At 58.4% G+C, this 57,098-nt stretch carries 59 protein-coding genes (2 of these 59 running past the window's edge); 35 read left to right on the plus strand and 24 right to left on the minus strand.

Features of this window, described 5'->3' with window-relative positions:
• The 5 genes from ACZ5OO_RS00540 to ACZ5OO_RS00560 all read left to right on the plus strand — a co-directional run.
• Positions 1-453: the end of an ABC transporter substrate-binding protein gene (locus tag ACZ5OO_RS00540; RefSeq protein WP_464078270.1), read on the plus strand. The gene continues 2,439 nt to the left of window position 1, outside the view; only the last 453 of its 2,892 coding nucleotides appear in the window; the start codon falls outside the window, past its left edge; its stop codon occupies positions 451-453.
• 222 nt (positions 454-675) lie between these two features.
• The gene (locus ACZ5OO_RS00545) at positions 676-1,617 is read left to right on the plus strand and encodes an ABC transporter permease (protein ID WP_013266723.1); all 942 of its coding nucleotides are present in this window, start codon (positions 676-678) and stop codon (positions 1,615-1,617) included.
• Positions 1,614-2,576 carry an ABC transporter permease gene (locus tag ACZ5OO_RS00550; RefSeq protein WP_464078271.1) on the plus strand — a complete coding sequence of 321 codons (963 nt, stop codon included), beginning with the start codon at positions 1,614-1,616 and terminating at the stop codon, positions 2,574-2,576. Before ACZ5OO_RS00545 ends, ACZ5OO_RS00550 begins: the two co-directional genes overlap by 4 nt.
• Positions 2,573-3,937, plus strand: a complete 1,365-nt coding sequence (locus ACZ5OO_RS00555) for an ABC transporter ATP-binding protein (protein WP_464078272.1) — start codon at positions 2,573-2,575, stop codon at positions 3,935-3,937. Before ACZ5OO_RS00550 ends, ACZ5OO_RS00555 begins: the two co-directional genes overlap by 4 nt.
• Positions 3,934-5,202, plus strand: coding sequence for an ABC transporter ATP-binding protein (locus ACZ5OO_RS00560; protein WP_464078273.1), 1,269 nt, complete (start codon positions 3,934-3,936; stop codon positions 5,200-5,202). The genes ACZ5OO_RS00555 and ACZ5OO_RS00560 overlap by 4 nt, the downstream gene beginning before the upstream one ends.
• 217 nt (positions 5,203-5,419) lie before the next feature.
• Here ACZ5OO_RS00560 and ACZ5OO_RS00565 read toward each other — a convergent pair whose 3' ends face one another.
• Positions 5,420-6,514 carry an ATP-NAD kinase family protein gene (locus tag ACZ5OO_RS00565; protein WP_464078274.1) on the minus strand — a complete coding sequence of 365 codons (1,095 nt, stop codon included), beginning with the start codon at positions 6,512-6,514 and terminating at the stop codon, positions 5,420-5,422.
• Between the two features lie 64 nt (positions 6,515-6,578).
• Here ACZ5OO_RS00565 and ACZ5OO_RS00570 point away from each other — a divergent pair, with 64 nt between their 5' ends.
• From ACZ5OO_RS00570 to ACZ5OO_RS00585, 4 genes are read left to right on the plus strand one after another with little or no spacing between them, the layout of a single operon-like run.
• Positions 6,579-8,306, plus strand: coding sequence for a hypothetical protein (locus ACZ5OO_RS00570; protein ID WP_464078275.1), 1,728 nt, complete (start codon positions 6,579-6,581; stop codon positions 8,304-8,306).
• Positions 8,307-8,365: 59 nt separating this feature from the next.
• A complete protein-coding gene (locus tag ACZ5OO_RS00575) occupies positions 8,366-9,049 on the plus strand; it encodes a nucleotidyltransferase domain-containing protein (protein ID WP_013266729.1) in 684 nt (227 codons plus the stop codon).
• A 40-nt stretch (positions 9,050-9,089) separates the two neighbouring features.
• The gene (gene ribH, locus ACZ5OO_RS00580) at positions 9,090-9,557 is read left to right on the plus strand and encodes a 6,7-dimethyl-8-ribityllumazine synthase (protein WP_464078276.1); all 468 of its coding nucleotides are present in this window, start codon (positions 9,090-9,092) and stop codon (positions 9,555-9,557) included.
• Positions 9,558-9,559: 2 nt separating this feature from the next.
• Positions 9,560-10,321 (plus strand): GTP cyclohydrolase IIa, encoded by a 762-nt coding sequence (locus tag ACZ5OO_RS00585; RefSeq protein ID WP_013266731.1) that lies wholly within the window; start codon positions 9,560-9,562, stop codon positions 10,319-10,321.
• On the opposite strand, the gene ACZ5OO_RS00590 is transcribed toward ACZ5OO_RS00585, so the two are convergent.
• Positions 10,311-10,775 (minus strand): hypothetical protein, encoded by a 465-nt coding sequence (locus tag ACZ5OO_RS00590; RefSeq protein WP_013266732.1) that lies wholly within the window; start codon positions 10,773-10,775, stop codon positions 10,311-10,313. The two genes, ACZ5OO_RS00585 and ACZ5OO_RS00590, sit on opposite strands and share 11 nt — an antisense overlap.
• A 12-nt stretch (positions 10,776-10,787) precedes the next feature.
• On the minus strand, positions 10,788-11,288 hold the full coding sequence (locus ACZ5OO_RS00595) for a DUF2299 domain-containing protein (protein ID WP_013266733.1): 501 nt from the start codon (positions 11,286-11,288) through the stop codon (positions 10,788-10,790).
• Positions 11,289-11,361: 73 nt separating this feature from the next.
• Here ACZ5OO_RS00595 and mtnA point away from each other — a divergent pair, with 73 nt between their 5' ends.
• Both mtnA and ACZ5OO_RS00605 read left to right on the plus strand, forming a co-directional pair.
• Positions 11,362-12,465: an S-methyl-5-thioribose-1-phosphate isomerase gene (gene mtnA, locus ACZ5OO_RS00600; RefSeq protein WP_013266734.1), complete on the plus strand. Its 1,104-nt coding sequence runs from the start codon at positions 11,362-11,364 to the stop codon at positions 12,463-12,465.
• Positions 12,466-12,520: 55 nt separating this feature from the next.
• Positions 12,521-13,810, plus strand: a complete 1,290-nt coding sequence (locus ACZ5OO_RS00605; protein WP_013266735.1) for an NADP-dependent isocitrate dehydrogenase — start codon at positions 12,521-12,523, stop codon at positions 13,808-13,810.
• On the opposite strand, the gene ACZ5OO_RS00610 is transcribed toward ACZ5OO_RS00605, so the two are convergent.
• The 5 genes from ACZ5OO_RS00610 to ACZ5OO_RS00630 all read right to left on the minus strand — a co-directional run bounded on the left by ACZ5OO_RS00610 (position 13,797) and on the right by ACZ5OO_RS00630 (position 17,343).
• The gene (locus ACZ5OO_RS00610) at positions 13,797-14,480 is read right to left on the minus strand and encodes an HAD-IB family phosphatase (protein WP_013266736.1); all 684 of its coding nucleotides are present in this window, start codon (positions 14,478-14,480) and stop codon (positions 13,797-13,799) included. The genes ACZ5OO_RS00605 and ACZ5OO_RS00610 overlap by 14 nt on opposite strands.
• Positions 14,481-14,573: 93 nt before the next feature.
• The gene (locus tag ACZ5OO_RS00615) at positions 14,574-15,104 is read right to left on the minus strand and encodes a DUF123 domain-containing protein (protein ID WP_148217137.1); all 531 of its coding nucleotides are present in this window, start codon (positions 15,102-15,104) and stop codon (positions 14,574-14,576) included.
• A 128-nt stretch (positions 15,105-15,232) separates the two neighbouring features.
• Positions 15,233-15,673 carry a YbbN family protein gene (locus ACZ5OO_RS00620; RefSeq protein WP_048812801.1) on the minus strand — a complete coding sequence of 147 codons (441 nt, stop codon included), beginning with the start codon at positions 15,671-15,673 and terminating at the stop codon, positions 15,233-15,235.
• A gap of 80 nt (positions 15,674-15,753) precedes the next feature.
• Positions 15,754-16,347, minus strand: a complete 594-nt coding sequence (locus ACZ5OO_RS00625; protein WP_148217138.1) for a DUF981 family protein — start codon at positions 16,345-16,347, stop codon at positions 15,754-15,756.
• A gap of 111 nt (positions 16,348-16,458) precedes the next feature.
• Positions 16,459-17,343: a P-loop ATPase/GTPase gene (locus tag ACZ5OO_RS00630; protein ID WP_013266740.1), complete on the minus strand. Its 885-nt coding sequence runs from the start codon at positions 17,341-17,343 to the stop codon at positions 16,459-16,461.
• 78 nt (positions 17,344-17,421) lie between these two features.
• Between ACZ5OO_RS00630 and rtcA the strand changes: the two genes are divergently transcribed.
• The 3 genes from rtcA (at position 17,422) to ACZ5OO_RS00645 (ending at position 22,507) form a co-directional block, all read left to right on the plus strand.
• The gene (gene rtcA / locus ACZ5OO_RS00635; protein ID WP_013266741.1) at positions 17,422-18,483 is read left to right on the plus strand and encodes an RNA 3'-terminal phosphate cyclase; all 1,062 of its coding nucleotides are present in this window, start codon (positions 17,422-17,424) and stop codon (positions 18,481-18,483) included.
• A 138-nt stretch (positions 18,484-18,621) separates the two neighbouring features.
• The gene (locus ACZ5OO_RS00640) at positions 18,622-21,561 is read left to right on the plus strand and encodes a glycoside hydrolase (protein ID WP_464078277.1); all 2,940 of its coding nucleotides are present in this window, start codon (positions 18,622-18,624) and stop codon (positions 21,559-21,561) included.
• 133 nt (positions 21,562-21,694) lie between these two features.
• Positions 21,695-22,507, plus strand: a complete 813-nt coding sequence (locus tag ACZ5OO_RS00645; RefSeq protein WP_464078278.1) for an SAM hydrolase/SAM-dependent halogenase family protein — start codon at positions 21,695-21,697, stop codon at positions 22,505-22,507.
• Here the strand turns inward: ACZ5OO_RS00645 and ACZ5OO_RS00650 are convergent.
• Both ACZ5OO_RS00650 and ACZ5OO_RS00655 read right to left on the minus strand, forming a co-directional pair.
• Positions 22,504-23,583, minus strand: coding sequence for an NAD(P)/FAD-dependent oxidoreductase (locus ACZ5OO_RS00650; protein ID WP_464078279.1), 1,080 nt, complete (start codon positions 23,581-23,583; stop codon positions 22,504-22,506). The genes ACZ5OO_RS00645 and ACZ5OO_RS00650 overlap by 4 nt on opposite strands.
• 107 nt (positions 23,584-23,690) lie before the next feature.
• Positions 23,691-24,908 carry a pyridoxal phosphate-dependent aminotransferase gene (locus tag ACZ5OO_RS00655; protein WP_464078280.1) on the minus strand — a complete coding sequence of 406 codons (1,218 nt, stop codon included), beginning with the start codon at positions 24,906-24,908 and terminating at the stop codon, positions 23,691-23,693.
• Between the two features lie 146 nt (positions 24,909-25,054).
• Between ACZ5OO_RS00655 and ACZ5OO_RS00660 the strand changes: the two genes are divergently transcribed.
• A complete protein-coding gene (locus ACZ5OO_RS00660) occupies positions 25,055-25,630 on the plus strand; it encodes a hypothetical protein (protein ID WP_013266747.1) in 576 nt (191 codons plus the stop codon).
• 263 nt (positions 25,631-25,893) lie between these two features.
• Here the strand turns inward: ACZ5OO_RS00660 and cutA are convergent, their stop codons facing one another.
• Together cutA and ACZ5OO_RS00670 are read right to left on the minus strand one after the other, a co-directional pair.
• Entirely contained in the window at positions 25,894-26,229 is a 336-nt protein-coding gene (gene cutA / locus ACZ5OO_RS00665) for a divalent-cation tolerance protein CutA (RefSeq protein ID WP_013266748.1), read from the minus strand.
• 3 nt (positions 26,230-26,232) lie between these two features.
• Entirely contained in the window at positions 26,233-26,553 is a 321-nt protein-coding gene (locus tag ACZ5OO_RS00670) for a hypothetical protein (RefSeq protein WP_013266749.1), read from the minus strand.
• 158 nt (positions 26,554-26,711) lie between these two features.
• Here ACZ5OO_RS00670 and eno point away from each other — a divergent pair, with 158 nt between their 5' ends.
• The 9 genes from eno (at position 26,712) to ACZ5OO_RS00715 (ending at position 33,725) form a co-directional block, all read left to right on the plus strand.
• Complete coding sequence (gene eno / locus ACZ5OO_RS00675) at positions 26,712-28,010, plus strand: phosphopyruvate hydratase (protein WP_464078281.1); 1,299 nt, start codon at positions 26,712-26,714, stop codon at positions 28,008-28,010.
• 53 nt (positions 28,011-28,063) lie between these two features.
• Positions 28,064-29,308 carry an adenosylhomocysteinase gene (locus ACZ5OO_RS00680; RefSeq protein WP_464078282.1) on the plus strand — a complete coding sequence of 415 codons (1,245 nt, stop codon included), beginning with the start codon at positions 28,064-28,066 and terminating at the stop codon, positions 29,306-29,308.
• Complete coding sequence (locus ACZ5OO_RS00685) at positions 29,305-30,435, plus strand: site-2 protease family protein (RefSeq protein WP_013266752.1); 1,131 nt, start codon at positions 29,305-29,307, stop codon at positions 30,433-30,435. The genes ACZ5OO_RS00680 and ACZ5OO_RS00685 overlap by 4 nt, the downstream gene beginning before the upstream one ends.
• 54 nt (positions 30,436-30,489) lie before the next feature.
• Positions 30,490-30,993 (plus strand): metallophosphoesterase, encoded by a 504-nt coding sequence (locus ACZ5OO_RS00690; protein WP_158303790.1) that lies wholly within the window; start codon positions 30,490-30,492, stop codon positions 30,991-30,993.
• Complete coding sequence (locus tag ACZ5OO_RS00695; protein ID WP_013266754.1) at positions 30,994-31,377, plus strand: M67 family metallopeptidase; 384 nt, start codon at positions 30,994-30,996, stop codon at positions 31,375-31,377.
• Positions 31,378-31,437: 60 nt separating this feature from the next.
• On the plus strand, positions 31,438-32,184 hold the full coding sequence (locus ACZ5OO_RS00700) for a substrate-binding domain-containing protein (RefSeq protein ID WP_013266755.1): 747 nt from the start codon (positions 31,438-31,440) through the stop codon (positions 32,182-32,184).
• Positions 32,185-32,258: 74 nt separating this feature from the next.
• Positions 32,259-32,483 carry a CDGSH iron-sulfur domain-containing protein gene (locus tag ACZ5OO_RS00705; protein ID WP_427973381.1) on the plus strand — a complete coding sequence of 75 codons (225 nt, stop codon included), beginning with the start codon at positions 32,259-32,261 and terminating at the stop codon, positions 32,481-32,483.
• Between the two features lie 109 nt (positions 32,484-32,592).
• Positions 32,593-32,859 (plus strand): hypothetical protein, encoded by a 267-nt coding sequence (locus ACZ5OO_RS00710; RefSeq protein ID WP_148217140.1) that lies wholly within the window; start codon positions 32,593-32,595, stop codon positions 32,857-32,859.
• A 74-nt stretch (positions 32,860-32,933) separates the two neighbouring features.
• Positions 32,934-33,725, plus strand: coding sequence for an SDR family oxidoreductase (locus ACZ5OO_RS00715; RefSeq protein WP_464078283.1), 792 nt, complete (start codon positions 32,934-32,936; stop codon positions 33,723-33,725).
• Here the strand turns inward: ACZ5OO_RS00715 and ACZ5OO_RS00720 are convergent.
• The 4 genes from ACZ5OO_RS00720 to ACZ5OO_RS00735 form a co-directional block, all read right to left on the minus strand.
• Complete coding sequence (locus ACZ5OO_RS00720; RefSeq protein ID WP_464078284.1) at positions 33,722-33,961, minus strand: hypothetical protein; 240 nt, start codon at positions 33,959-33,961, stop codon at positions 33,722-33,724. The two genes, ACZ5OO_RS00715 and ACZ5OO_RS00720, sit on opposite strands and share 4 nt — an antisense overlap.
• 371 nt (positions 33,962-34,332) lie before the next feature.
• Complete coding sequence (locus tag ACZ5OO_RS00725) at positions 34,333-34,890, minus strand: hypothetical protein (RefSeq protein ID WP_464078285.1); 558 nt, start codon at positions 34,888-34,890, stop codon at positions 34,333-34,335.
• A gap of 54 nt (positions 34,891-34,944) precedes the next feature.
• On the minus strand, positions 34,945-36,507 hold the full coding sequence (locus ACZ5OO_RS00730; RefSeq protein ID WP_464078286.1) for an NAD(P)H-hydrate dehydratase: 1,563 nt from the start codon (positions 36,505-36,507) through the stop codon (positions 34,945-34,947).
• Between the two features lie 51 nt (positions 36,508-36,558).
• Positions 36,559-37,137, minus strand: a complete 579-nt coding sequence (locus ACZ5OO_RS00735) for a hypothetical protein (protein WP_464078287.1) — start codon at positions 37,135-37,137, stop codon at positions 36,559-36,561.
• A gap of 92 nt (positions 37,138-37,229) precedes the next feature.
• Between ACZ5OO_RS00735 and ACZ5OO_RS00740 the strand changes: the two genes are divergently transcribed.
• Entirely contained in the window at positions 37,230-38,444 is a 1,215-nt protein-coding gene (locus ACZ5OO_RS00740; RefSeq protein ID WP_013266763.1) for an MFS transporter, read from the plus strand.
• Positions 38,434-39,552 (plus strand): MFS transporter, encoded by a 1,119-nt coding sequence (locus tag ACZ5OO_RS00745; RefSeq protein ID WP_464078288.1) that lies wholly within the window; start codon positions 38,434-38,436, stop codon positions 39,550-39,552. The genes ACZ5OO_RS00740 and ACZ5OO_RS00745 overlap by 11 nt, the downstream gene beginning before the upstream one ends.
• On the opposite strand, the gene ACZ5OO_RS00750 is transcribed toward ACZ5OO_RS00745, so the two are convergent.
• Genes ACZ5OO_RS00750 through ACZ5OO_RS00760 form a run of 3 tightly spaced genes read right to left on the minus strand, consistent with a single transcriptional unit; the run spans position 39,531 to position 41,300 of the window.
• Positions 39,531-40,094 carry a cysteine hydrolase family protein gene (locus tag ACZ5OO_RS00750; protein ID WP_464078289.1) on the minus strand — a complete coding sequence of 188 codons (564 nt, stop codon included), beginning with the start codon at positions 40,092-40,094 and terminating at the stop codon, positions 39,531-39,533. The genes ACZ5OO_RS00745 and ACZ5OO_RS00750 overlap by 22 nt on opposite strands.
• A 26-nt stretch (positions 40,095-40,120) precedes the next feature.
• Positions 40,121-40,654 carry a hypothetical protein gene (locus ACZ5OO_RS00755; RefSeq protein ID WP_464078290.1) on the minus strand — a complete coding sequence of 178 codons (534 nt, stop codon included), beginning with the start codon at positions 40,652-40,654 and terminating at the stop codon, positions 40,121-40,123.
• 55 nt (positions 40,655-40,709) lie between these two features.
• Entirely contained in the window at positions 40,710-41,300 is a 591-nt protein-coding gene (locus ACZ5OO_RS00760; protein WP_464078291.1) for a hypothetical protein, read from the minus strand.
• A gap of 111 nt (positions 41,301-41,411) precedes the next feature.
• Between ACZ5OO_RS00760 and ACZ5OO_RS00765 the strand changes: the two genes are divergently transcribed.
• Positions 41,412-42,287 carry a prenyltransferase gene (locus ACZ5OO_RS00765; protein ID WP_464078292.1) on the plus strand — a complete coding sequence of 292 codons (876 nt, stop codon included), beginning with the start codon at positions 41,412-41,414 and terminating at the stop codon, positions 42,285-42,287.
• Between the two features lie 2 nt (positions 42,288-42,289).
• Here ACZ5OO_RS00765 and ACZ5OO_RS00770 read toward each other — a convergent pair whose 3' ends face one another.
• Positions 42,290-42,799 (minus strand): hypothetical protein, encoded by a 510-nt coding sequence (locus ACZ5OO_RS00770; protein WP_464078293.1) that lies wholly within the window; start codon positions 42,797-42,799, stop codon positions 42,290-42,292.
• 143 nt (positions 42,800-42,942) lie between these two features.
• Here ACZ5OO_RS00770 and ACZ5OO_RS00775 point away from each other — a divergent pair, with 143 nt between their 5' ends.
• From ACZ5OO_RS00775 to ACZ5OO_RS00790, 4 genes are all read left to right on the plus strand, one after another.
• Positions 42,943-43,620 carry a 2-oxo acid dehydrogenase subunit E2 gene (locus ACZ5OO_RS00775; protein ID WP_464078294.1) on the plus strand — a complete coding sequence of 226 codons (678 nt, stop codon included), beginning with the start codon at positions 42,943-42,945 and terminating at the stop codon, positions 43,618-43,620.
• A gap of 170 nt (positions 43,621-43,790) precedes the next feature.
• Positions 43,791-44,474: a DUF2258 domain-containing protein gene (locus tag ACZ5OO_RS00780; protein ID WP_464078295.1), complete on the plus strand. Its 684-nt coding sequence runs from the start codon at positions 43,791-43,793 to the stop codon at positions 44,472-44,474.
• A gap of 80 nt (positions 44,475-44,554) precedes the next feature.
• On the plus strand, positions 44,555-45,850 hold the full coding sequence (locus ACZ5OO_RS00785) for an ABC transporter substrate-binding protein (protein ID WP_464078296.1): 1,296 nt from the start codon (positions 44,555-44,557) through the stop codon (positions 45,848-45,850).
• A gap of 127 nt (positions 45,851-45,977) precedes the next feature.
• On the plus strand, positions 45,978-47,348 hold the full coding sequence (locus ACZ5OO_RS00790) for an ATPase domain-containing protein (RefSeq protein WP_464078297.1): 1,371 nt from the start codon (positions 45,978-45,980) through the stop codon (positions 47,346-47,348).
• On the opposite strand, the gene ACZ5OO_RS00795 is transcribed toward ACZ5OO_RS00790, so the two are convergent.
• A complete protein-coding gene (locus ACZ5OO_RS00795) occupies positions 47,332-48,294 on the minus strand; it encodes a sodium:calcium antiporter (protein WP_464078298.1) in 963 nt (320 codons plus the stop codon). The genes ACZ5OO_RS00790 and ACZ5OO_RS00795 overlap by 17 nt on opposite strands.
• 168 nt (positions 48,295-48,462) lie before the next feature.
• On the opposite strand from ACZ5OO_RS00795, the gene ACZ5OO_RS00800 reads away from it, so the two are divergent.
• The 4 genes from ACZ5OO_RS00800 to ACZ5OO_RS00815 are packed head-to-tail and all read left to right on the plus strand — an operon-like array spanning position 48,463 to position 52,456.
• Complete coding sequence (locus ACZ5OO_RS00800) at positions 48,463-49,812, plus strand: ABC transporter substrate-binding protein (RefSeq protein ID WP_464078299.1); 1,350 nt, start codon at positions 48,463-48,465, stop codon at positions 49,810-49,812.
• A 15-nt stretch (positions 49,813-49,827) separates the two neighbouring features.
• Positions 49,828-50,652, plus strand: coding sequence for a carbohydrate ABC transporter permease (locus ACZ5OO_RS00805; protein WP_464078300.1), 825 nt, complete (start codon positions 49,828-49,830; stop codon positions 50,650-50,652).
• Positions 50,649-51,470: a carbohydrate ABC transporter permease gene (locus tag ACZ5OO_RS00810; protein WP_464078301.1), complete on the plus strand. Its 822-nt coding sequence runs from the start codon at positions 50,649-50,651 to the stop codon at positions 51,468-51,470. The genes ACZ5OO_RS00805 and ACZ5OO_RS00810 overlap by 4 nt, the downstream gene beginning before the upstream one ends.
• Positions 51,470-52,456, plus strand: coding sequence for an ABC transporter ATP-binding protein (locus tag ACZ5OO_RS00815; RefSeq protein ID WP_464078302.1), 987 nt, complete (start codon positions 51,470-51,472; stop codon positions 52,454-52,456). The genes ACZ5OO_RS00810 and ACZ5OO_RS00815 overlap by 1 nt, the downstream gene beginning before the upstream one ends.
• On the opposite strand, the gene ACZ5OO_RS00820 is transcribed toward ACZ5OO_RS00815, so the two are convergent.
• The 3 genes from ACZ5OO_RS00820 to ACZ5OO_RS00830 all read right to left on the minus strand — a co-directional run.
• Complete coding sequence (locus ACZ5OO_RS00820) at positions 52,450-53,859, minus strand: IMP dehydrogenase (RefSeq protein ID WP_048812987.1); 1,410 nt, start codon at positions 53,857-53,859, stop codon at positions 52,450-52,452. The two genes, ACZ5OO_RS00815 and ACZ5OO_RS00820, sit on opposite strands and share 7 nt — an antisense overlap.
• A gap of 43 nt (positions 53,860-53,902) precedes the next feature.
• Positions 53,903-55,387: a glutamine-hydrolyzing GMP synthase gene (guaA, locus tag ACZ5OO_RS00825; protein ID WP_464078539.1), complete on the minus strand. Its 1,485-nt coding sequence runs from the start codon at positions 55,385-55,387 to the stop codon at positions 53,903-53,905.
• Between the two features lie 70 nt (positions 55,388-55,457).
• Positions 55,458-57,098, minus strand: partial view of an adenine deaminase C-terminal domain-containing protein gene (locus ACZ5OO_RS00830; RefSeq protein ID WP_013266778.1) — the 3' portion only. Its footprint extends 96 nt past the window's final position; 1,641 of the gene's 1,737 nt are visible here — the last part of the coding sequence; its start codon lies beyond the right edge, outside the window; its stop codon occupies positions 55,458-55,460.

Genomic DNA, 57,098 nt, shown 5'->3' on the forward strand with positions numbered 1-57,098 from the left:
GACTACCCGCTGGCCTCGGACTTCATAAACGCCATGTACGAGCAGGGAGGCACGTACCCAAGCCCCAACGGGTGGACGGTGCAGTACTTTGAGAACCTCAGCGCGTACTTCAACCAGTCAAGGGTAAGCTACCCGGGACTGAGCCCGAGCGTCGAGCCTGAGATAGGCAAGTGGCTCTGGCAGGAGGCCATGGAGTACCAGGAGCTGAACAATGTAATCACTAAGGCCGACGCCGCCGAGCTAGCCAACAACGTGACTGCCGCCTCCACCTACTACAAGCAGGCTGAGGACATGGCCATAGAGCTCTACATGTACGTCTACACAATACAGCCCAACGAGTACTGGGTCATCAAGCCGTACATGCACGGCTACATGGGCATGATATCGTGGGAGGAGAACCCAATGGTTGGGGGCTCCGGCGACAGCTGGTACTTCTGGTGGGTTAAAGGTTAGCCAACAGATTTTCAAATAATAATCTTAATATTTTATTGATTTTTCACACCCTAACGCTTTTTAGGTTCCACTTTTGTTCTCCGTTGCCGTGGAGGGTGGTTTAAAATAAAGCTCTGGCAATACATACTTAAGAGGGTTCTCTACTACATACCCACGCTAATAGGGCTCACAGTACTGGTCTTCGCTTTAATACACGTCGGCGGAGTCACAAAGCTCCTAGCCATGTACATAAATCCAAGGCTCACGGGGCCCGCAAGGCAGCAGCAGATCCAGATGCTAATAGAGAAGTTCCACCTCAACCAGCCCCTCTACGTTCAGTACTTCTACTGGCTTGACGCGGTGCTTCACGGCAACCTTGGCTTCACTGCCACGAGTTTCTTCAGCGGTCCCGTTACCCAGGCCATAGAGATCTTCTTCCCCAACACGGCAATGCTAGCAATAGTCGCTGGCATACTTACATGGCTTATGGGGATACCCCTGGGCACCTGGTCCGCCGTCAGGAGGGACAAGCCAGATGACATAGCTATAAGGGTCATCTCATATGGCCTTTACGGCATGCCTATCTACCTGATAGCGTTTGCCCTGATAATCATCTTCGGGGTCTACCTCAAGGCGTTGCCCATCTCAGGAACCGTCAACACCGCCCTCCTGGCCGGGGTCAGCTGGTACCGCGATGGAACCTCCTACCCCACTCACGTGATACTTATAGATGCAATAATACACAGGGACTGGCCGGTGGCCCTGAGCGCCTTTGAGCACCTGCTGCTGCCCGCCTTCACACTGGCTCTGGCTGTCATGGCAGGGGTCATAAACATACTCAGGGCCTCCATGCTTGAGGTCCTGGATCAGGACTACGTTAAGTTCGCCAGGTCCAAGGGGCTGCCAGAGAGGGTTGTTATAAACAAGCACGCCAGGCCAACCGCTATGTTCCCAGTCTACACGAACTTCGCCTACACCGTGGCCGGCATGCTGAGCGGCGTAGTTGTCGTTGAGGACGTATTCAACTACCCTGGCATAGGCTACTGGCTCACGCTGGCCATGGAGGAGAACGACATGGGGGGAATTATGGCCGGGACCCTGCTCTTCGGCCTGATATTCATAACGGTCAGCCTCGTGCTTGACATAGTGTTTGCCCTTAAGGACCCGAGGGTGAGGCTGGGATGAACATGCTTGCCACAGTAGCTGCGGCCGCCGCCTTCGTGATCTTAGCGTTTTCTGTGACGTTCGCCAGAGGGCGGAGGTCCCTCTCACTTCTGACGCCCGAGAGGAAGCTCTCCCTTCAGGTGTTCTTCTCAAATAAGCCCGCCATAGCCGGCCTCATAATAGTCCTAGCATACGTTATTGACGCCCTGCTCGTCCAGTTCGCGCCGTGGGCGCTGGGCCTCAGGCACCCCTACGTGCTGGTTCCTGACTATGCCAACCCTATACCGCAGCCCCCGTCCTGGAAGCACCCCCTGGGCACAACTTACCCGGGCGTTGACCTGCTCAGGGCTGTGATAAAGTCAATAAGGGTCGACTTAGCCCTCTCCGTCGCAGTCGTGCTTCCAGGGGCCTCCATTGGGATAGTCATAGGTATACTGGCCACCTACCTGGGCGGCATAGTTGACGACGTGCTCATGAGGCTCACGGACATATTCTTCAGCATCCCCTACCTGGTCCTAGCGGTTGCCGTGGGCTACGTGCTTGGGAGGGACCTGAAGAGCCTCCTAATAGCGCTCATAGTTGTCTGGTGGCCGCTCTACGCCAGGTACACCAGGAGCGTCACGCTTCAGGTGAAGGAGATGACCTTCATAGAGGCCGCCAGGGCCGCCGGGGCCAGCAACGTGAAGATAATGTTTAGGCACATACTTCCCAACGCCCTGCCCCCAGTGCTGGTGCAGATGTCAATGGACCTCGGGACCATAATGCTTGTCATATCAACGTTGGCCTTCATCGGCTTCCTGCCAGTCTCCAACTTCCCAGAGCTGGGCTACCTCACCACGCTTGGCATCCAGTATCTCACCACAGCCCCCTGGACGGTCATAGTGCCCGGCTCCTTCATCGTGATATTTGCAGTTGCGGTCTACTTGATGGGGATGGGCCTCATGGACGTGATTAACCCTAGGAGGAGGAGCTCGCTATGAGCGGGAACGACAGGGCCCCAGTGGTTGTAGTCAGGAACCTCAGGCTCGCGTACTACACCAGAAGAGGCATCTACAAGGCGCTGAACGGAGTTGACCTGGAGATCTACAGGGGTGAGGTGCTCGGAGTGGCGGGGGAGAGCGGCTGCGGCAAGAGCACGCTGGGCCTCACAATAATGGGCCTTATACCCAGGAACGCCGCCGTAACTGACGGCCAGGTCCTTGTTGACGGCTTTGACGTAGTTGCGCCTCTCAGGGAGTACTTCAAGAAGGCAAAGAAGTTCAAGGCCGATAAAAACGAGGACGTTCTAAAGAGGCTCCACAAGAAAATGATGAGTATAAGGGGCACCAAGATATCAATGGTGTTCCAGGAGCCTATGACAACTCTTAACCCCGTGCTTCCAGTGGGCTACCAGATAGCAGAGGTGGTGCTTCAGCACAACCCCGCGCTCCTGGCCAAGAGGAGGCTTGCAAGGGCCAGGGCCACAAAGGACGACGTTAAGACCATCTTAGGTTACCTCAAATCTAACGACTATGACAACCTGAGGGAGTTCGTCAAGGCTAGGGGGCTCGAGGGCCTTGATGACCAGGCGATAGCTATCTGGAGAAGGAAGGACATACATGACATAGTCAAGGAGCTCAGGATCCTTAACCTCTGCTGCCAGAAGATCAGCCCAATGCTAGCGAAACCCCTGGAGGACGTGGCCAGGACGAACAGGATACCTAAGACGCCGATCATCTCCTCAATCGTGAGGAGGGAGCTCATCAAGGAGGGCTACATCAAGGCGGCCGAGTTCCTGGGCCTGCTCGGCATGCCCGAGCCCGAGAAAGTGGTTAAGATGTACCCGCACGAGCTGAGCGGCGGCATGAGGCAGAGGGTTGTCATAGCCACAGCTATGATTAATAGCCCTGAGCTAGTAATACTTGACGAGCCCACCAGCGCCCTGGACGTGACCATACAGGCCCAGATACTGGAGCTCCTCAAGGAGCTCAAGGAGGACATAGGCTCAGCCTTCATGTTCATATCCCACGACCTGAGCGTGCTGTACCAGGTCTCCGATAGGGTAGCTATAATGTATGCAGGGAAGGTGGTCGAGGTAGGCCCCAAGGAGGCGGTCTTCAAGGAGCCCAAACACCCCTACACGCAGATGCTCCTTGAGGCCGTGCCTACCATAGAGCCGCACGAGCTCAAGGGCATAAAGGGCGAGGTCCCTGACCTGAGGAACCCGCCGAGCGGGTGCATGTTCCACCCCAGGTGCCCGTTTGCCATGCCGGTCTGCAGGTCCAAGGAGCCCCCAACCGTAGATTTAGGCAATGGGCATAAGGTGGCCTGCTGGCTTTACGCCGGAGGTGAGAGGCAGTGATAATAGCTGGAAGGAACCTTAAGATGTACTTCCCAGTCAAGGGCGTCAGAGGGGCCTACGTAAGGGCCGTCGACAACGTCAGCGTTGAGGTAAAGGAGGGAGAGATAGTAGGCTTGGTGGGCGAGAGCGGCAGCGGCAAGAGCACCCTTGGAAGGCTGCTGATAAGGCTCCTTGAGCCCACGGCAGGCGACGTGCTGTTCAAGGTGCCCGACAACGAGCTTGAGAACTATGACGCTGCCCTTGAGAGGAACGACCTTGAATCGGCCAAGAAGATAGCGTCCAGGTACTCCATCCTCAAGCTGAGGGGGTCAGCCCTCAAGCAGTTCCGCAGGGAGGTCGGCATAGTTTTCCAGGACCCCTACTCGTCGCTTGACCCAAGGCTAAGGATAGCAGACATCATAGCCGAGCCAATGATAGAGACGGGCTTTGCCAGCAGGGACAAGGCAATGTCGAGGGTCTACGACCTCCTGGAGGAGGTGCAGCTACCCAGGGAGTTCGCCGACAGGTACCCGCACGAGCTCAGCGGAGGGCAGAGGCAGAGGGTTGCCATAGCCAGGGGCATAGCCACCAACCCTAAGTTCGTCGTGCTCGACGAGCCCACCAGCGCCCTGGACGTCTCAGTTCAGGCCGAGATACTTGAGCTGCTGAAGGACCTTAGGGAGAAGTACAACATGGCCATGCTCCTCATAACTCACAACATCTCCGTGGTCTCATACATGGCCGACAGGATATACGTTATGTACGCCGGCAAGCTTATGGAGAAGGGCCCCAAGTCGGCCGTGATAAAGAGCCCCGCCCACCCATACACGCAGGCGCTGATATCTTCGGTGCCCCAGGTGGGCAAACTGATGCAGAGGGTGGTGCTCAAGGGAGACGTGCCCAGCCTTGTCAGCCCTCCCAAGGGGTGCAGGTTCCACGAGAGGTGCCCGGTGGCAGTGGCGACCTGCGGGTGGACCTCTGACGAGGTCGCAGAGGCCCTCACCAGGCTCTCTGAGGCCAGGTACTCTGAGCTTAGCAACAGGCTCTCAATTAAGGTAATAGACGAGCTTACCCTGGCCGTCAGCGGCATCTCATCAGAGGAGCTGAAGTCCATAATAGACAACGAGTCGGAGGGGGTCAGGGCCCTTAAGTCCATAGAGTCGGTCAAGGAGGAGGACGGCAGGGTCATTATAAAGCTAAGCAGGTACGCTGAGCCCCCGATGCGGGCTGTCTCCGAGGGCCACTATGCGGCGTGCCACCTGGTTAACCCAAGGCTTCAGACCTGAAGCCTTGAATAGAGATCTTTTCTTAGCCTGACCCCTTATATATACTGGGCCAGTAGTAGGAACAGCGGTGACAGGGGAGAGGGCCACTAAAGGGCCGCAGCGCCAAAACCTGAGGGTTCCAAGCCCTCAGGCCAAAGCGCCGCGACCCACTGGAACCCTCACGGCCTCAGGCTGTGGGGGCTTCCGATGGCCCTCACCCCTGTCACCTCCTGGACCCTCACTCCACCCTGATAACTGCCTCCTCGCCATATCCAACTATGACCCTTCTGTAGCCCCTGAGCTGCCTGTTAAGCTCCTCATCGCCGGTGTCAACACGGAGCACCTTAAGCCTTGAGATCTTGTCCTTGGTTGCGACTATTATAATGTTGTTTACTCCAACCGCCCTTATCACCTGGGGGCTGAGCTGCTGGTTCCCCCTACCCAGCAGGAAGCCCTGGCCTCCAAGCGGGGATAACACAACCTTAGCCTTATGGTAGGTCCTCAGCAGGCCGAGTATCTGGGCCTCGTTGAGGTCCAGGCCCACCACCTTGCCGTCGTAGACTGCGTCCACGCCGAGAAGGGTCTTAGGGACCCCCAGCTCCTCGGCTATCGCTGCCACCGAGGTCCCAGGCCCCAGGAGGTAGAGGGTCCCTGGCTCCATGTTCTCAACTACGTACTTCGCTATGGACTTAAGCTCCTCCAGGTCGTGCCTTGAGGAGTCCTTGCCCTCCAGCACGACCTCCGGCGCCCTGGGGACCATGGCGTAGCCGTAAAGCCTGACCATGAGCTCGCCCCTCCTGAATGCCTCCTCGTCTATGTCAAGCACCTCGGCCCTGACCAGCTCGGCCTCCCCGCTGAGGAACTTCCTCAGGGCCTCAGCCGCCGCGGCCGGCGTCTCGGCAAAGACCCCGCTGTACATCTTAACCCCTGAGGGCACGCCGAGTATTGGCACCCTGCAGCCGACCGCGCTGATTACGTCCCTGGCCGTGCCATCCCCTCCAACGAAGACTATTAAGTCCACCTGACTCATCATCATAGAGGCGCACCTCCTGGTGTCCTCAGCGCTCGTCAACTTGCCTTCACTCGCGCATCGAATCACCGCAGGTCTGAGGCCCTCCTCAGCGGCCTCCTCCTCGCCCATGATGCCGTTGGGAGCCACTACCTCCACGCCGCGAGGCAGGGACCTCAGGAACTCCCTGGCCCTTGAGGGGGCCACGGGCTTTGAGCCAAGGCTAAGGGCCTTCAGGTAGGCGTCCCCGTCCGTCCCCTTCAGGCCCACCCTGCCCCCCATGCCAGCTATTGGGTTGACTATAAGCCCAACCCTGCCCTTCATTTTGCTTCACTTTCAGCGGGGGGTGAGGGATGCTCTTTAACCTGCGCCACCTGTGGTGAAGTTAATGGGCAGGAGGTCCCTGAGCGAGGTAATAGGCGCCTTCATAGTACTTGGCGTGGTGCTCCTCGCCGCCATATCGCTCGTCAGGATGGGCTCTGAGATCGTAGGCTACTCGGAGAAGGTGTCATCGCAGCTCTTTCAGAGGGCAGCGGAGGAGGCGACCCCTCCTAAGCTAGAGCTCCTGGTAAACGGCTCCAGGCTTTACCTGATGGTGTCACCCAACTCCCCGCTTAACATCTCCTATGCTATAGTTGAGGCCAACGGCAACGTGTTTATAGAGAGGGTTAACAGGCTGGTCAGCTCATCGGAGGCCCTGCCGCTGCCGGGCAACTACTCCGCCTGCCAGAACGTGAGCGTGTACCTGGTGACTTCGAGCGGGGCCATGTTCGCCTACTCGGCGTCCTCAGATCCGCTCATAGCTAAGGCGTGCGGGTGGAACACCTCTGACGCCGGAGGGGGCTACCAGGCGACGGGGCCCTCGCAGGCGTTCCTTGGGCCGGACTCCTACCCGGCCGCCCTTGACATGGTCTACATCTCTGGGCTCGACGGGGGTAACTCCACGCTTGAGTACCTGGGGGAGGTCAACGTGACTGTCCACTTGTCGGGGAAGCTGCTCAGCTACATCAACGTAGTTGTCACCTCAGGGGGCAGGAGCCTCAGCGGGACAGTGAACCCCTCGGCCGGCGACTACGTGACCTTGCTGGGCTACATTAACGTCTCCGGACAGAACCTGGCGGTGGCAGCCTACGATATACCGAGCAGGGGCGCGGTGGGCATAGCAATAGGGGGCCCGGGCGACCTAGTTAACTACACGGGCCGCGTCAGCGTCAGAGGGTTCATCTCTAGCCCCTACACCACTATCCTGTCGACTGTCCTGGCGTCGCTGGTGGGCTACTCGGGCAACTTCACCTCTAAGTGGTTCATAGGCAACCCCATAATTAACACCACGTACTACTACCGCTATAACTCCACCGCGACGGGTTACGGCTCAACCCTGGGGCCCATAAACCTCGCCTACTACGTGATGTTCTACCACGACCCGCTGATATTCTGGCCCACCACGATAAACCTTAACGCCTCCCTGAGCCTGAAGGTCTACCACGTCACGGGAGGCTCCTACGTGAACATCAGCCTTCCGTCGCCACTCTCGCTCTACTCAGTGCCGGTCTACACCAATGCCAGCGAGAGGGCCTACGTGGCCGGGGAGCTAATGGCAATGTACGGCCCCTTCAAGGTAACTTTCCAGACCAGACTGGGCAAGGCCTCCGAGTACTTCGGTAACGGCACTTTCCTCATACAGAGCAGCTCAATATCTGTGGAGTCCCCCGAGCTGGTCATGATGCCGATAACCTCCAACCTGACCTTTAACTACACTAACTATGGCAGCTACGTCAGCGGCGCCGCCTGGGCCAGGCGCGCGTTCTACGTGGAGCCTCTCGCGTACCTGCTTGAGGTCAACGACTCCTCCTACAGCGTGTTCCTGTCGCCCTCAGTATATAACAGCAGGCCCGTACTTGTCAACGGGGTCCTGGAGTCAGGGCCCGTGCTGGCCGTGATACCTGGAGCTAACGTGACCCTGCCCTGCCCTGGGCTGCTGTTCCCCGCGCAGGTTGAGGGGCTCCGCGTCTCCCTTGGAAGCCCCCTGGCGGTCGGGCAGTCCCTGCCCCAGCTCAAGCCAGGGCTTTACCTTTACGTGTGCTCCGACCAGGAGTACTGGCTTGTTTACTCATGACGCGGCCACGCCTCAATCAACTATAAGCCCTTGGCTTAACACAGCAGGCCAGAGGAGGCTTGATACAGGGGGTAAGGGTAAAGTACGACTCTGAGCGATGGGAGATCCTGCGGGGGAAGAGGGCCCTGGCCGAGGTCCTGCTGAGGGCCCTGGGCGGGCTCAGCGCCTTCGTGTACGGCAGCGTTGCCAGGGGTGACGTGAGGCCGTCCAGTGACGTTGATGTAGTAGTTCTTGATAACGTGTCCCCATTCATGGTTGAGGTCAGGCTTGAGGCCGCCGGCCTGAGGCCGTACGCCAAGGAGATAGTCCAGGCGACCCCCAACTACGTCCCAAAGGCTTACATTTACCTTGACCCAGACCTCAAGGTCACCGTCAGCTTCCCCCTGGGCAGGATGAGGAAGAGGGAGGCCGAGTTCTACTCCTGGGGAGGGAAGCTTGACCTGGACGGCCTCAGGAAGGGGCTCAGGGTCCCGGGGGTCAACAAGGAGTTGAACCTAATAGTTCCCACGGAGGACGGCCACATAGAGTACCCCGTGGCCGGCCACGAGGCTGAGGTGGCGAGACTGCTTAACATAAGCTTGGACACCGTTGAGGAGAGGCTTAGGGTCCTCAGCAGGAGGAGGGAAGTGGGGAGGACCGGCACCTTCCTTAAGGTCGAGGTTCCCCCGGACGAGCCCATAGAGGACGCGGTGAGGAGGATTGCGGGGAGGAACGAGTTCTTCAGGAGGGCCGTGGACCTCTAGGCTTTTATTTTGAAGGGCACTAGGCAGGTGGGAGCTGAAAATGTCGGCGCAGCCCGTGAGGATAGCCCTCGTGGTCTCGGAGTTCAACTATGACATAACCAAGATGATGGAGGAGAAGGCGCTGAGCCACGCCAAGTTCCTCGGGGCCGAGGTGCCAGTGGTGTTCCACGTGCCAGGCTTCTTCGACTCCCCCTTTGGCGTGGCCCAGGTGATAAAGCTTGACTACGTTGATGCGGTTGCAGTGATAGGCGCCGTAATCCAGGGGCAGACAAAACACGACGAGCTGATAGCCAACCAGGCCACAAGGGCCCTCGTGGACCTGTCGCTCCAGTACAACAAGCCCGTGACACTCGGGGTCATAGGCCCAGGGGCCTCCAGGGCCCAGGCCCTCGAGAGGATAGAGGAGTACTCAAGGAGGGCCATAGAGGCCGCCGTGAAGCTGGTAAGGAGGCAGAGAGAAATGTCCGCCCTCAGCCACACTCCGGGCCAGACGCTAGTGGTGGAGTGATCTTGAGCGAGTGCGTCAAGGTAACACTGGTGGAGCTCGCGAGGTACAGGGAGTGGACAGAGCTGCTCGGGAGCGACAGGGAGTGGAGGATACAGGAGGAGCAGTCAAGGATTTACAGCAGGGCGCAGGAGGCGGCCTCCTCAAGGGGAGGCCTTGCCATACCCCTGAGGTACGACTACCTCCTACTCCTCACCAGCGGGCTCTCGGATGGCGACATAAGGGCCATAGTGGACTCCATAAGGGAGGAGTCGCCCGTTGAAGTGAGGTACTCCACGGCCGCCTCACGAAGCCCTGCCGCGGCTGTTTCAATGGCATTCGCGCTGCTAAGGGGGAACGCCGGAGGCCAGCGGGAGGGATGCAGCCAGGAGGTCTCGGTCCTCGGCCACGTGGACCTTGACGACGTTACAGGGCTTACCGAGAGGACCGACCCCCTGGAGGCCTTCCACAGGGTTCAGGAGCTGCTCCACTACGTCTCAAGGGAGGCCAGGCTGTACGGCGGCATAGCTCAGTACCTTGGAGGTGACAACATACTTGTGGTAATGCCTGTTGACAACTACGAGGCCCTCGCCAGGAGGCTCTCCGAGACTGACAGGGTTAAGGTTGGGGTGGGAGTTTCGGTCACGCCTAGAAGGGCCGCTGAGCTTGCCACTAAGTCGCTCGACTGGATCAGGAGCCACAGGGGGGCCGCCTACGTAAAGGTCATGGATGACCTTAGGGCCCCCGTGACGGCCTCAAGCGGTGAGGGAAAGGCCGCTAATACATGATACCCCTCGTGGCGATCTTGATGGGACCCCCGGCCCTCCAGGAGTGACCTCGGGGGAACTCCAGGGGCCCCTCGAGCTCCTTTAGGCCTTCCTCCTCATTCCCAGCCCACAGCTTGGCCCAGGCGGCCAGGACCTTGGAGTCGTCGAGCGCCCTTTGAGGCGTGTCATCTGTGGCCGTTATGTCTATCCCTACCGACGTCGTAACCCTAGATATAGGTGTTATTGGGCCGCACGTGTACATAAGTACAAGCCCCCCGTAAACAGTGGCATACCATAGGGAAAGCCTGACGGAGTCCCACCCAGCTGGAGGGCTCCACTGAGAGAACGAGAGGTAGGCGTCGTTTATCGCTTTCTCAACCTCAGGCTCTGCGGCGAGCGGTGCGCCCTCAAGGGGGGCGGCCACCTTAAGGCACCTGGAGGACGCCAGGATGGCCGCGGGCTTCACCTTGACCAAGACGAAGGCACCTCACATGTGGATAACCGTGCTGAACCCAGGGCCCTGGTCCACGTGGGCCACCTCTGCGTTGAAGAAGCTCACTATGAGCGCATACTCATTGACCAGCACCCTCACGCTCTCGCCTATAGCCGAGGGCCCTATGTTCTCGTCGTATATTACCTTGCTGACAACTATCGTGTCCGGTAAGTCGAGCTGGGGCTGAAACACTATTATGCAGGATGGGCACAGTGATGTTACGTTGACCAGCAGCTGGCTCATGAGCTTTGCCCTTTCCTTTGGAGCCATTGAGGACAGCGCTGCCTTGTGCTGGTCGGCCACCTTGACGACCATGCTTATCACCAGCCTGTCAGCCTTGGTCTTGGGCTTCTGAACCCCCAGCAGGACCCTGAGTGGGGCCTTCACGGTAGCGTTGAGGGCCCACTCGACCGGCGCCCCCGCGGGCACTGGAACCTCGTCAACGTCTATCTCCTCGTCCTTGAGCCACCTGGCCACGTCGTCCTTGAGCCCCAAACCAGACGCCTGATAGCTTCTAACTACACACAGTTATTAACCTTCTCAATGCCGTTAACCTTGGGCGAGAGCTTTGCTGGAGGACCTGCTGTCCAGGCTTGACAGGCTCAAGGAGTTCCTTACCATAAAGCCCCTCTACTACGACCTCAACACTAACGAGTTCGTCTGGATAGACACCAGGCAGCTGCCCTGGAACGAGGTCTACATAAGGACTAAGGACTACAACAGGGTCGCCAGGGCCATAAAGGACATGGAGATAAGGGGCGCGCCGGCCATAGGCGTCACGGCGGCCTTTGGCCTCACGCTGGCGGCCGTGCACTCTAAGGCTAAGAGGGCTGAAGAGCTGATGAATGAAATAAAGGAGGCCTACGGCGTCCTCGCAGCCACCAGGCCCACGGCCTACAACCTGTTCTGGGCCCTTGACAGGACGTGGAGGGCCGCGCAGAGGGCCTTTGAGGTCGAGAACGACGCTGACGCCATAAGGGAGGCCGTGCTGAGGGAGGCCTTCACCATATACGTCGAGGACGTTGAGAACAACGTAAACATGGGCAGGAACGGGGCCAAGCTAATAGATAACGGCGACAGGATAGTGACGCACTGCAACACCGGCTCCCTCGCAACCGCGGGCTTTGGAACGGCCCTGGGAGTCATAAGGTACGCCTGGCACGAGGGCAAGAGCATAAAGGTATACGCTGACGAGACGAGGCCCCTGCTCCAGGGCGCCAGGCTGACGGTGTGGGAGCTCAAGAAGGACGGCATACCCGTGACCCTGATAGTTGACGGGGCCTCAGGACTGCTCTTCAGGAGGGGCATGGCTGACCTTGCAATAGTTGGCGCTGACCGGATAACGCTCAGTGGTCACGTGGCGAACAAGATAGGCACCTATAACCTGGCGCTCGCGGCCAACGCCAACGGCAAGGAGTTCTACGTGGCGGCCCCCACGAGCACGATACAGCCCGTGGTGGGCGAGGACTCAATAGTTATTGAGGAGAGGTCGCCGGACGAGGTGAAAACGGTCCTAGGCCGTCTAACGATAACAGTTGATGACGTCGAGGCCTGGAACCCAGCCTTTGACATAACGCCCCCCGAGCTCGTGTCTGGCATAATAACTGAGAAGGGCGTGGCGAGGAGGCCCTACGAGAAAACTTTAAAGGAAATCATAGGCCTAACGGAATAAAGCTACATTTAACCTTTTTAAAGCCTCGTATGTACCCCTCTGCCTGGGACCTTTCATGGTCTCTCACCCCTGCACTGCAGACGAGGCTAAGCCTCCTTCGGAGGGCCAGCTGGCAAGGTTTGAGAACGGCAAGCTCATAGTACCTGATAACCTGATAGTGGCCTACTTCAAGGGAGACGGCATAGGGCCTGAGATCGTTGAGAGCGCCAAGAAGGTGCTTGACGCTGCCGTTGACAAGGCCTATGGCGGCACCAGGAGAATAGTTTGGTGGGAGGTGGCCGCCGGCGAGGAGGCCCAGAAGGAGTGCGGCTCCCTGCTGCCTGATGGAACGCTTCAGGCCTTCAAGCTGGCCCGCGTCAACCTCAAGGGGCCCCTGACCACCCCCGTGGGAGGAGGCTTCAGGAGCCTCAACGTGACCCTCAGGATGGTGCTTGACCTATACTCAAACGTCAGGCCAGTCAAGTGGTATGGCCAGCCGACCCCGCACTGCCACCCAGAAAAGATAGACTGGGTGATATTTAGGGAGAACACTGAGGACGTCTACGCTGGCATTGAGTGGTCCTTCGACAGCCCCGAGGCCCAGAAGCTGAGGGACTTCCTCAAGAAGGAGTTCGGAATAGAGCTGACCCCGGACACGGGTATAGGCATCAAGCCAATATCCAAGTGGAGGACGCAGAGGCACGTCAGGAGGGCAATGGAGTGGGCCATAAGGAACGGCTACAAGCACGTCACAATAATGCACAAGGGTAACATAATGAAGTACACTGAAGGCGCTTTCAGGCAGTGGGCCTACGACCTCATACTCTCGGAGTTCAGGGACTACGTTGTCACCGAGGACGAGGTAAACACTAAGTATGGAGGCAAGGCGCCCGAGGGCAAGATAATAGTTAACGACAGGATAGCTGATAACATGCTGCAGCAGATAATAACTAGGCCCGGCGACTATAATGTGATAGTGACTCCCAACCTGAACGGGGACTACATAAGCGACGAAGCCAACGCCCTGGTGGGCGGCATTGGAATGGCCGCAGGACTTGACATGGGTGACGGCGTGGCCGTCGCCGAGCCCGTCCACGGCAGCGCCCCCAAGTACGCAGGCAAGAACGTCATAAACCCGACCGCCGAGATACTGAGCGGCATGTACCTGCTCAGCGACTTCGTGGGATGGCCGGAGGTCAGGCTGCTGGTTGAGTACGCCGTCAGGCAGGCAATTGCCCACAAGCAGGTTACCTATGACCTGGCCAGGGAGATGGGAGGGATAACACCGATATCGACTACGGAGTACACGGATGTCCTAATTGACTACATAAGGCACGCGGACCTCAAGGCCCTCAAGGGCCAGTGAGGCCCTCCCACTTTTGTCCTTCACCCTCTATTTTCTTCAGGAGGTCGCACACCTCTGAGAGCCTGTTCACCCTATACTTCGCCACGCCCTCGAGGGACGCATCATCACCCATGGCAACCGGGTAGCCTACAAGCTTCATGGCCCCTGCGTCCCACTGCGAGTCGCCGACATACATGACCTCGCCGAGGCTAACCCCGAGCTCCCCTGCGAGGAGCTTTATGGCCCTGGCCTTGTTGACCCCCACCGCCGCCACGCCCCCGGGAACCAGCCTCCACCTGGAGTCAAAGCTCAGCTGGTTCGCCATCCACAGGTCAGCGCCAACCACGTCAGCGACCCTTGCGACTAGGAGGTCTATGCCTCCACTCAACAGGGCTATCCTCTTACCCATCCTGTGGATGCATATCGAGACCTCCCTTATGCACGGCCTCAGCGGTATCCTTGATAATATCCTCTCCAGGTCCCACCTCGTTATCTGGCCTCCTGTTGCCTCAACCCAGAGGCCGGTGTCCAGCCTAAGCCAGTCCTGGTATGTTATTTCGCCTCTCTCGAACATTTCAGCGTACCGCCTGGCCCTGTCGGCGACCCCAAGGGTCTCGTGGACGAAGCCCCAGCTGCTCTTAACCTCTGTAAGGACGCCGTCAACGTCAAATATCACTGCCTTAACCTTCAATGTCCCGCGGGTCCCCCGGCCCTGGGGGCCTGGGGGCTTTATGATTTTTAACCCATAAGGACCTTAGTCGAGGTGAACGGGCACCTCAATTGCTTATGTCCCACCGACATGGTCATCACCAAAATCAACAAGTGTCCCCACAGACTTGAGAAGCGACACCACCGCGGCCCTGTCGCTGCATATGAACATGTGAGGCCTCTTAGAGTCCGTGGCCCCAAGCATTCCCACGGGCCTCAGCGATTCGAGCTCCATTAGCCGCCCGGCCAGCTCGTCCTCCGCCTTAACGCCAGAGCTCCCAACCCTGTAGAATATGAACTCGACGGAGGCTGCAGCCCTCGATATGCAGTCTACGTGCCACCAGCAGCGGTCGGCACCCCAGAAGTGCCTTGAAATCCTCGACCTAAGCCCTCCTGGCCCCCCGGCGCTGCCTACATATAGCACAAGCCCTGGCCCGGCCGAGCCCAACACCTTGCCTCCTCTGCCCATAACGATAACTGGGCTGTCGAGCCTGAAGCAAATGGCGTAGACCCCCTTACAGGAGGGCAGAGCGTCAACGACGCCGTCAGGGCGGCGTCTGATACCCCGGAGAGCGTCACTGCCCCTAAGGGCTCCCTCCGGGCACAACTTACTTCACCCGCCGCCTTAGGTTGATGCACGTAGGTGGAAGTATTATACTTATGTGCGCTTATATGTGCTAGGAACCGGGCCTGCGCCATGAGCAAGCCAAGATTAGGCCGTCGCTGCCCTGTCCTTTACTTTGGCCTGGCCCGCGGGACGCAGGGCCTGACGCCCAAGTTTGAGGCCACGTACTTCTTCAGCTCCGACAGCGAGGGAACGCCTATCATGCGCAGTTCCTTGAGCAGCCTCCCCTGGGACACAACGGCCCAGTAGAGCGTAGGGGAGTCCTTAATCTTGAACTGCTGGAAGGCCCTCCTTGCCATCGTGTCAAGGCACATTGTAGTGAACCAAGTGCACGAGACCACGTAAATTGTCGCCCTACAGTAGTACATTTCAACTATGTCAGGCATCTTGAGGTCCAACACAGCGCAGGAGGCGCACCAGTTGTTCCTAAAGTATATCAGGTTCAGGCCGTCGCTGAGGGATGATGGACTTAAGCAGCCGGCTTTTGACCAGCCCTTACCCTTGCTGTAGACGTAAACGCCTTCGGCCTTAGGTATAACATCTGATGACACTGCCCTGCGCCTCAGCCCTCCCCTATTCAAGTGATGAGAAAAGAAAATAACAGGAAAAGGACGAGTTTGTAGCTCATTATTCACCCGTAGAAGGGTACCCACTTTGCCCAGTCGGCCGTGTGCTCAAACGTGGCCATGCCACCTATGTATGCTGACAGCAGGGCTGCCAAGACGAGCAGTATTACCTCTAGGTATGCGACGTACTTTGATGACTTGCTCAGGTTAAGGAATGGACCAAGTATTCCAGAGAGCCCTACCAATACGAACAGCGCCGCCGCTGCTGCAGGAGAGTTAGTTAGGTGATACTTAGCTATGTCAGCTGCATATATCAGGACAGAGATGGAGAGGAACGCTATGGCTATCGTGGGGCCCTTGAGGTCCACGCCGGCTATAAGGGCGAGGCCTATCATGAGAAGCGCGACCCCGTAAAGGGCGTATGGATCCATAAGCACTATGTTGTAAGAGCTTGGCAGAGGCCACGTCATGGAGCCCCAGAGGCCCATCACTAAGGCGTAGACGCCTATAGCAAGGAAGGCGTACCCAAAGCCCCTGTCGGCCTGCTGCCCCCTGCCCATGACAAACCTGTAGGTCACCCAGGCGGCCGCCGTGAGGAGCCCCCAGGCCAGCACAGCGAGCCAAATGTCGAGCGTGTCCACGAATAGAGGATCCGCCACGCTCCTTCCCCTTTCTCTAGTTAGAGATCACGATATTTAAGGTTTTCTCTAATGAGAGTACGTTCGTACCCCTATTGACCCTAAATAACGCGGGGCCGCTGAAGGCGATCCTTAGGCTTTGCCTCCCGAGGTCGCCGCGCTCTTTATCGCCTCAACTATGGGGTCCGTCACCTCGGGCCCGTAGCCCTCGCGGGGGTCCTCCAGCAGGGGCAGCTCAACCTTGCTCACGTAGCCCGTGAGCTCAAAGAGCTCCGAGGCCTTGGAGACCCACGGCTTGCCGTCCATTACTAGGATCTCCATGGCGTTCCTGTACCTCCTCCCGTCGACTATGTAGGCCTCGCCCGGCGACACCAGGACAACCAGGTCTGGGGCGGCCGAGGCTGAGGTGGGGGCTGCAACGTCGCTGTTAGACTCTATTACTACCACATCGCTTGACCTCTCCTCAAGAGCTATGCAGCTGTCGGCGGCCTCGTTGGCTGAGCCCATGAATATGCCCTCGGCGACCTGCTCATTTACCTGGACCGGGGGAGGCGTCAGGTATGAAACTATGTCCTGGACCTCCTGCTCAACGGGACGGGTGACCCTTGAGAGCGCGGCGGAGTTGACCAGGTGGACGCTGGAGCTGCCGCCGACGCAGCTTGTTATCCTGAGGAGGGCCGCCCTGGAGTACGGCTGTGAGAGCGAGGCCTCATACGCTGTCCTGCTGGGGTACTTCGACCTTGGCGTGGGGACCAGCAGGGCCCCGACGGGGTTCACTATCTCCACTGGGAGCCTCTCGCCCGACGCCTTGTACAGCACGTATCCGTCCTCCGTGGTTAGGATGTGAAGCCTGCGCGTGTATGCAGCCGCGTCTGGAGAGCCCCACAGGTCCGTGGCGCCCACCGGCTTTGAAGGCGCCGCAGTAAAGCCCTCCCGTATCAGCTGAGCTGTTAAGCTCGCCGCCAGCGTCGTCTTGCCTGAGTTCCTTGGCACTAGGCCTGCCACTAGCACCTTCAACTTCTGTCCCCGACTCGTGAAACAGTAAGCCTTTATCTCATATACGGCTTAGCCTCTGTCGTGGCCAGAGGGAGGCAAATGAAGGTGCTCCAGGTGGACGGCAGCATGGGAGAGGGAGGGGGCCAGGTGCTGAGGACGTCATTAGCCCTGGCGGCTGTCCTTGGGGTGCCGGTGAGGGTCTACAACATAAGGGTCAAGAGGTCAAGGCCTGGACTACAGCACCAGCACCTGGAGTCCGTCAAGGCCATAGAGGAGATGTCGCACGGCAAGGTTGAGGGCGCCAGGCTCGGCTCCACCGAGGTGACCCTTTACCCTGGCAAGATATCAGGGGGCGAGTACAGCTTTGACATAGGCACCGCGGGCAGCATAACGCTCCTGCTCCAGGCCATAATGCCGCTCATGGTCGCCGCCGAGGGCGAAGTCAAGGTCCGCGTCAGAGGGGGCACGGACGTGCCCAAGTCGCCCCCGATAGACTACTACCGCTTCGTCCTGAGGCCCCTCCTATCTAAGTTTAACGTAGAGCTAGACTTAGACCTCATCAGGAGGGGGCACTATCCAAGGGGTGGGGGCGAGGTCGTAGTTAAGGTTAGAAGGAACGGGGCCCTCAGGCCCGTTGACCTGGTGCGCGCGGGGAGGCTCATCAGGATCGAGGGCCTCAGCCACTGCGTCAGGCTCCCAGCGCACGTGGCCATAAGGCAGGCTAGGGCTGCGAGCGAGGCGCTCAGCGGCCTCGGGGTGCCAGTCAATATTGAAGCTGAGCATTACGAGGGCAGGCCAGACCCGCACCTGGGCCCCGGAAGCGGGATCGTGGTGTGGGCCCTCACGGAGAACTCCGTCCTGGGCGGCGACTCCCTTGGAGAGAAGGGCAAGCCCGCGGAGCGAGTTGGCAGGGAGGCGGCCACCTCACTGATGCAGGACCTCTTAACTGGGATGGCGCTGGACAGGCACTCCTCTGACATGCTTCTAATATACGCTGTCCTGGGCAGCGGGGTCAGCAGGCTGGGAGGAGCCTCGCTGACCTCCCACGCCAGCACGGTGGTGGAGCTAATCAAGATAATGGCCCCTGAGGCCTCGATATCAGTTGAGGGAAAGCCTGGGTCGCCCTTCACTGCAACAGTCAAGGGCCTGGGCCTCCTGTAGGCCGCATATAATCAGCCACCATGTAGTCCGTTAATGACGCTCAGCTGCTGTATATGAAGTATAACCCTGTATTTACGTGTATACATATTAGCATAAAAGTTAAAAACAAGATAGCTTACGACTACGGCGGTGTAAGTTATGGAAGCCCTTAGGAAAGTCCTTGCGGCTTTCACGCTAGCCCTAGTGGTAGCCGCCCTAGTAGCTCCCTTCACGTCGCTGGGACCCCGCGTCTCCCTGGCTCAAAGTGACGAAGTTTACTCTAACTTCACGGTGACGCCCACTGGCTACCTTACCGTTTACCTCTACGGAGTGCCCCCCTCATCTAAGGTGCTGCTCTGGTGGGGCGTAGAGCCGTACCCGCAGGGGCCGTGGAGTACGGTCAACGGCACCCCGGGGAACATGGAGACCCCAATGACTTACAACAGCTCGATAGGGGCCTTCCAGGCCACCGTGGGGCCGTTCAAGAATGGCACGTGGATAGGCTACGTCTTCAACGTGAACGGGAGCACCTGGCTAAACTACGACAACCACCCGTTCTGGAACTGGAACGTCATAATTAACCCGCCAGCTAACATAATAGGCTTCACCAGGGCCTGGGTGCTGCCGAACGGCTCCATAGTTATAACTACCATAGGAAGGCCGCCGGATACCCTGCTGCTGTGGTGGGGCCTCACAACCGGCCCGCAGACGGGCCTGCCCTGGTACAACACGGTTGGCAAGCCAGGAAATAACGTGAGCGTCATGCACTACAACCCTCTCTGGGGCAACTACACCGTGATGATAGGCCCCTTTGAGCCCGGCCAGTGGGTTCAGTGGGTCTATCATGACAACACCACTGGGGCCTGGATACACAACAGCAACGTGAGCTCCAGCGCGAACTTCGCAATACAGGACGTCTACACCCCTGTGCACGTCGTTGCCGCCTACTATAACGAGTACGTCTACCTTGTCGGGGAGCAGGCCAAGGTCAACGTTACAGTGCAGAACGAGGGCCCGGCCGCAAGCTACGACGTGGCCCTTGTCGTGGGAACTAAGGCAGTCTTCAACTCGACAGTTACAATACCGTCGGGAACAACTAACCTGACGTTCAGCTTCCCCATCAACTACCCGCAGGGCATCTATAACGTGTACTTCCTGGTAGGCACCTCAGGCCTGTGGCAGAACACGTCTCTGCCGCAGCTCTACGTGCTTAACACCACCGGCAAGAAGCCCATAAGCGTCGTGATAGTGTGGAACATGCACCAGCCTCTCTACATAGAGCCCAACGGCACCTGGGGCCAGCCGTGGGTTCAAATTCACACGGGCCAGGATATGGACTGGAACGGGCAGCTCGTGGGAGCCTACGAGCTGCAGGCGATGCTGCTCAACGAGTTCCCCAACCTAAACGTAACCATAGACTTCACGCCAGTGCTCCTCTACCAGTGGGAGGCCTTCCTGCACCAGTCGAGCCCCACCTTCACGACATCCGGCGTCAACGTAACCCATGACATTAACGCCACCGAGTACACGCTGAGCCTCTACAGAAAGCTAGTCAAGGAGGGCAGGCTCCAGGTGCTCACGGTGCCCTTCTACCACCCGCTCATGGCAATAGAATATGATAACGGCTGGTCCTCCGACCTGCTGGCACAGATACTCATGGGCAAGAACATGACCGAGTACGTCTTCGGTGTCGTGCCCAACGGCGCCTGGACCCCAGAGATGGCCTTCAACATGGGCCTGGTCTGGCTCTACAATGAGACGGGCATTAACGCCACCGTGCTGGACTACCAGGCCTTCGTTCAGATGGCGCCCGACCTGACGGTCGTGTCAGGAAGCCTTAACAACGGCCCCTACGGAGTCTACGTAGTTCAGAACTCCCTGGGCCAGAGGATCTACGTGTTGTTCAGGGACACTAACCTCTCTAACGAGTTCGCGTTCCTCTTCTTCCACCAGTCGCCGCAGCTGACGGAGCAGGAGCTGCTCCAGTACCTGGCCAAGGTCTACATGGAGCACCCAGGAGGTGTCGTAGTGGTTGCCCTTGACGGCGAGAACCCGATAATATTCAACCCGATGCCGCTCTCCGGCGAGGACCTCTATGCCATATATCAGGCCCTCTCAAACGCCGAGGACCAGGGATGGCTTGTCACCCAGACAGTTGACCAGGCCATAGCAACCCACGGCGTGTCAGCCGTGCTGACAAACCTGCCAGAGGAGAGCTGGGCCCTCAGCCTCAACAACTGGAACAACGGCTACATAGGCAAGGTGCTCATCTGGAGGAATGTGACTGAGGCCAGGGAGTACCTGGTGGCATTCTCAAACGTGCTCGGCATGCCCACGTCGCCCCTGGTGCCGCTCTCCTTTGCCCACGCGCCGAACGCCAGCACAGCGGCCTTCGAGGCCATGACCCATATGCCCGCCTATGTAAACGTCTCGGGCTACACTGAGGCCAACCCGCTTTACATGTACTATTCGCTGTGGAACTACCTCTACGTCAGCGAGGGCAGCGACTGGACGTGGCAGGCTGGGCCGCCCAACTATGGGCCGCAGTGGTTCTCCGTGCAGCCCATAATATATGACAGTGCCATAGTAAACTACGTCAAGTCCCAGCTCTCTGAGATAACTCCAAGCGGCGCCATACCGCTGCCTGGGCTGAAGGGAGTGACCGTGTTCATAAACGACAGCCTCGGCGCGCCGCTGCCTATAGCGTCCCACGTGATAGTTGTCGTGAGCAACGGCACCGCCAACGCGAGCGCTGAGGTAACGTTGTACCCTGGCGTTGACATAGCAATAGTTAAGGGCGTCTACTTCAGGCCCTCGTCGCCAGTCTCAGTCTATATCTACGCCCCGCTGAACGCATCGCAGCTGGGCTCCTACATAGTGCCCTTCAGCAAGTATGGGCTCCTGATCTCCAGCGGCACCTTCGGGCTCGGCAACGTAACGTTCAACGTTAACGCGGTGCACATAGCTAACGTGAACACCACGGCGCCTGAGACCACCCATCAGACACCGCAGCCCAGCGACTACAGCGTCTGGGTAGTCGTTACGTTGGTTATAGTCGCAGTTATAATAGCGGTCATAGCTGGATACCTTAGGCTCTAAGCTTGGCTAAAGCTCTGACCCCTTTAATCATTCTTCTTTTTCTCCCCTTTTCCCTGATTAAGCTCAGGACTCCGCTGGGCCACAAAACGCGTTTATTGTTAATTGGCCGCTGAAGAATTCCTAGGCGGGGACCTTGTCCGGGTTTGTAGGGCTAATAACTGACTTCGGGGATTCCGTCTATGACGGCATTGTGGAATCCGTCATAAAGTACGTGGATCCCTCCATAAACGTGATAAGAATTGATAACGAGGTTCCGCACTTCTCCGTGCTCGCTGGGAGCTACATAACGTACTCCTCATACAGGTGGCTGCCGCCGGGCTCCGTAATAATGATAGTAGTTGACCCCGGAGTTGGGACCAGCAGGAGGGCAGTAGTCATAAGAACCAACAACTACTACTTTGTAGCACCCGACAACGGAGTGGCCTATGAGGCCGCCGCAGAGGACGGCATAAGGGAGGCCTATGCAATAAACTACTCCAGGGTCCGCTCGCTGGCCGGCGTCAAGGCATTCAACTCCTGGCCGCTCTCATACACGTTCCACGGCAGGGACGTCTTCGCTCCAGCGGCGGCCCTCATAGCCAAGGGGGTCCCACCGTCCCAGTTCGCCACCCCTATACCAGCTGGCTCCCTGGTGTCGCTTCGCCTCAGGTACAGCTTCCGTTCAGAGGGCGTCACGCGCACGAGGGTGGTCTACATAGACAAGTTCGGCAACGTCGCCCTAGGGCTCACGACAAGGGAGTACAGGCTGCCGCGCGGCAGGCTAGTGGTAAACGTCAAGGGCACCCAGCACGTGTTCACCACTGGCAGGACCTTCGCTGACGTCAGGCCTGGGGACGCCATAGCTTACATAAACAGCTTCGGGTTCGTGGAGCTCGCGATAAACCAGGGCAGCGCTGCCTCGAAGCTTAACGTTAACGTAGGTGATGAGGTGTCGCTGATACCTTAGCACTCGCAGAGCCTGTCAAAGGGCTCCCTGGGGCCGTTGAGCCTTCCATATAAGAGCCTTCTAGGCGAGAGCCTGCTGTCCTCTTTGCTGACTCCCTCAGCGACGTCCACTACTAGCCTTGCCAGGCCTGGTGAAAGCGTGAGTCCGGCTCCGTCGAGGCCAGTGAGTATATAATAGCCGTTGAGCTCGCCGACCACAGGCATGCCGTCTGAGGCTGATATGCACGGCGCTGCCCACGATGAGACGGGGTAGAAGTTCTCGGCGTCAGGCAGCCTGGCGGCCACAAGCTCCAGCACCTCATACGCCTCGCCCTGGGATAGCCTGAAGCCATCCTCAGGCCTCACCAGCTGGGAGTCCCCACCCCCAACTATGGCCTGGCCCTCAGCCTCAGGCACCACATAGAAGCCGTTTATGTCGTCTTCAACTATCACGTCAGGCGTCTGACCCCGCACGCTGTGGGCAGAGCACCTGTATATAGTGAAGTTGTCCCTTAAGCCGACGAGCTCTGGCGTCCAGGGCCCCGCCGCTATGAACTTCAGGTCCGCCTCCACTTCAAGGCCATTATAGAAAAGCCTGTCACCTTTTCGGATTACGGGACCCTCCTTCAAGGTGAAGCTCGCGTCGGCCAAAGCCTTGGTCAGGTGAGCTAGGGCATCGCCTGGACTTACCACCCCCTGCACCATGATGGAAACAGGCAAATCGTCGTCGCCAGCGAGCTTCAGGTTTAGCCCCCTTAACTCCTCGAGCCTCAGCACGTCAGCGTCTATGCCCTCGAGCCTCAGGGTGGAGATTACGTCCTTAATGCAGTGAAGTTCCTCAGGCCTTGGTATCCATACGGTTTTTGTCATCCTCTCCACTCCGAGCTCCGCATAAGCCTTCACGCCCTCTATGGCATATCCAAGTAATGACCTAGGAAGCTGTAACGATATTATGCCCGCGGCCCTTGATGAGGCCCCATAGCCGACGGAGTTCGCCTCATAGAGGGTCACGTCATAGCCTCTTCGAACAAGTTCATAAGATATCCAGAGGCCTGAGAGGCCGCCGCCTACGACTGCGGCCCTTCCTCGTCTATGCAACATCGCACCTGTACGTTGACGGTAGTCCTGGAGGGTTATTAGCATTAGCATGTAGCTGCCGTGTCCAAAAGAAGGGATTGACTTAGAGGTTACATATGGCGGCGCGGTTACCTCCTCATGGCCCCCGCGGCGAACTCGGCTATCCTCTTGACGCCTTCAACTATGTTATCCATGGACGTGGCGAAGCTGAACCTCACGAAGTCCCTGCCCAGCCTGTCAGGGAACGTGGTGCCGGGCAGCACTAGGACTCCCTTCTCGTAAAGAAGCCTGTTGACCAGCTTGTCCACGCTGTCAAGCCCTAGGGCCTTCATGAGCTGCGAGACCCTCGGGAACATGTAGAAGGCGCCCTGCGGCTTGTAGGACTCGAAGCCAGGGACCTCCTTCAGCAGGTTGTAGAGCGCGTCCCTCCTCTTCCTGAACTCGTCTATCATGTTCCTCACGGGCGTCCAGTCGCCCCTGAGCGCGGCCACGCCGGCCTTCTGAGCTATGCTGGTTGCACAGCTGTATATTGAAACTGCCAAGTCAAGCATCCTGCTTATGACCTCGCGCCTTGCAACGAGGTAGCCCAGCCTCCAGCCAGTCATCGAGAAGGTCTTGGAGAAGCCGTTTATGTAGAGGAGGTTGTCCCTCCAGCCCGAGTGACTTATTGTGCTGCCGAACTCCCCCTCATATATGAAGTTATCATAGATCTCATCAGCGACCACTATAACGTTCTTCTTCGCCGCCACCTCCATTAGCTCCTCTACCTGCCTGGGGCCTATTACCACGCCAGTCGGGTTGTTGGGGTTGTTGAGGAAGAGCAGCCTTGTCCTGTCAGTTATGGCCTCCTCAACTTTGCCTATGTCGAGGCTGAACCCCTTGCCCGGCTCGAAGTCCATGCTCACAAACCTTGGCCTAGCGCCGAAGAACTTCGTGACCTGGGCATAAGCGTAGTAGCTGGGCTCTATTATTAACGCTTCGTCCCCGGGCCTCAGGTAGGCCGCCCCTGCCATGAAGAGGGCGGTCTTGGTGCCCGTGGTAACTATTATCTCGTTTGGCTTAACGTCGGACTTATACCTGCTGTTGAGGTAGTCGGCTATGGCCTCCCTCAGCTCCGGTATGCCGGCCGTCTCCGTGTAGCCCGTGAAGCCCTGGTCAAGGGCGTCCTTGGCCGCCTCCCTTATGTGCTTGGGCGTCGGAAAGTCAGGCTGCCCTATGCCAAAGCTGATAACCTTAATTCCCTTGGACTCAAGCTCCCTTATAATCGGGAGGTAGCTGAAGGCGCTCTCTCCCTGTATTAAAAACATCTCCTGCTTGAGCCCCAGCGTCGGAGGCTCATTCGACAATTTTCAGGCACCAAAGTTAACTTGTACTGTCAGAAATTATAAGGATTTGAGATACAGATAGGGACATCTGAAGTATTTAATCTATAAGAGAACCCGCTACTACGTATTAAATACGCTTTGGAGAGGACAACTAGAGGGGGAGCCTATTGGCAAAGCTGCAAGTTAGGTGGTTCAAAAGGAGGACGCTGACAATAGGCCCAGTGGAGCTTGAGGTGATGAACCCAGTCGCCGATGACACAATAGAGGTCAGCGGCAACGTCCTGGACTCGATGCTTACTGAGGCCGACAAGTTAATGAGGAACAGGAAGGGGGACTTCGTCATAATCGTTGGTGAGACGCCCGAGACCAAGTACGTCATTGGCGAGGGGGTCAGGGACAGAGCGGGAACCAGGCAGCTGAGCGCCCTGCCCAGGAGGCTCCTGAAGCTCGCGGTTATAAGGCTAGGCTCCCTCTCCTCAGTTCAAACAGAGGGCATGGCAAAGTTCTCCCTGAGCTCGCTGGAGTGGTACGACGCCCCGCCAGACACCTACATATTCGACGGGCCGCTCAAGGCAGAGGACGACGTTGAGTACGTCGTGCTCCAGCTGGAGGACGGGATCAGGATTGTAAGGGCCCCGAGGCTCGCGAGGCTCCTGCTATCCTTGAGGCCTCCTGTCTCACAAGATCAAGGATCTCAGGGTGATGAGAGCGAAGAAGGTGAAGGTAGTAGCCCCGAGGAGTGAAGGATCCTCTCCTCTCGTTACAGAGGGCGCAGGTGAGAACCCCATCCTTAAGGCTCCTCAGCCTCATGCCAACAAGCTTTACAGCCTCGGCGTAGTGGCCTGAAAGGATTCCGAGCTCGGCGCTCTCGGGGCTCTCAAGGCCGCTGGCTATTTTGGCCACATGTTCAACTATAACGTATTCTAATAGCTCTGAGCTCCTCCTGGACAACTTGCCTCAAGGTAATATCACACTTTGACGGTTAAAAGCGAGGGGGAACATTGGGTCAAGCCTTAGCCTGCTGACCCCTGGGCGAAACTGAGCCTTCAAGCCAGGAGAGGTACTCCGGAAGCCCCCTCTCAACCCTGAGCGCCAGGACCTCAGGCACCTTATACGGGTGGACCCTCCTTATGAGCTCCTCAAGCCTGTCGTAGGCCTCCTCCGTGGTCTTTATTATAAGCAGGTCCTCCTCAGCCTCCTCTACCTTGCCCTCCCACCAGTAGGAGCTGTGGACCCCAGGTATCACGTTAACGCAGGCCGCTACCTTGCCGTCCAGCAGCTCCTTGGCTATCCTGGTGCCGTCGCCCTTGGGCGCCGTCACCAGGACCACGAGGGCCGCCAAGGCCTAGCCCTCTTCCTCGGGCGGCTCGTCGTTAAAGTTCTGTATGTCGCTTAGGTCGAGCGTTATGGTCTCTCCCTCCTCCTTTTCAGTGGTCTGCGGGACCCCGGCCCCCTCCTCCTCGCCGCTCTTGAACTTCTTTATCACGGCCTTCCAGGTGTGGCCGTTGGGGCACCTGAAGGCGCCCATAACTGTTATCGTCACCCTTCCCTCCCTGTCAGGTATTGGCGACACCAGCGTCCAAGTCCTCTCTGGGTCCGTGACTCTGACGCCGCACACGGGGCACGTGAACGGGTCCCCTGACTTACCCTTGGACTTCCTTGGCAAGCTTCCGCCCACTGGCCTCCTGACCCTTAGCGTTAAAATACCTAATAGGGTGCCTTGCGTCTGCAGCTTAATAAGAGGCCTCGGTCAAGGCCTGTGGCGGCGTAGGCGGAGCCCATCGCTTTTTACCTAGGGCCCTCACTGGCCACGCGGTGAGCTGAGTGGCCAGCGACGAGGACTTCATTATATCCTCGGTGCACGGCGTCCTAGCCCTCGACTCGAGGGGAAACCCCACGGTTAAGGTAATAGCTAAGACGAAGGCTGGGGTAGGCGTAGGCATAGCGCCCAGCGGGGCTAGCAAGAGCAGCAAGGAGGCCATAGAGAAGAGGGACGGCGGCAGGGGCTGGGGCGGCATGGGAGTTAACCAGGCGCTGTCAAACGTTAACACCATAGTCGCCCCCAGGCTCATAGGCCTCGACTCAAGGAAGCAGTCGCTTATAGACGGGGTCCTGATAGAGATAGACGGCACCCCTAACAAGTCAAGGCTCGGAGGTAACGTCACCACCGCGACCAGCATAGCGGTAGCTAAGGCGGCCGCGGCCTCCTCAGGGGTTGAGCTCTACGAGTACCTTGGAGGGCCAGGAGCTAAGGTGCTGCCGACCCCCCTCATGAACGTCATAAACGGGGGAGTGCACGCGGGCAACAACCTAGCCTTCCAGGAGTTCATAATAATACCTGCAGGCGCCCCCACGTTCACTGAAGCCATGAGGATGGCCGTTGAGGTCTACAAGTCCCTCAAGAGCTACCTAAGCGACAAGTATGGCAAGACGTCAACTAATGTGGGCGACGAGGGGGGCTACGCGCCGCCTATGAACGAGGTCAGGGAGCCCCTCGAGGCCCTGAGGGCGGCCATAAAGGCCGCAGGGTACGAGCTGGGCTCTGACTTCTTCCTGGGCATTGACGCGGCCTCCTCAGAGTTCTACGACCCTGAGAAGAAGGCCTACAGGGTTGACGGAAAGCTGTACGACCCTGGCTCGCTCCTCGACCTCTACGTTCAGCTTGTCGACGAGTTCAGCATAGCCTACCTCGAGGACCCCTTCCACGAGGAGGACCTGCAGCACTTCTCTGAGATAACTGCAAAGCTCGGCTCCAGGGTCCTCATAGTTGGCGATGACCTCTACGCTACTAACGTCAAGTACCTGCAGGAGGGCATCAAGGCCAGGGCGACCAACGGGGCCCTGGTCAAAGTAAACCAGGTGGGCACCCTCACGGAGACCCTGGACTACATAAGGGTCGCCAGGAACGCCGGCATAAGGCCCGTCGTAAGCCACAGGAGCGGGGACACCGAGGACCCGTTCATAGCTGACCTCGCAGTTGCGGTCGGCGCCGGCGTGATAAAGACCGGCGCCCCGGCCAGGAGCGAGAGGCTGGCCAAGTACAACAGACTCCTTGAGATAGAGGACTCCCTGGGCCCGATGGCGACCTACGCAGGCAGGGAGCCCTTCATTACCAGGGCCTGAGGCCCACATCTGAGCTTATTTTTAGCGGCCCCTCCCTAGGCCGGGGAAGCCAAGTGGAGGTCAAGGTCAAGGACCCCTCGCTCGCCGGCGAGGGCAGGCTTAAGATAGAGTGGGCCGAGGCCCACATGCCCGTCCTTATGGAGCTCAGGCGCAGGTACCAGGACAAGAAGCCCCTGAGGGGCTACAGGATCTCAGCGGCCCTTCACGTCACCAAGGAGACGGCCGTGCTCATAAGGACCCTGAAGGCGTGGGGCGCCGAGGTATCCCTGGTGCCAAGCAACCCCCTCTCAACGCAGGACGACGTGGCCGCGGCCCTGGCCGATGAAGGCATAGCGGTGAGGGCCTGGAGGGGCATGAACGAGCAGGAGTACTTTGAGGCCATAAGGGAGGCCGCCAGGTCCTCCCCTGACGTAGTGGTAGATGACGGCGCTGACCTCCATGTGACACTCCACGAGGAGATGCCCAATGTAGCGAAGAACGTCATTGGGGGCAACGAGGAGACGACCACAGGGGTCATAAGGCTCAAGGCCCTGGAGGCCAGCGGGAGGCTCCTCTACCCCGTCATAGCAGTTAACAACGCGCTGACCAAGTACCTCTTCGACAACAGGTACGGCACCGGCCAGAGCGCGCTGGACGGCGTGCTCAGGGCCACTAACGTGCTCCTCGCGGGCAAGAGGCTTGTGGTAGCCGGCTACGGCTGGGTCGGAAGGGGCATAGCAATAAGGGCCAGAGGCATGGGGGCCAGGGTTATAGTCACCGAGGTTGACCCGATAAGGGCCCTTGAGGCGGTTATGGACGGCTTTGACGTGATGAGCATGGACGAGGCCGCGCCCCTGGGCGACATATTCATAACGGCCACGGGGGACAAGGACGTCATAAGGAAGGAGCACATGCTCAAGATGAAGGACGGGGCGATACTTGCTAACGCCGGCCACTTTAACGTTGAGGTGAGCGTGACGGACCTGGAGTCCATAGCAAAGTCCAAGAGGGAGATAAGGCCGAACACCGTGGAGTACGCGCTGCCCGACGGCAGGAGGCTCTACCTCCTGGCAGAGGGAAGGCTCGTCAACCTGGTCGCGGCCGAGGGACACCCAAGCGAGGTCATGGACATGAGCTTCGCTAACCAGGCCCTCTCGGTTCTATATCACATAAACAACAGGGGGAGGCTGCAGCCCAAGGTTTACGACGTGCCCCTTGAGCAGGACCAGGAGGTGGCCAGGCTGAAGCTAAGAACCATGGGCATAAATATAGATGAACTCACGCCGGAGCAGCAGGAGTACCTGAGGAGCTGGAAATGAATGGAGCCACTGCGGTCCTGGCGGCGGCCCTGTTTGTTGTGGCCTGGCTCCTGCTATACGTTAGCCTGAGGAACCGAAAGGTCGAAGGCCTCACGGTTTACCCCTTTATCCTGATTTACAGGCTGAGATACTCCAGGAGCCCCCTGAGGCCGGGGCTTGAGTCAAAGCTTGTAAAAGTTTACGGCGTTGCGGGCCTGGCGGCGACGGCTTTTGCCATGGGCTACTTCTACTTTGTCAGCGGCTCCCTGTTCCTTGAGAGGTACCTCGTCAGGGCCCCGCAGGCGAGCGCCGAGGGCTTCGTGCCCCTCATACCGGGGGTCACGGTAGGCCTCTATGAGTTCATGTTCATACTGATAGCCGTTGGCGTGGCTGTCCTAGTTCACGAGTTCTCCCACGCCATTGTCTCAAGGGCCGCTGGCGTGCCCGTGAAGGGGGCCGGCCTGCTGCTAATGGCCTTCGTGCCCGCGGCCTTTGTGGAGCCAGACGAGGGGTCCCTCAAGGCTGCCCCGCTAAGGTCAAAGGTAATGATATACGCGGCCGGCGTGGCCTCCAACGTTGCCCTGGGCTTCCTCTTCGCCTATATTATGTCATTACTTATACCGTCGCTGGCCTCCGGCATAACCATAGTGTCCGTGGAGGCGAACAGCCCAGCTTACGTCGCTGGCCTGCTGCCCGGCATGAAAATCATAGCAATAAACGGCGCGCCCGTGAGGACCGTCACCCAGGGGCTCCAGGAACTGATAAAGGCCGGCGCTGAGGGCGCGGCGCCTGCCAACGTCACCCTGACCGTGATATACAACGGACTTGAAAAGGCCGTGACAGTCGTCAAGCCTGCCGGGGTGGACCACATAGGCATAGAGGTTGTCCAGAGCTTCAGGCTCAACTGGCTCGTGGAGCTCCTCACGTCATTCTACGTTGTTAACATGGGCCTGGCGCTCATCAACGCCGCCCCCTTCGCCTTCCCGCTCCCAGGCTTCGGCGTGGAGAGCGACGGGGGGCAGATGCTCAGGGAGGTGCTGTCAAGGGCCGCGGGCAGGCTAGGCTACGCTATATCAGCTGGGGTTGAGATGGCAACCTTGCTCCTCATAATAAGCCTCCTGACGCTCGCGCCCGTCAGGCTCCCGTGAGTGCTAAGGAAAATAAGTTCCCCCAACCACGCCAGAGGGGGTAACGCCTTGTTAGTGGCTGTCATAAGTGACTCGCATGACGATGTGGCCTCTATGAGGCTGGCGGCCGCTAAGGTGAAGTCCCTTGGGGTAAAGCTTATCATACACCTGGGCGACATAATATCGCCGTTCACGCTCAGGGAGCTCGGTCAATCTGGGGCGAGGGTGGAGGCCGTTTTTGGCAACAACGACGGCGAGTTTGAGATGTTAAGCGAGGTTGCCAGGTCGCTTGGAGGCAGGATAGGGAGGTGGCCAAGGGTCCTGGACATAGATGGAAGGAGGATCCTCGTAATGCACGGCCAGGGGCCTGCTGATAGCACCGTTGAGCTTGCCCACGCTCTTGCTGAGTCGGGCAGGTACAGCGGGGTCCTCTATGGGCACACCCACCAGCAGGAGCTCACCTATGAGAGGGGGGTGCTGATACTGAACCCAGGCCCGCTGGCTTCATTCCTTGGGGGACCGTACATGGCTTTGCTTGAGACGACCTCCATGGCGGCTAAGCTTGTGAGGCTGAGCTGATTGAGGAGCCTAGTTATCGGCAGGGGCCTCGCGGAGCACCTCAGGATGCTCTCCATGGGGAGGAGCGAGGAGACGGGGCTATGCCTTGGGATAGGCAACAGGGTGCTCGCGCTGGAGCCGGCCGAGAACGTGCTGAGGTCGCCGACTGAGTTCATGGCCAACCCGCTCGACATAGTTGCCGGCTATGCAGTAGCAGAGAACCTAGGAGTGGAGGTCGTAGCGCTTTACCACACGCATCCCGGCGGCCTCCCTGTGCCAAGCGATAAGGACGCCGAGGGCATGAGGCTCTGGCCGCTTCCATGGATAATAGCCTCGAGGAGCGGCCTAAGGGCGTGGGTTTTAAGCAATGACGCGCCTGAAGAGATAGCTATTGAAATTGTGTAGCCCGAGTATAAACTAAAGCCCTTTTGCGAAAGGGGGCCGCTGAGGCGCCTGTGACCGACCATGGAGGCCGTGGAGCTCACGCTGCCTCCCTATGACTCGCTCTCTGATATACATGGTTATACTGATGGTGTTCCCATGTCCTTCGCTGGCAACCAGTGGTTCCTAGTCGACAAGATCGTTGAGATCCTCCTGAGGAGCGGCATAAGGGCCTACATAGAGACCATACCTCCTGGAATAGTGAGGCAGAGGGCCCTCGGGGCGCCGCTTAAGGTGGGGACACTTACCTTCTCGGCCAGGCCCCAGGTGGTTTCCCTGCCGCCAGCGCTTCTGGAGGGCCTACAGCTTGAGGAAAGGTATGAGTACGTCGAGGACACTATAGTGCTGGCCTACAGGGGGTCAAGGCCTAACGTCAGCTCATGGTGCGACATCAGGGAGATCCCAAGGCTTGCTATACCAAACCCTGTGACCGAGGGCATAGGCGCCCAGGTAAGGGACGCCATACAGAGGTCCTGCGGAGGGTATGAGTCGCTGGCGTCCCGCTCCTTCATAACTAGGGTTCACCACAGGGAGATACCGCCCCTGCTCTACGGCAACGTGATAGACGCCGGCGTCATGTGGATCTCTGAGGCCAGGTACTGGGGCCTCAACTACGTGGTGCCGCAGCCTGAGCTCAGGGGGCGGCTGGCCTTCGCGCTCCTGAGCGGCGCCAGCGAGGACGCCAGGAGGGCCTACAGGGTCCTGGTGAACTCAAGGGATGAACTTAAGGCTGCCTATGAGGCCTACGGCTTCAAGTGGATAGGAAGTTGATAAAGCAACTCAGATGAGTTCTATATTAAAAAGTCTTTTTAACTAATAAGCTCTTCAATGGCCTGTGAGCGGAAATGGCAAGGATAGTGCTTCATGAGAGGAACCATCCTTATATCATAAAGTTAGATAACGGAAAGGAACTCCACATATGCGCCTGCGGCCTCTCCCAGAACAAGCCGTACTGCGACGGCCATCATAAGCTGACCCTGAACGAGGAGCCAGGTAAGATTTACGTCTATAAGCCTGACGGCACGAGGGTCGAGCTCATAAGCTACTACCCTGAGGAGCAGGGCAAGTAAATCAGGCCTGAATAATAACCCTCTTCTTTCTTCTTTTCTTTTGTTCTTAGGTATTATTTCCCCTGTTGGCGTTAATGGTCTCCATGCCTACTACCTCCTGGTGTCCCTGTTGGAGTGCCTGGACGTTCACGTGGAGAGGCTCCTTAAGGAGGAGATAGCTGAAGTCCTTGAGGAGATAGGAAGCGTTGACGCAAGGCTTGAGGAGCTCAGGGGGAGGAGCGACGACGACTCAAGGATAGAGTTTATAGTGATGAGCGCCTACAAGAGGCAACTCGTCGAGGACCTTGACCAGCTGCTGGGGTTCGCAAGCTATCATAACATGGACGTCATAGGTGACCTAGTTGCAAAGCCTCAGCAGGCCGCGGGCGTCACGTGAAGGCCCTCAGTGCTGCAGTGGGTCCTCATCAGTCAGCGGTTACATTACATCACCGGGCCTACGCATTTTAACTGGTGGTCTCAGCTTCCCCTAGGTGGCTAAGGCTGAGGGCCTTAATAACGGCCTCTAGCAGGGGCATAGGTTTTGGAGTCGCCAAGGTCATGCTTTCGAGGGGGCATGAGGTCACGATAAACGGCAGCTCCGAGGAGCACGTGAACAACGCCCTGAGGCAGCTGTCCCCCCTGGGCAGGGTGCACGGCGTTGTGGCCGACATAACCGCCCGCGAGGGCGTGGTGAAACTTGTCTCGGAGGCGGTTAAAGCAATGGGAGGGCTCGAGGGCCTCGTCTTCATAGCGCCGCCGCCGAAGCCAGGGAAGTTCGAGGAGCTGAGCCCTGCTGACTGGGAGCTCGGCGCCAGGCAGCTGATGCTGAGCGCGGTGTGGCTCGTGCAGGAGGCGCTGCCCTACCTTAAGGCCAGCAGGGGAAGCATAGTGATACTCTCAAGCTTTGCCATAAGGGAGCCCGTGGAGGTGCTGGCGCTGAGCAACGTGATAAGGATTTCCCTGGCCGGCCTGACCAGGACCCTGGCCAGGGAGCTGGGCAAGTACGGCATCAGGGTCAACATGGTGCTGCCCGGCAACATAGAGACTGACAGGTCGAGGCAGGTGATAGAGAGCAGGGCCAGGGCTAAGGGCATAAGCTACGAGGAGGAGCTCAAAATAGAAATGGCTGACGTCCCGCTAGGCAGGATAGGAAAGCCGGAGGAGGTCGGGGAGGTGGTGGAGTTCCTCCTGAGCGACAGGGCCAGCTACGTGAGCGGCGCTGCCATACCGGTTGACGGCGGGCTGCTGCACGGAGTCTTTTAGAGGGGCTCGAGGTACGCGCTGAGCCCTAGCCTGCTTAGGACTCTCCTGCTGACCCTTATTCTGGCCCTGCGACCTCCACTTAACTTTATGAGGACCTCGTTCATAAGCCTACCCTTGACTACCTGGACAGACAGTATATGATATTGCTGAAGCCCACTGGGATTGCATGACTCCCTCAGCGCCCTGCTAAGTCTAAGCGAGCTGCCCAATAACAGCATGGAATCAAGGAAGGCCAAGGGGCGCCGGCTACTAGGCCGAGGACTATGACTAGGGAACCCCTCAGGTTAAGCGATGAGATGGCCAAGCTCAAACCAGTTAAGACAGCGGCCACGGCCTCCGCCAGGTAGACGCTCCTTCTCTTGCTCCGAGCGGCACCCATTACTAGATCCTCCCCGATGGGCCTCTCCGCCACAGACCCCGACAATATAGTGATATCGCAGGAGTACTCCTTGTTGTCGGGTCCAGAGCACATGCCTGTGACTATCCATGCGCCGGCCCTGCACCTCTGAACATATGACAGCCAGGCCTTATCCCTGTCCATCTCAAGGCCTAAAGCTAAGCGCGTGTTAAAAGGGGTTGCACAAGATGAGCGCCAACACGTAGGACTTCAATATGTGGGCGTTGGGCTCAGAACGCCCTGAGTCCTAAGCTGCTCAAGCTCCCCGCCACTCAAGTAAAGCGTAGCCCTGACGCCGTTTGCCATCGTAACAACTACCTGCCTCGCGCCCCCAGGGCCCTCCAGCTCCTCGGCAGACGTTATGGTTACGAACTCCACGCCCTCCGCCTTGCAGAGCTCGTCCCTGCTAGTCATGACTGAAATTGAGGAAAACCTCCGTGCGGGTGAGGGCCTGGCCCTTAGGACCACCGCGATAACAACTATTGCCAGCGCCGCAGCAGCGAAGTAAAGTCCCTGGGAGGTCACTGCCTTCGTCTGGTAGAGGACGAGAGTGAGCAGGACGTCAAGTGCCACCCCAATGGCCGCGTAGAGCCACCTCCTGGCCGAGCCCTGCCCGTACGAAACTGCCTGGCCCATTGATGCCAGCGGCCTGACGCCGCCCTCGGCCCTCCTCAGGTACACCATGCAATGAGCAGGGCCCCTGTAGCCTTTGACGCCCTCGCACGTGCCAAGGCTGACGTAGATGCCGTTCCTGCACTCAATAAGCATACTAGTCGGCCGAGACCTTAGACGTCCGTCATTGTTTAAATTTTTGAGAAGGGCTCAGCCGCCGCCCGAGATGAGCGAGTAGGCCTCCCTTATGGCCGCCTGGACCTTGTTCAACACATCAATTGCCGTTATGTTATCCCCTTTCTCCTCGACCGCCAGCTCGCCCGCCCTGCCAGAGGTCCAAGCGGCCGCAGCAGCTATGTTGAGGGGCTCCAAGCTCTTTGAGAGGGCGGCCCTCCTGGCCAGGAAGCCCGCGGTTATCCCAGTGAGCACGTCCCCAGTGCCGCCTACTGCCATGGCTGGGTGGCCCGTCATGTTGAACCTGCACCTGCCGTCGGGGCCACATATTACGTCGCCTGGGGGCTTAGGCGCCTTAACTATCACGGTGGCGCCGTAGGTCTTGGCTATCTCTGCCGCGAGCTCCTGGGGTTCCCCGTCGTGGCCCGCGAGCATCCTGGCCTCGCCCCTGTGAGGCGTTAGCACGGCCTCTGGCCACAGCTTAGGCCTGAGCTCAGCGACAGCCTTGAGGGCGTCAGCGTCTATGACGGTTGGCTTGCCCCTTATGGCCTCGAGGAACTCCGCCACAGCCTGCTTGGTCTCCTCCGCGGTGCCGAGCCCTGGGCCTATTGCGACCGCGTTCACATGCCTGGCCTCCTCGACCAGGTCCTTAACGTGTTCCCTAGTAATGATATCGCCCTTGAGCGGCACCGGTATTATGCCTGGGTTCGCCGTGGCGGCGGACCTCGCCACGTCCTCGGGCGCAGCCAGGAACGAGAGGTCTGCCCCAGCGTAGAGCGCTGCGGAGGCCATGTAGAACGGCGCCCCAAAGTAATGGTAGGAGCCGCCGACGCTCAGGACCTTGCCGTTGCCCCCCTTGTAGGCGTCCCTGGGCCTCCTTGGGATTCTTGCGGCGACGTCGCCAGGGCCGGCGTAAATGTAGGCGTCCCTCGGCATCCCTATGTCAGCCACCAGCACCTGACCCACGTAAGGCTTAGCCTCGTCGGCAAGAAGCCCTGGCTTAAGCGTGCCCATGGTCACAGTTATGTCAACCCTCGCCGTCCCCTCGACGGCCTTCCCAGTGTCGGGGTCGAGGCCAGTCGGTATGTCCACGGCAACCCTGAGGCCCTTGGACGCGTTGAAGGCTGCCAGGGCGCTGGCGACGGGCTCCCTCAGCTTGCCTCTCACGCCTATGCCCAGTATGCCGTCTATGAGCGCGTCGGCCTCCTGGGGGCTGTAGTCCCTGGGGTCGTCAAGGTGTACTATCTTTACCGTCTTAAGCCTCTGGAGGTGCTGCAGGTTCAGCGCGGCGTCCCTGTGCTCCACGAGCTTTGGGTCGTATAGGAGGTAAACTGTGACGTCAGCCCCTCTCAGGGCCAGGTGCCTCGCCGCTACTATGGCGTCCCCGCCGTTGCCCCCCTTGCCAGCGTAAACTACGACCTTCCTGTTCCTCACGTCACCCAGGACACACTCGACGGCGTCTGCCACGGCCCTCCCAGCGTTCTCCATGAGGAGGAGCAGGGGGAGGCCGAGCCACACGGTGTTTGTTTCGTAGGCCCTGGTGTCCTCAGTGGTCCACGTCTCTGGGTTCCTGATAAAACCGGGACACTCCAGCTCCAAGCCTGACCCCGTTGACTCTGGGGCCCAAGGCTCTATTTAAGTGGCCACGGGCTAGAGCCCGGCCCTGTTAAGCCTTCCTTCTGGCTCGGCCACGTAGCCCATTACTCCCAGTATCTCCTCCCCCTCACCTATTGCGTGGCCTACTAGCTCCACCTCGTCGCCAGGCCTGAAGACCTCGAAGTCCGCCAGCACGCCCATGGGGTCGTAGCCTCTAGTGTAGAGCTCCTGCATCACTATTATGAGCCTTCTGACGCCCCCTCGCAGGACCTCTAGCTGGACAACCTTCGGCGAGGGCGACTGGTTGTAGAACCCAAATATCACTATCGCCTGGTCGTCCCTGACCCTGTACCTCAGAAGCGTGTTCCTGCCGCTCCTGACCTGGAACATCCACTCAGGGCCAGGAAGGCCAAGGTCCTGGGGCCTCAGCTGCCTCACCACAAGCCTTTTGCTGACGCCGCCGCTCAGGAACGCTATGCCCGCCTGCATGGCCCTCTTCTGGGCCTCCAGGTAGACGCTGTAGACCGACTCCCTGGGCATCACCGTTATGGGGTAAATGACCGCGTACTGCTCCTGCCTAATGTTATACTTCGAGATATCTATGTCCTCAAGCCTCCTGAAGCTGTCCTCCATTCGCTTCACCCATGGCGCTTCCAGGGCGCAAATTTAAAGGCTAGATATTTCTAATAGAGATATATGGAAAATTTACGCTTAGGGGTAGCCAAATGAAGGAGCCCACCAGGTCGCTTGTTTACCTGAGCGTGCTGAGGTCCGTGAGGAGCGTCGCAGCCGGGATACTCTTTATAGTGTTCCCCTACATGGTGCGTGAGCTGCTTCACGGGAGCCTCTTTGAGCTCGGCATAATGTACGCCGTGGCGGGGCTTGCCACAGCGGGGCTCTCAATCATAGTCGGCTACATGGCTGACCTCATTGGAAGGAAGGCCTCGCTATACATATCCTCCGTCCTCCTGGTGCTGACGCCCATAGTAATGCTTGTTAAATTTAACCTAGCCACAGCGTTCGCGGCTGCCATACTCGGAGGCATATCAGCCACCGGAGCCATGGGGGCGGGAGGCGTCGGGGGCGTCGTGGGGCCCGTGCAGAACGCCATAATAGCTGACCTAACCCACAGGGGCAACAGGACGAAGCTCATATCGCTGCTTTCCTTCATAGGCAGCGTCACAGCCGCGGCTGGAACTCTGATCGGCGGCATGTTTAACTACAGGGAGGAGCTCCTTCTGGCCACCGTGATAAGCGCTGCCTCGATGCTGCTCATACCGCAGCTCAGGCTCCCAGACGTGAGGGCCAGGGGCCTGAGCATGAAGTCCAAGGTCAACGCCTTTAAGTTTTCAGTGACCGGGATGCTCAACGGCCTCACCAACGGCCTCACTGTGCCATTTATAGTGCCCATATTCATCTATGTCTATGACGCCCCGAGGTACCTGACCGGCGAGGTGACAACGGCCGCGTCGCTTATAGCCACGTTCTCAATGCTGCTGGCGCCGAAGCTTGAGGAGTCCCTGGGCTTCCTGAGGAGCATATACATAACCAGGGGGCTCACGATACCCATAATGCTGGCGTTCCCCCTGGTCGGCAACTTCTGGGCCGCCGTGGGCCTCTACCTAGCGTACCCCATGCTGAGGGTCATAGCAATACCGGTGCAGCAGTCCTTCCTGCTCGAGCTCACCCCGCCCGAGGAGAGGGGGAGGGTCTCAGGCTACAACCAGGGGTCAAGGCTTCTCCTCTCATCAGTTGGCACCTTCATAGGTTCCCCGTTCTTCTACCTGCAGGACGCATCACTGCTCGGCCTCATGCCCCTCTACGCAGTGCCTTTCTTGGCCTACGCCGTGGCCATGGGGGCTAACATATACCTTTATAGGAGGTTCTTCGGAGCTGACGAGGCAAGGCTAAGGGGGTCAAGCGCTGGAGTTGAGGCCTGAGGACAGGCTAGCTATAATAGGCGCCCTGAGGGTGCTGGGCTTCTCTATAGCGTTGCCCTTCGCTGGGCTGGCGCTTAACCTTGACTTCAGGGAGCCCCTGGCGGTGGTCTCAGAGTTCTACGCTTCGCTTGCAGTGTCCAGCGCCCTGGGCCAGGTGGTCGGCGGCTACGTCAGCGACAGGACGGGAAGGGTGAGGACCATGTTTATGAGCGGGCTCGTGGCGTCCCTCAGCCTGGCCGTGGCGGCCCTCCTCTGGAGGGCTACAGCCATAGAGGTGCTGCTCGCCGTTCAGTCCTTCTTCTCCAACGCCTACTCGGTCGCCAGCATGGCAATAGTGGGGGACTACTTCAGCGAGCACTCCAGCCTGGTGAAGGCCTACGGAAGGCTCAGGGTCGGCTCCAACCTCGGCTGGGCCCTCGGAATAGCTGTTGGCGGGGAGCTCTACGCGCTCATAGGCTTTAGGTGGCTCCTTGCGGTGACCTCGGCCGTCCTGGCGGCCTCCCTGGCGGCCCTCTGGGGACTTGGTGAGCCGCCAAGGAGCGAGCTGGCCGTCGCCTTCGAGAGGCCGACCCCTGCCATGGTGAAGTTCCTGGCCCCCACGTTCATGACCTTTATAATAGCTGGACTCATGGGCTACCCGCTCGTGCAGTACTTCTCAGGGTTTCTGAGGATAAGCACGAGCTACTCTGGGGCGCTGCTGGCCATAAACGGCCTCATGGTAGTTCTACTACAGGACATGGTAGCTAGGAGGGCCAGCGCGCACAGCCCGGCCAAGTCCCTCGCCACGGGCATGGCAATCTACAGCCTGGGCTACGGCCTCATGCCTATGGTCAACAGCGTCCCGGCCGCCGCCTTGGACATAATGCTAATTACCTTGGGCGAAATGATAGTGATGCCCGTCTCTTCGGCGGTAGCTGCGGAGCTCAGCTCCCCTAGGGCCAGGGGGTCCCACATGAGCCTCTACGGCATAGCTAATACTATTGGAAGGAACCTCTCCTCGGCCATCTTCGCTGCAGCAGCCTACTCCCTGGGGGCCTCCTATGGGTGGGCCCTCATGGCCTCCATAGCTATGGCCTCGTCCGTAGGCTACCTCGCTGTAATAGGCTGAGCTGACCTGAGGTAGCTCTCCACCTCGTCACTGTTGAGCACGGTAGCGCCGTAGACCTTCTTGTAGTAGGTCTCCCAGTTCTTGTCAATCCTTGCGGCCACCGCGTCCCTAACAACGACAACCTTGTAGCCCCTGAAGAAGGCGTCTGCCGCCGTGTGCCTGACGCATATGTCCGCGTCAAGCCCCACTAGGACTACCGTATCAACGCCGAGGGACCTAAGTATGTGGTCCAGGGCCGTGCCGAAGAAGCCGCTGTAGGCGTGCTTCTCGAGGACATACTCGCCCTCCCTGGGCGCCAGCTCGCTGTAGACCTCGGCCCCCCTGGTCCCCTTCATGGCGTGCGGCCCCCAGAGGGGCATCTCTATGTCTGTCGGGTAGTGGGCGTCATTGACGTATATGACTGGCCAGCCGTTGCGCCTGAAGGCCTCAAGGACCTTTCTCACGGGGGTCACCGTGGCCTTGGCCTCCGGGGTCGCGAGCGCCCCATCAATGAAGTCATTAAGCATGTCAACAATTACAAGCGCGGGCCTCAAAGCGCTCACCTAGAGAACAGCTGTTCTCCAGGTATTTATTGATTAACACTGACGTGCTGGGGCAGCTCGAAGGCCACGCTCTCATAGCCCTTCACCTTGGTGCCGCTCCTGACCCTGACGGAGAGCACCCTGCCGTCCTCCGAGAGCCTGGCCTCGCCGCTTATGTCAAAGCTCTTTATCCTTCCTCCCCTCGGCATTATCCAGTAGACGGTGTAGTCGTACTCCGCCACGGCCTCCTCATACATGTTTTCATAGGTGTTGGTGCCGCTCAGGGGCCTGTAAGGTATCTCTATGAAGAACGTGGCCGACGAGAGCCTCCTTAAGCCCCTGACCTCGGCCTTGGCTGAGAGCACGAGCGCCCTTGAGTAGGAGCTGTTTATTACGATCTTCTCATCGTCAAGAATCCTCTGCATCTCAGCCCTAAGCCTCTCCTCCTCTTCTCCCTCGCTCCCTCTGCTGATCAGACTGTAATATTCTTCCTCCTCGTCGGAGTACTCGAACACTATGGTATAGAATATGGTCCCAGGGGTGACGTGAAAGAAGCCGTTGCCGTAGATGGGCCTTGCCATCGCTGACCGCCCAGGAGGCTGTGGCCCTGGACCTTCTAAGCTGAAGCGGCCAGCCTTAGTGCTTGAACGCGGGGCCCAGGTAAAGGAACAGCTGCACAAGGGTTAACGGCATGAATGCCCAGCCTGCAGCCACCTGCCTTATCGTGTGAACTCCCAGCCTAACCCTAGCCCACGTCAGGGCGGCCGGTATAGCAAAGAGGGGGAGCAGCGAGAGGCCGTCCAGGTAAACGATTGCGGTAACTATGGCGGACGCCGTTGAGACGTGTATGCTGATCTTAAACTTCAACAGGAGCGTCACTATTATTACTATAGCTGAGTTGACCAGGTAAAGCACCTCAAGGAGCAGGAGTCCCCGGCTGCGGCTCACGAGAGCAGTTGTTATTATGCCGACCACGTACGAGGCCTCGGCTAACATGAGCGGCGCCAGCCTCTGTGACGTCCTAACTACGTCGAAGGAGCTCACGAGCCCGAAGGCCCTCAGAGCCGCCAGTAAGGTGAGGGGGAGCAGGGAGTAGGTGAACACCGCTATAGCCGCTCCCAGCGGCCCATAGCCCAGCGCTGGGCTGGCGGCCAGGAACAGCGCTGCTGTCATTACAGTTGGATGGAAAATCCAGGAGAACGCTGCAGCTAAGTTCTCAGCCTTCAAGGTAATCTCCTTGGTTCCTTGGCTTTCTTCATATTAAAAGCTCTACCCGTGGATCCACATCTATACCCTGCCTTTTAGAGATTCCCGGCATAGCGGTCCCGGGCTAAGAAGATGGCAAACTTAGTAGACTACATAAAGTCCACCAGGCCTTGGACTGTGGCGTTCTCAGCGCTAATTTACATGCTAGGCGTGTTCGCTGCGGTCAGGCTGGGCCTGGGCATAAGCTACCTCCTCGTGGGTCTGGGCCTTGCTGGGGAGGCCCTGGTGCACACCATGGTTAACATGTTCAACGACTACTTCGACTTCAAGCTCGGCTTTGACTCGGCCCCCAGCCCCGTCAGGCTTCACCCAATACTTAACGGCATAACCAAGCCCTGCAACCTGAGGAGGGACGCCATCGCCGTTGGCCTCGCTGGGCTCTCGCTGGGGGTCGCGGTGACTGTGCTGGGCAGGCCCCTGGCCATGGTGTTTGGCCTTATAGGCATATTCTTCGGCTACGGCTACAGCGACCCCCGCATAGGCTTCAAGTACAGGGCCCTCGGCGACCTGGCGTACCCGCTTTCAATGGTTGTCCTGGCAGAGGCGGGCTTTTACCTTGCGAGCGGGAGGCTCCTGCCAGAGGGCCTCCTGGCCGGCCTGCCGGTGGTTATTGCCACTGAGGGGGTGCTCTTTGCAAACTACTGGAGGGATACGGATAGGGACCGCTCCCTAGGCGCAAGGACCCTAGCGCAGGTCCTGGGCCCCCGGCTGTCGGCCGCCTACTACGCGGCCGTTCTCCTCGCCTCCTTAGCGTCAGTGGTTGTGCTCGTGACCATAGGACTATACCCGGTCCTCTCGCTTGTGTCGCTGGCCTCAGCAGCCTACGCGGCGAAGCTGCTCAGGGAGTCTATGGCTGGGAGGCTGGAGAAGCTTGACTTTGAGACAGCCGTTTACTCATACCTAATCGGTTTCCTGGTGCTCGCTGGAATGGCCTTAAGCCTAGCTTAAATTTAGACCGTCATGTTTGTGCCGCCTGCTGGCTGGGACGCCGCCAAGGCCTCGGCCCTCCTTATGAGCGTGCGCTCGTGCAAAACCATGGCACCCGCAGCTATGTAAAGCACTAGCTGAATGATATCTATTATAGACATGACTCCAACTATGATCAATATAACTCCAATTGCTAACGATGCGGAGGAGGCGCCGCCGAAGTTCATGTTCAAGGCCATACTCCTGGGCGCCAGCAGCGCAAGGCCCAGGGCCAGCCCTACGACGCTCACCCCGAGCAGGTAATAGCCAAGTCCCCTGGCTATGGAGATGACCTCAGCTAAAGTCTCGTTCAGCTGGGACTGACTTATGTTTGGCACCCTCTCCACTAGGACGCTCCTTAGGTAATTCATGGCAATCGGGGACCTTATGTAAAAAATCATAACGTAGGACATCACGAAACCTATGAGGCTTGCCACGGTGACAAGCACCATCCCTATTGCGAAGAACTTAACGTCTGGCCTTATTTGCTGCAAACGTCAGCACCCAGTGCCTTGACGTGAGGGGACTTAAAAAGGGCTCACCAGGTGCCCTGCCTTTGTAACACCACCTTACGACTTGTATATCGCCTTTTGAACGGATATTTACCTGAGGGCCCTAGTTGTAGCGGAGAAGCGAAATGCCCACCCAGAGGAGGTTAGCGGGCGCTGAGGAGTTCTTCGCCGCATCTATGACGTTACGTGAGGCGGGCCCTAGGCTTAGCCTCATGAGGCTCATGTCATTTGACGGCATGATTAAGGCGAGGGAGGAGCTCAGCAGGAGGGCGCCGCTTCAGAGGCTCACGCCGACGGTAATCCTGCTTAAGGTTCTGGGCGCCCTGCTCTCAAGGCCCCAGTATAACGAGCTTAACTCCAGGGTTGACCAGGACACGGTCATAACTTACGAGTCCGTCAACGTAGCGCTCCCAATATATAGGGAGAGGGGGAGAACGACAGTCATAGTAGTTGAGGATGTAAACAGGAAGACCGTTGAGGAGCTGTCCTCAGAGGTGAGGTCGGCCAAGGAGGGCACCGACTACTCAAAGGCCACGTTCCTCCTCGTAAACCTCGGCGTGATGGGCATAGACGCCATAACTGGCATCAGCCTGCCCGGCATAGCCTCGTCGGTAGCGATAGGCAGGATCAGGAAGGGGCCTGTCTACGACGAGGCCAGGGATAGGACGGTCACTGCGAACATAGCGTGGGTCACGCTTACTGTAGACCCAAGGGTGGTGGGGCCGGACGTCACAGGGTCCTTCCTGGCGGACCTGGCCAGCGTGCTGGCTAACAAGGACCTGGTGCTTCAGCTCTTGTCTTGAGTAGGTGGCTCGGTAACTTTATGTGAGGGTCAAGACTTACTAAAACCGTCTGCCAATTAAGTTTTAAAAAGCTTGATAAAAGTGCCTGCCAGGCCTAGGTATATAGTCGGTTCTTTCAAATTATTTATATATAGTGGGCCTGCTACCAACTATATTAGTGGGCGTCTGCCTTGCCCCGACTAAGTACAGGCCTCATAATAGTGGGCGCTTACGCCACAAAGGTTCGAAGGGCGCTCTTCGCGCTGCTCAGCGACAGGGCTAAGGGGGACAAGGAGTGGTCCAGGAGGATTGCCTACTCATCAGCCCAGCTCAACAGGGTGCTCTTTGAGCTCCTGGTGAGGAAGCTTAAGCTTGATAAGGGTGACGTAGTCAGGGTCAGGATAGAGTTCGACGTTGATGAGAACTCCAAGGAGATCAGGTGGAAGTGGAACACCCTAGCCGTGGAAGCCTTCAGGAGGGTTAACCAGGAGGACCTGAACGCGGCACTGCGCGACACCATTTCCACCGCGGAGCGGCTGGCGGCCATTCCAAGGTATTCGCTTGTCAAGCTGGGCTCCACAATAGATGGTGACGTACTTTACTCGCTCAGCTTAAATGGCGAGGACGTGGGAGCTATCATAGTGACTCCCCTTGAAGGGGGCGTGCTCATAAAGGGGGGCGCCGTCCTCTCGCCAACGCCGGCCACAATAAAGAGGTCACAGCTTAAGCTGAGGGGCCGCACCCCTGAGGACGCTATAATGGACGCGCTGCCAGGCCTCTTACAGGAGGAACAGGATCAAGAGCGCGCATCTAAGATTATAAATGAGCTCAGGTCAAGGCTAAGCCCTGAGATAACAAGCTCGGATAAGCCATAATAGTATCAATTAGTGCCCTGCATATGTATAAATATGTATAAAATTCCTTCCTTTTGATGTTGATGACTGGTGGGAATGAAATGAGAGCCGGCATGTCCTCCGTAGCAGTTGCCGCGATAATAGTTATCATAATCGTAGCCGCTGTGGGAGGTTACATTGCATATAACGCCTATTCTCATAGGCTCTCAGCTGCACCTAAGTACATACTTGTTGGTACCGTTTACGACAATAGCGGAAGCCAGGCAGTGGACTCTCTGGCACAATACGAGGGCCTTGAGCTCTGGGCGAGCTGGGTCAACAGCCACGGCGGCATATACGTCAAGCAGTACGGCAGGAACCTCACGGTTAAGGTAATAGCCCTCAACGCGGCCAGCAACCCGTCCACTGCTGAGAGCGACTACGAGACGCTTGTCAACACTTACCACGTGGACGTGCTTGTGGCTGACTTCGGCTCAGTGATGACAGCGCCCGCGGTGAGCTTCACGAACGCCAGCCACGTGCTGCTGTGGGACGTGACGGCTAGCGCCGTTGGGCTCTTCACTAATAACAACTACATAATAGACACCTCAATACCCGTCTCCGAGGTCTGGATGAAGAACGTGGCTGACTTCCTGAAGTATGAGGGGGTCCGCAACGTTTCCGTCATCTGGGACGACAATGACTTCAACGCCTTCCAGTCCTACTACCTGGGCTACTTCCTTAGGCAATACGACATACCTGTTGTCTACAACACCAGCGTGGCCACCGACACCACGCAGTACCTATCGCTCATAAGCGCCATGGAGTCCGAGCGCCCATTCGCAGTCATAGAGCTGGGCTACCCCACCAACGACGAGGCCTTCCTGCCTCAGCTCATGGCCTCTAAGGCGTGTTTCCCACTGGTGTTCACGAACTACCCAGGCTTAATGCTCCCAACCCTGCTGAGCGACATAGGGAGTGACATGAACGGTACCTTCACGGCGGTCTTCCCGCCCATAATAAACTACACGCCGCAGATGGCCTCAAAGCTGGGCCTCCAGTGGTTTGGGCCCACGCTGCCCCAGTTTGAGCAGATGTTCGAGCAGGAGTTCCACACGAGCGGCGTTAACTATAACAACATAGCTGGCTTCAACGCTGGACTCATAATTCAGCTTGCCATACAGGACGCGGGCACGCTGAACCAGGCCGCCCTCAAGCAGGCCGTGCTCAGCGACGTAAGCGGCAAGGTGATGACATTGGCAGGAGTCTTTAACGTCACGTCCAACGGAATGCAGGTAGGAGAGGCGCCGCCCATAGGGCAGGTCTTCGTCTGGCCTAACGGGACGACCACTGTTAACATAGTTTACCCACCAGCGTTCGCGAACAGCACGGCGGTAATACCTGAGCCATGCCCGTAACCTTCAGTGACGTCTTAAGTCCTGCCTCTTAGCAGAAGTATATAAGGCGTTTGCTGCCAGCATTGATAATTTTATTTTAAAAGGGCCTGCTGGCCAAAAGCCAAGGAATGAGAGACTGTAGCCCCTGGTGTCTCATTTGGCTACGTCAACGTCTGATGAGATAACTATACCACTAAATGCATGGTATAAAGTTGCGGGCAGCATAAGGAGGGGCTCCATAATACTGGTCGCCGGCTACCCCGGGGCGGGCAAGACCACGCTGGCGAGCCAGTTCGCCTACCAGGGCGCCTCCTCCGGGGAGCCCTCCCTTTACGTGAGCTTCGTGGAGCCCAGGGAGGACTTCATGGCAAACGCGCTTCAGTTCAACATGGACTTCAGGCCCCTGGAGGGCAGGGGCCTGTTCAGGTACTACGAGGCGCTCAGCGTCAGCGACCCGGAGGCCCTGGGGGACGTGGTCGAGGACGTGCTGTCGCAGGTTGACTCTATGAACGCCAAGCGCGTGGTAATTGACAGCGTCACAGCGGTCGAGCAGCTGGCCCGGGACCCGCCGAGGGCGAGGGAGATAATGCACTCGGCCCTTTACCTGGGCCTGAAGAGGAGGGGGGCGACGGCGCTGCTTATAGCCGAGCTCCCCGTGGGCCAGGAGGCCTCAGGCCTGGGGCCCGAGGAGTTCATAGTTGACGGCATAATAGTCCTGAGGTACAGGGTCGTCAAGGGTAAGCTGGAGAGGTACGCGGAGGTGAGGAAGATGAGGGGGACTAACATAAAGAGAAGCGAGTTTCCTATAGCGATAACCCCCAGGGGGGTCGAAATAGTGGTACCGCCGGACATATCATCGATGCCCAGCGGCGTGAAGCCGCGCAGAAGCTTCTCACTGCTGGGGCTGAGGATACCTGAAGGAGCTAATATCCTTGTGGCTGTCGACCCCTCTGTGGACCCCCTTAAGATAACCACGCTGCTTCTAGCCTCCTCCGCCATTTCGGCTGGGCTTAAGGTCGTCGTTAAATCGTTCATACACGGGCCCTCCACTATAAGGGACCAGGTAAGCGAGTGCGTTGGTGATGACCTTCAGGGAAAGCTATTAGTGCCTACCTACGAGCCTTCATCTATGAGTGGCGGTGAGCTGCTGGCCAACCTCTTCAGGCTCGTTGAGGATTTCAAGCCAGACGTTGTTATAGATGAAGGTAATAACGTGCTTCTAGACCTGCTGGATAGGGATGACTACACTAAGGTCATCTATGGGTGTCTGCCCTACTTAGCTACAAACAACGTGGTCACATTCCACATATACCTGTGGCCTTCCGAGAGAGTTTTCGAGATCCCGCTGGCCAAGTTCTATGACTTTGTAATCTCCGTGAGGCCCGTCGGGGACTTGCTCGAGGTCAGGCTCCTCAAGACGTGGGGCGAGGTGCTGCCAGGGGGCAGCACTTACCTTAAGGCTTCAGACTTTACTTCCTGCGACTTCATAAAGTCGAACGGCCTCAGGCCCATATCATAACCAGGTAAGCCGCCAACCCTCCAAGCCCCAGCAACATTGTGACCCATGATATCCTTCCCCTCCACACCTCATAGGCAGCTGTTGCGCATGCAAGCTCAGTGGCGGCCACGGCTGCTATCCCGTGAGGCCCCAGCTGCCATGGAGTTGTCAGCAGCCCCACCGCAGGGTAAACGGTGGCGTAAAGCACCATCTCACCTATGAGGGCGCCCACGGCGAGGCTGTCGTGGCCTCTTAGCTCCCAGAGAAAGGCGACGCTTGACTCAGGAACTGCGGTGGCCAACGGAACCAGGAGCACTGAGACTTCGAGGGGGGAGAGCCCTAAATGATGTGAGGCAGCGACCACGCCCCTCACCAGGACCCCTGCCCCCACGTAGAGGCCAGCCAGTGAGAGCAGGAGCTGAAGGAAGCCCCAGGCCAATCCAGCCCTCCCCATGAATGACGATTTGAAGGGCTCGGCCAACGGCTCGCCAGCCCTGCTTTGCGTTGCAGTGAAAACCACGTAGGCGGCCATCAGCAGCGCCGCTGCCAAGTACTTGGCTTTGCTGTCGGCCAGCAGCTCGGGGGCTGCCACGGAGGGGAAGAGCGCAACAAAGACCACCAGGGGCGTCAAGAGCTCTTCCTCAGCCGACAGCCCTCTGCGGCCCCTCAGCAACGAGAAGGCCACGAGCAGGGGCAGCATCAGCGTGGACACGAGGAAAGGCTCCCCAATGACAGTGCCCTCCGCCACCTCGCTGCCCCTGCCCCCGTGGTAAGCTATTAGAGCGTAGAGGATCACGACAAGCTCTGGGATGGACGTTAAGAGGGGCGTTACCACGGAGCCCAGCAGGCCAGTCCTAAGGCCAAGCCTAAAGCCTAGAAATTCCATAGAGTTCCCAAAGACTATCGAGGACGCTAAAGTTAGGGCGAGGCCTGCCGCGACATCAAGCTGCCAGACCAGCGCTGACACCTTCCACCAATCAAAGTCTTCCCCTCCTTTAAATGTGGCTGGGCTTGAGCAGGCATGAAATAATTATTTTTAATATTAATTTATTTTTGTCTTTAAAAATAGTGGGACACATGCGAATTTAAACACGAGCTCCCTACAATAACCTGTACTCAGGGAGGTGTGTTTTCCTTGCACAAAAGTAGGGGAAGTAGGCGGGGGTCTATCTCAACTGCAGTGATGGCAGTCATAATAATAGTCGTAATAGTGGCTGTTGTGGTCGGCGTCTTCCTTGCAACATACCACCCAAGCAAAGTTATAACTATCACTTACTATGACGACCTGTCGCCTACGGAAGCCAGCGTATTCCAGAATGACATACTGCCCGAGTTTGAGAAAACACACCCCAACATACATGTAGATTACATAGACGCCAACGCTAATGACATAGCTAGTGACGTAGAGGCGCTGGTTCAGGCCGACAAGAAGGAGCCGGTAATAATAGGGGAGGACAACATGGTAATCGGCGAGCTGATCTACGGAGGGGACCTGATGAACCTCACGCCCTACATAAGCCAACTGCTATCAAACGTCAGCCTGATACCATCCATGAAGGCTATAGTTGACTATGAGAACAGCGTCTTCCACGCGACTTACTTCGTGCCTCTCAGGGCCAACGTGCCCCTGGTGTTCTACAACGCCTCCCTCTTCAAGAGGCTCGGCATAACCCCGCCAGCCAACTGGAGCGAGCTGCTCTACGACGCCCAGCTAATCTATAACAAGACGGGCATAAAGCCAGTCATGTTCCAGGGACACGGAGGCGCCAGCACCGCCACGGAGCTCTATCAGTGGATGGTCCAGGCCGGCGGCAACCCGCTCCTCTTCAACGACTCAGGCGACGTCTATGCCTTTGAGTTCCTCTACAACCTGTCCCAGTACTTCGCGCCTGACTATGTGCATGGCTACTGGGGAAGCTACAAGGGCCTACTTGACGGAACCTACTTCATACTAGACTACCAGTGGCCCTACATCTGGTCAACCTACATAGTGCCCGCGGGGGCCCAGAACAACATAAGCTTCTACCCAGGCCCAGTGGGACCCGCTAATGGCGACCACCTGATAGGCGGCGACGTGCTTGCCATACCTAAGACCGCGACGCACATCCACACCCTGCTGGAGTTCGCCGAGTTCCTCCTGTCGCCCCAGGTTCAGAGGCAGTTCATAGAGCTCCTAAGCTGGCCTGCTGTGAACCAGCTGGCGTACCAGAACCTGCCATCTAACATAAGCGGCATTTACCAGGCCCTCGAGGAGGCCCTGAGCAAGCCGTTCTTCAGGTTACCGGTGTCGTGGCAGAGCGAGTGGAACACGCTGGCGGACGAGGCCTTCGTTAAGATAATAGTGGACCATGCCCCCTACAGCCAGATACCCAGCATACTGAGCTACTACAACCAGCAGATGTACAGCTATCTCAAGACAACGTACAACGCTACGGTGGCGCAGGAGTACGAGGAGGGCAAGTTCGCCCCACTCTACGTTCCATAAGCAATGGGGGTTCACATGAGAAAGGACTACCTGAGATCTTTTCTTCTCGTAGTCCCCGCCATTGCTTACATAGCTCTATTTGTTGTTTACCCGGCGGCCAGGGCCGTCTACTTCAGCTTTGTGCTGCCTGACGGAAAGTTCTCCCTCTACTACTACAGGTTCCTGGAGTCGGTAGGACTTGAGACGGCCATAATAGACACCATAGCTGTCACCGTGGGCGCTTTAGCGGTGCAGCTTGCCTTGGCCTTAGCTATAGCTAGCCTGCTTACCAAGGAGTTCAGAGGAAAAAAGGCCGTCTCTACCATACTGATAACGCCTATGGGCGTAGCCACAGTTGTGGCGGCCGTGACGTTCAGCTTCATATTTGAGGTCACGGGAGGCTACGCCAACTCTATGCTTCACCTGATCGGCCTCAGGGGCATAAATTGGTACGCCAACGACGCCATGTCGTTGTTGGTGGTCATACTTTCAGACGCCTGGAAGAACACGCCTATAGTCGCCCTCATACTTATGGCTGGCATGAGCTCGATACCGCAGGACCTTTACTACGCGGCCTCCGTTGACGGCGCCGGCCCCCTGAGGAGGTTCTTCTACATAACGCTCCCCAACCTCAGGGAGTTCATAGCTATCGCGCTCATAATTAGGGGTGTTCAGGAGTTCAACATATTTGCCCTGCCCCTCATACTGATAGGCTACCACCCGCCCCTCCTGACGACGCTGGTATACGAGCTTTACACCACTAGCTTCCCCGCAGTGGGGCCTTCGTTGGCCGCCGCCACGGTGCTCCTCCTGTTCATACTGGCCTTCCTGGCAGTTATACTCAGGGTGAGGGGAAGATGAAGGCTGGCAGGGCCCTCATTTACATAGCCGCTGGGATACTGTCGCTGCTTTTCCTCCTTCCAATTTACATATTAATTCTCATAGCTTTCCAGCCGCCGAAGTACACAATAGCTGCGCTCTATCCATCGCTTGTGCCTAAGAGGCTAACCCTGGCCAACCTGGTAGCGGCCCTGAGCGGCACAGCTTTCATAGACCCCTTCCTGAAGAGCGTTGAGACAGCCACGCTTGTAGGCATTATAACCTTGATACTGGCGATACCCGCCGGTTATGGCCTCAGCAGGCTGCCCCCCAAGGTCTCATACCCTGTACTTGTGCTCATACTCCTTACAAACATAATGCCCGGCGTCGTCATAGGAATACCCATAGCCGTCCAGTTCATAAGGATAGGCCTTTACGAGACAGTCGTGGGGCTAGCCCTCGCGCAGACCCTGGTGACCTTGCCCCTAGCGACGCTGATACTTCAGGGCACCTTCTCATCGATACCCAGGGACCTGGAGTACCAGGCCATGATTGACGGCGCAGGCCTGTTAGACAGGCTCCGCTACGTGCTCCTGCCTAACTCAGCCCCCGGCATAGCTGCGGCTTACCTGATATCATGGATGTTCTCGTGGGACGAGTTCACCTACGCCATATTGTTAATGCCTTATCACTCGACGCTGCCGGTGACCATATACACAGATGTCACAAGGGGGAACCTCCTTGCGGGGGCCGCATTCTCCGTGGTCTTCACGATACCAGTAATAGTATTAACCTATGGCCTTCAGAGGTACCTAAGGGGGGAGTACATCTCAGGAGGGCTCAAGGGGGCGACGACCTGATGACCATAGAGCTCATCAAAATAACTAAGAGGTACGGCAGCACTGTAGTCCTCAACAACGTCTCAGAAAAAATAGAGAACGGCGAATTCTTCGTTATACTTGGCCCCAGCGGGGCCGGCAAGTCGACGCTCCTGAAGATAATAGCTGGCATTGAGAGGCCCGACAGCGGCAGAATAATAGTTGATGGAAAGGACGTCACCGACACTCCCCCGGAGAAGAGAAACATAGCCATGGTCTTCCAGAGCTACGCGCTCTACCCCAACATGAACGTTCATGATAACATAGCGTTCCCACTAAAGATGAGACGCTATCCCAAGGATGAGATTGAGAGGAAGGTACAGGAGGTGGCCAAGCTGCTCAACATAAGCGACATACTGCACAAGAAGGTGACCCAGATAAGCGGAGGGCAGCAGCAGAGGGTCGCCCTGGCCAGGGCCATGGTCAGGGACCCCTCGTTCTTCCTCCTGGACGAGCCCCTGAGCAACCTGGACGCTAGGATGAGGGCCATAGCCAGGGGCGAGCTGAAGAAGATCCACATGGAGCTCAAGAAGACGTTCATCTACGTGACGCATGACCAGAAGGAGGCTATGAGCATGGCCACTAGGATTGCAGTGCTGCATAACGGTGTCTTCGAGCAGGTCGGGTCGCCTCACGAGCTCTATGAGAGGCCCCTTACAAAGTGGGTTGCCCAGTTCATAGGGGACTACCCGATGAACTTCCTGCCTGGGAATGTCATAGGTGAAAAGGACGATGTTGAGATAGGGTTCAGGCCTGAGTGGGTCGAGGTTGGCAAGGGAGAGCTTGAGTGCCGCGTGGACTCGCTGGAGGTCGTTGGGGAGCTGAGGTACCTCTTCTGCAGCCAGGGCCCGCACTCCCTTACGCTACTGAGCCGTGAGCCCTATAACATCGGTGACAGCGTAAAGTTCGAGGTCACAAAGTACAACGTCTACAAGGAGGGACGGCTGCTCAAGGCCGACGCTCACTGACTCGCCCTGAAGAGCTCGCCTGGCACCTGCTTTGGTATCGCCATTCCAAATCTGGCCTTCTCCCACAGCTCCCTTATGTTTGAGGCCCCTGCGTACCCGAGCCCCGCCCTTATGCCCTCCGCCAGGTCAGCCAGCACGGACACCACCGACCCCCTGTAGGGAACCACGCCCTCAACTCCCTCAGCGACCCTCTTAGAGGCCCGAGTGTATCTGTCGACTGCGAACCTCCTCTCCATGGCGCCTCTGCTGGCCATACCCCTGTACGGCTTATACGCTGAGTCCCCGATCCTTATCAGCGGCGCCGAGGCCTCATCAGTGCCCGCCAACAGGTAGCCTAACATCACGCTCGAGGCCCCAGCCGCCAGGGCCTTGACGGCGTCGCCCGACGACCTTATTCCCCCGTCAGCTATTATGGGCACGTCGCCTGCCCCGTGCTGATCGATGGCGTCCCTCACAGCGGCGACGGCCCAGAGGGCTGGCGCGTACGCCCCGCCAACGCTTGATGTGGTGCATATTGAGCCTCCAGCTATGCCGACCCTGAAGCCATCAACCCTCTCAACTACCGTGAGGGCGTCTACCGCGGCCTCATAGGTACCTATGTTGCCTACCACGAAGTCCGCTGAGACCTCCTTCGCCATGACTTTAGCCGCAGTCATAGCTTCAACGTTGTGGAAGTGCGCCACGTCAGTCACCAGGGCATCGACGTACCTGTCAAGGAGCCTCGCCCTCTCCAGGTCGAACGGCGATACCGCGGCCGCCACCAGAAGCCTTCCCTCCGAGTCAAGTGAAGGCTTGACCCTGTTCAGTGAGGAGTCGAAGGTCACGGTGCCCACGTAGGCGTTTCCTGGGGCCACTATTGCAACGGTGTCCGACCCTCCAGACTCCAGGAAGTTCAGCGCATCCTCAACGTGCCTCACGTCGAAGGCCTTCGAGGGCTCCGCGAACTCCGCCACAGGCCTGCCGCTGCAGCCTCTCAGCGACCCGGCCCTGACGTGACCTAAAACCTTGCCATCGGCCGAGACCAACGGGGCGTCCCTGAGGCCCAGCGACCTAAGGTCATCATAGGCTCTGCTGCAGTCCTCATCAGGCGTCACGTATATCCTCGAGGTGGGGATCGGAGGAGCGCTCTTCACCCTGCTCGCTATTTCCGCCTGCTGCTCCTTGGGCATGTTCCTGTGGATCACGCCTATGCCTCCCATAAGTGACATGGCCACCGCCATGTCGTACTCCGTCACCGTGTCCATGGGAGACGATGATATAGGTATGAGGAGCCTCACCCGCCTGCTGAACCTGGTGCTTACGTCAACTTTACTGGGATCCATTGGCGCCCTGCCTGGGACTATGTAAACGTCGTCAAACGTGTACAGCTTCTCAGCGCTGCCGAGCTTTTCAAGGAATCCCATGCTCTCCACCACGTGGGACCTTGAACGCGCTGCTTTTATAACTTTAAACGGGCTCTATGGTTGACGGTGGCTTGGTGGTCACAGCGTACGTTACCATCACAACCTCAGGCACCTCAGACGTTATCCTTGAGGCTATGCGCTGCAGCAGATCATACGGGAGCCTCGCCCAGTCAGCAGTCATGCCGTCCTCGCTTTCAACGACCCTCACTGTTACTATGTAGCCGAAGGCCCTCCTGTCGCCCTTGACTCCCACCCACTTGTCGTCGCCAACGACGGCAAAGGCCTGCCAGACCGAGTTGTAAAGGCCCGCCCTCCTCAGCTCCTCCTCTACTATCATTGACGCCTTCCTTACTATCCTGAGCTTCTCCTCTGTGACCTCACCTATGACCCTGACCGCGAGGCCGGGCCCTGGGAACGGGTGCCTCATAGCAATGCTCTCAGGGATGCCGAGGGAGAGGGCGAGCCTCCTGACCTCGTCCTTGTAGAGGTACCTGAGGGGCTCTATCACCCTGAGGCCCAGGTCCCTGGGAAGGCCCCCCACGTTGTGGTGGCTCTTAATCCTGTCAGCCCCCGCCTCAGCGCCGCTTTCGATTACGTCAGGGTATGTCGTGCCCTGAACCAGCCACCTTATCGAGCTGTCCGAGGTGGCCACCTCCTTGAAGACTTCGGCAAACACCTTCCCTACTACAAGCCTCTTCTGCTCAGGGTCCGTCACCCCCTTCAGGGCCCTCAGGAACCTGTCAGAGGCGTCTATGTAAATGGGGTTCAGCCCCAGGGACTTCAGCGCGCTTAGCACCTCCTCCGCCTCGCCCTCCCTCAACAGGCCGTGATTTATGAAGACCACGACCGCCCTGTCGCCCAGGGCCCTTTTTGCTATGACTGCAGCCGTGGTCGAGTCGACGCCACCGCTGACCGCGACTATAGCTTTATCTTCACGAGGAACCTGGGACCTCACCTGTTCCACGAGCTTCTCGGCGAGGCCCTCAACGCTCCAGGTGGGCCTTACCTTAGCTACCTTGAAGAGGAAGTTGGCAATCAGCTTCACCCCTTTCTCCGTGTGCCTGACCTCTGGGTGGAACTGAACCCCGTAGATCTTGTCACCGGCCTTCATGGCTGCTATGTAGCCCGTGTCCTTTGATGTGGCCAGAACCTTGACGCCGGGACCCACCGAGGCCACGTAATCCGAGTGGCTCATCCAGACGTCCTCTTCCCTGCCCCAGCCGTCAAAGAGCGGGTCAGGCCCGTCAACCGTGACCCTGGTCCTCCCGTACTCTCCCTGCCCCCTCTCCACCCTCCCCCCAGTCATCTCGGCCAGGAGCTGGTGCCCATAGCATATGCCCAGCACGGGAAGGCCGAGCTTCAGGACCCAGTCCCCTATGGCAGGGGCCCCCGGCTCGTAGACGCTGCTCGGGCCCCCGGACAGTATTATTGCCCTGGGCCTCAGCTCCTCAACGGTGCTCTGGCTGACCGCGGCGTAAGGCACCACCTCGCTGTAGACTCCGAGGTCCCTGACCCTCCTTGATATCATGTGGGCGTACTGGCCCCCGAAGCTAATGATCAGCACAGTGTCGTGCTCCGCGCTGGGGCTCCACGACACCTCAGGACACCTCAAAGAGGGGCACGTAGGACCTCCTGCCCACGCTGTAGAGGCCCTTGTCTGTGACCCTGAGCTCAGGTATCACTGGCAGAGTGAGGAGCTGTATCTGGTTGAGTACCAGGTCGCCGTCACAGCTGCAGGCCCTGCTGAGCTCGTTGGTGACCTCCTCAAGCCTTGAGGCCACCTCCTCAGAGCTCAGGTCACTCATGAGCCCGGCTATGGGCAGCGGCAGGAAGGCCTTCACCGAGCCCTCCTGCGCAAACGCTATGCCTCCCCCCTTCGCCCTTATGGCCTCCAGGGCGGCCTCCATGGAGCCCCTCTCGTTGCCAACTATGATAATATTATGCGTGTCATGGGCCACTGAGGACGCCAGGGCGCCGCTTACGCTGAGCCCCAGCAGGCCGAAGCCCTGAAGCTCCTTGCCGTACCTGTTTATTACGTGCACCTCGGAAAGGTTGCCTTTGATTATGGGGCGCCCGTCCTCCACCCTTAGTACCTCAAACGACTCTGAGGTTATAGTCGAGCCGTTCACAAGCTCTATCACCCTCGTCTGCACCTGGCCGCTGCTCACAGGCGCCCTAAGCTCAAACGACGGCCTGAAGCTCACCGTTACCGTGTTACCGTCGAGCTGCGACGACACTTTCTTTGGCGAGCACACCGCCTCGGAGCCGTTTATGAAGGTCTGAATGACGCGAAGCTTATCGTCCAGGGAATCCAGCAGGACCAGGTCAGCGAACCTTCCAGGAGTCACCGAGCCGAGCCAGCGCTCAAGGCCATAGGACAGGGCCGGGGCCAGCGTGACTGCCCTCACGGCGTCCACGGGGTCCACGCCGAGCTCTATGGCCCTCCTCACGGCCCTGTCCAGGTGCCCCTCGCGGACCAGGTGAAGGGCGTGAATGTCGTCAACCACTATTGGCACCAGCGGCGAGTACCTCGAGACCAGGTCGCTGAGCCTGTCCAGGTCCCTCCAGCTGGAGCCGAACCTCACGAAGGGGAACACGCCCCTCGAAAGCCTCTCCATGAGCTCCTCCCGCGCGGTGACCTCGTGGTCGTTCCTCACCCCTAGGCTTACGTAGGCGTCGAGCTCTGGGCCTGAGAGGCCCGCCATGTGGCCCTGGACAACCGCCTCCGAGGCTGAGGCCTCGGCCACGAAGTTCATCAGGTCCTCGTCGCCTTCAACGAGCGACTGGAGGTCCATGACCTCGCCCAGGCCTGAGAGGGCCCTGGCGGCCTCAAGGGCCTCGGAGTAACTTATTGAGGCCCCTCCTGCATCGTCCACTCGCCTTGAAGGTGGCACGTTGGGCGGCGCCAGCAGGAACACCTTAAGCAGCGCGTGCCTGAACTCCTCAGCCACGGCATAGACTCCCTTGATGCCAAGCACGTTGCCGACCTCATGTATGTCAACGAAGGCGGCTGTGGTGCCGTGCTTGACAAGCTCCTTGGAGAACTCGCCGGGGCTGAGGAAGGTGCTCTCCAGGTGCATGTGGGCGTCTATGAAGCCGGGGGCCAGGTAGGCCCCCTTAGCGTTAACAACGCGCCTCGCTCGCGACCTGCAGTCGCCGACGCAGGCCACAACCCTGCCCTTAACGCCCACGTCCCAGCCTCCTGTCCTCCTGCCCCAGACGTCGACTACCTCTGCACC

The organism is Acidilobus aceticus (genome assembly GCF_055392325.1).

Excerpts from the sequence above, each read along its gene's own strand:
- ACZ5OO_RS00555 (WP_464078272.1), top strand. The coding sequence starts at position 2,573 with ATGAGCGGGAACGACAGGGCCCCAGTGGTTGTAGTCAGGAACCTCAGG.
- ACZ5OO_RS00810 (WP_464078301.1), top strand. The coding sequence starts at position 50,649 with ATGAAGGCTGGCAGGGCCCTCATTTACATAGCCGCTGGGATACTGTCG.
- ACZ5OO_RS00820 (WP_048812987.1), bottom strand. The coding sequence starts at position 53,859 with ATGGGATTCCTTGAAAAGCTCGGCAGCGCTGAGAAGCTGTACACGTTT.
- ACZ5OO_RS00700 (WP_013266755.1), top strand. The coding sequence starts at position 31,438 with ATGGAGGCCGTGGAGCTCACGCTGCCTCCCTATGACTCGCTCTCTGAT.
- ribH (WP_464078276.1), top strand. The coding sequence starts at position 9,090 with ATGTCGGCGCAGCCCGTGAGGATAGCCCTCGTGGTCTCGGAGTTCAAC.
- ACZ5OO_RS00785 (WP_464078296.1), top strand. The coding sequence starts at position 44,555 with ATGAGAGCCGGCATGTCCTCCGTAGCAGTTGCCGCGATAATAGTTATC.
- ACZ5OO_RS00550 (WP_464078271.1), top strand. The coding sequence starts at position 1,614 with ATGAACATGCTTGCCACAGTAGCTGCGGCCGCCGCCTTCGTGATCTTA.
- ACZ5OO_RS00725 (WP_464078285.1), bottom strand. The coding sequence starts at position 34,890 with ATGCTTATTGAGTGCAGGAACGGCATCTACGTCAGCCTTGGCACGTGC.
- ACZ5OO_RS00815 (WP_464078302.1), top strand. The coding sequence starts at position 51,470 with ATGACCATAGAGCTCATCAAAATAACTAAGAGGTACGGCAGCACTGTA.
- ACZ5OO_RS00565 (WP_464078274.1), bottom strand. The coding sequence starts at position 6,514 with ATGAAGGGCAGGGTTGGGCTTATAGTCAACCCAATAGCTGGCATGGGG.
- ACZ5OO_RS00685 (WP_013266752.1), top strand. The coding sequence starts at position 29,305 with ATGAATGGAGCCACTGCGGTCCTGGCGGCGGCCCTGTTTGTTGTGGCC.
- ACZ5OO_RS00705 (WP_427973381.1), top strand. The coding sequence starts at position 32,259 with ATGGCAAGGATAGTGCTTCATGAGAGGAACCATCCTTATATCATAAAG.
- ACZ5OO_RS00545 (WP_013266723.1), top strand. The coding sequence starts at position 676 with ATGTACATAAATCCAAGGCTCACGGGGCCCGCAAGGCAGCAGCAGATC.
- ACZ5OO_RS00570 (WP_464078275.1), top strand. The coding sequence starts at position 6,579 with ATGGGCAGGAGGTCCCTGAGCGAGGTAATAGGCGCCTTCATAGTACTT.
- ACZ5OO_RS00640 (WP_464078277.1), top strand. The coding sequence starts at position 18,622 with ATGGAAGCCCTTAGGAAAGTCCTTGCGGCTTTCACGCTAGCCCTAGTG.
- ACZ5OO_RS00605 (WP_013266735.1), top strand. The coding sequence starts at position 12,521 with ATGGTCTCTCACCCCTGCACTGCAGACGAGGCTAAGCCTCCTTCGGAG.
- ACZ5OO_RS00775 (WP_464078294.1), top strand. The coding sequence starts at position 42,943 with ATGCCCACCCAGAGGAGGTTAGCGGGCGCTGAGGAGTTCTTCGCCGCA.
- rtcA (WP_013266741.1), top strand. The coding sequence starts at position 17,422 with ATGAAGGTGCTCCAGGTGGACGGCAGCATGGGAGAGGGAGGGGGCCAG.
- ACZ5OO_RS00740 (WP_013266763.1), top strand. The coding sequence starts at position 37,230 with ATGAAGGAGCCCACCAGGTCGCTTGTTTACCTGAGCGTGCTGAGGTCC.
- guaA (WP_464078539.1), bottom strand. The coding sequence starts at position 55,387 with ATGATATCAAGGAGGGTCAGGGACCTCGGAGTCTACAGCGAGGTGGTG.
- ACZ5OO_RS00755 (WP_464078290.1), bottom strand. The coding sequence starts at position 40,654 with ATGGCAAGGCCCATCTACGGCAACGGCTTCTTTCACGTCACCCCTGGG.
- ACZ5OO_RS00735 (WP_464078287.1), bottom strand. The coding sequence starts at position 37,137 with ATGGAGGACAGCTTCAGGAGGCTTGAGGACATAGATATCTCGAAGTAT.
- ACZ5OO_RS00805 (WP_464078300.1), top strand. The coding sequence starts at position 49,828 with ATGAGAAAGGACTACCTGAGATCTTTTCTTCTCGTAGTCCCCGCCATT.
- ACZ5OO_RS00765 (WP_464078292.1), top strand. The coding sequence starts at position 41,412 with ATGGCAAACTTAGTAGACTACATAAAGTCCACCAGGCCTTGGACTGTG.